Source organism: Bacillus sp. OK048, assembly GCF_900103525.1.
GTDB lineage: Bacteria > Bacillota > Bacilli > Bacillales > Cytobacillaceae > Neobacillus.
The window spans coordinates 1-57,671 of record NZ_FNHN01000009.1; the positions used below are offsets into that span (position 1 = coordinate 1).

Annotated in this window: 51 protein-coding genes, 2 rRNA genes, 1 pseudogene and 1 riboswitch; of the genes and pseudogenes, 49 read left to right on the forward strand and 5 right to left on the reverse strand. The window is 40.7% G+C overall.

All coding sequences use genetic code 11. From position 1 onward, the window contains the following. Window positions 1–96: ribosomal RNA gene (locus tag BLR86_RS16635) — 23S ribosomal RNA — on the forward strand; the annotation flags it as partial. A gap of 75 nt (window positions 97–171) precedes the next feature. Then, window positions 172–287 (forward strand): 5S ribosomal RNA (gene rrf, locus BLR86_RS16640). A 593-nt stretch (window positions 288–880) separates the two neighbouring features. Here rrf and BLR86_RS16645 read toward each other — a convergent pair. Next, window positions 881–2,140: a translocation protein TolB gene (locus BLR86_RS16645; RefSeq protein ID WP_139185634.1), complete on the reverse strand. Its 1,260-nt coding sequence runs from the start codon at window positions 2,138–2,140 to the stop codon at window positions 881–883. 193 nt (window positions 2,141–2,333) lie between these two features. Between BLR86_RS16645 and BLR86_RS16650 the strand changes: the two genes are divergently transcribed. The 15 genes from BLR86_RS16650 to BLR86_RS16720 all read left to right on the forward strand — a co-directional run bounded on the left by BLR86_RS16650 (window position 2,334) and on the right by BLR86_RS16720 (window position 16,874). After that, a complete protein-coding gene (locus tag BLR86_RS16650; protein WP_090763761.1) occupies window positions 2,334–2,876 on the forward strand; it encodes a DUF2179 domain-containing protein in 543 nt (180 codons plus the stop codon). Then, complete coding sequence (locus BLR86_RS16655; RefSeq protein ID WP_090763764.1) at window positions 2,873–3,070, forward strand: NETI motif-containing protein; 198 nt, start codon at window positions 2,873–2,875, stop codon at window positions 3,068–3,070. The genes BLR86_RS16650 and BLR86_RS16655 overlap by 4 nt, the downstream gene beginning before the upstream one ends. A gap of 85 nt (window positions 3,071–3,155) precedes the next feature. Next, window positions 3,156–3,257, forward strand: a riboswitch (purine riboswitch). A gap of 172 nt (window positions 3,258–3,429) precedes the next feature. Beyond that, a complete protein-coding gene (gene purE, locus BLR86_RS16660; RefSeq protein WP_090763767.1) occupies window positions 3,430–3,918 on the forward strand; it encodes a 5-(carboxyamino)imidazole ribonucleotide mutase in 489 nt (162 codons plus the stop codon). Continuing rightward, window positions 3,905–5,059 carry a 5-(carboxyamino)imidazole ribonucleotide synthase gene (purK, locus tag BLR86_RS16665; RefSeq protein ID WP_175492933.1) on the forward strand — a complete coding sequence of 385 codons (1,155 nt, stop codon included), beginning with the start codon at window positions 3,905–3,907 and terminating at the stop codon, window positions 5,057–5,059. Before purE ends, purK begins: the two co-directional genes overlap by 14 nt. Next, a complete protein-coding gene (purB, locus tag BLR86_RS16670; protein ID WP_090763773.1) occupies window positions 5,056–6,354 on the forward strand; it encodes an adenylosuccinate lyase in 1,299 nt (432 codons plus the stop codon). The genes purK and purB overlap by 4 nt, the downstream gene beginning before the upstream one ends. Window positions 6,355–6,877: 523 nt before the next feature. Then, window positions 6,878–7,591 carry a phosphoribosylaminoimidazolesuccinocarboxamide synthase gene (purC, locus tag BLR86_RS16675; protein ID WP_090763776.1) on the forward strand — a complete coding sequence of 238 codons (714 nt, stop codon included), beginning with the start codon at window positions 6,878–6,880 and terminating at the stop codon, window positions 7,589–7,591. Further along, a complete protein-coding gene (gene purS, locus BLR86_RS16680) occupies window positions 7,584–7,838 on the forward strand; it encodes a phosphoribosylformylglycinamidine synthase subunit PurS (RefSeq protein WP_090763779.1) in 255 nt (84 codons plus the stop codon). The genes purC and purS overlap by 8 nt, the downstream gene beginning before the upstream one ends. Then, entirely contained in the window at window positions 7,835–8,518 is a 684-nt protein-coding gene (gene purQ / locus BLR86_RS16685; protein WP_090763782.1) for a phosphoribosylformylglycinamidine synthase subunit PurQ, read from the forward strand. The genes purS and purQ overlap by 4 nt, the downstream gene beginning before the upstream one ends. Beyond that, window positions 8,502–10,727, forward strand: coding sequence for a phosphoribosylformylglycinamidine synthase subunit PurL (gene purL / locus BLR86_RS16690; RefSeq protein ID WP_090763785.1), 2,226 nt, complete (start codon window positions 8,502–8,504; stop codon window positions 10,725–10,727). The genes purQ and purL overlap by 17 nt, the downstream gene beginning before the upstream one ends. Next, window positions 10,703–12,109 carry an amidophosphoribosyltransferase gene (purF, locus tag BLR86_RS16695; RefSeq protein WP_090763788.1) on the forward strand — a complete coding sequence of 469 codons (1,407 nt, stop codon included), beginning with the start codon at window positions 10,703–10,705 and terminating at the stop codon, window positions 12,107–12,109. The genes purL and purF overlap by 25 nt, the downstream gene beginning before the upstream one ends. Before the next feature lie 12 nt (window positions 12,110–12,121). Beyond that, window positions 12,122–13,147 carry a phosphoribosylformylglycinamidine cyclo-ligase gene (gene purM / locus BLR86_RS16700; protein ID WP_090763791.1) on the forward strand — a complete coding sequence of 342 codons (1,026 nt, stop codon included), beginning with the start codon at window positions 12,122–12,124 and terminating at the stop codon, window positions 13,145–13,147. Then, the gene (gene purN / locus BLR86_RS16705) at window positions 13,144–13,728 is read left to right on the forward strand and encodes a phosphoribosylglycinamide formyltransferase (RefSeq protein WP_090763794.1); all 585 of its coding nucleotides are present in this window, start codon (window positions 13,144–13,146) and stop codon (window positions 13,726–13,728) included. Before purM ends, purN begins: the two co-directional genes overlap by 4 nt. Then, window positions 13,721–15,259, forward strand: a complete 1,539-nt coding sequence (purH, locus tag BLR86_RS16710; protein ID WP_090763797.1) for a bifunctional phosphoribosylaminoimidazolecarboxamide formyltransferase/IMP cyclohydrolase — start codon at window positions 13,721–13,723, stop codon at window positions 15,257–15,259. Before purN ends, purH begins: the two co-directional genes overlap by 8 nt. Before the next feature lie 15 nt (window positions 15,260–15,274). Then, window positions 15,275–16,546 carry a phosphoribosylamine--glycine ligase gene (purD, locus tag BLR86_RS16715; RefSeq protein ID WP_090763802.1) on the forward strand — a complete coding sequence of 424 codons (1,272 nt, stop codon included), beginning with the start codon at window positions 15,275–15,277 and terminating at the stop codon, window positions 16,544–16,546. 85 nt (window positions 16,547–16,631) lie between these two features. Further along, window positions 16,632–16,874 carry a hypothetical protein gene (locus BLR86_RS16720; protein ID WP_090763805.1) on the forward strand — a complete coding sequence of 81 codons (243 nt, stop codon included), beginning with the start codon at window positions 16,632–16,634 and terminating at the stop codon, window positions 16,872–16,874. Between the two features lie 268 nt (window positions 16,875–17,142). On the opposite strand, the gene BLR86_RS16725 is transcribed toward BLR86_RS16720, so the two are convergent. Beyond that, window positions 17,143–17,436, reverse strand: a complete 294-nt coding sequence (locus BLR86_RS16725; protein ID WP_090763808.1) for a YgaP family membrane protein — start codon at window positions 17,434–17,436, stop codon at window positions 17,143–17,145. A gap of 166 nt (window positions 17,437–17,602) precedes the next feature. On the opposite strand from BLR86_RS16725, the gene BLR86_RS16730 reads away from it, so the two are divergent. The 13 genes from BLR86_RS16730 (at window position 17,603) to BLR86_RS16790 (ending at window position 35,912) form a co-directional block, all read left to right on the forward strand. Beyond that, window positions 17,603–19,345: an adenine deaminase C-terminal domain-containing protein gene (locus tag BLR86_RS16730; RefSeq protein ID WP_090763811.1), complete on the forward strand. Its 1,743-nt coding sequence runs from the start codon at window positions 17,603–17,605 to the stop codon at window positions 19,343–19,345. A gap of 68 nt (window positions 19,346–19,413) precedes the next feature. Beyond that, on the forward strand, window positions 19,414–20,466 hold the full coding sequence (locus BLR86_RS16735; protein ID WP_090763814.1) for a DUF3048 domain-containing protein: 1,053 nt from the start codon (window positions 19,414–19,416) through the stop codon (window positions 20,464–20,466). 26 nt (window positions 20,467–20,492) lie between these two features. After that, the gene (locus BLR86_RS16740; protein WP_090763817.1) at window positions 20,493–20,801 is read left to right on the forward strand and encodes a YerC/YecD family TrpR-related protein; all 309 of its coding nucleotides are present in this window, start codon (window positions 20,493–20,495) and stop codon (window positions 20,799–20,801) included. A 135-nt stretch (window positions 20,802–20,936) separates the two neighbouring features. Further along, window positions 20,937–21,620 carry a heptaprenylglyceryl phosphate synthase gene (locus BLR86_RS16745; protein ID WP_090763820.1) on the forward strand — a complete coding sequence of 228 codons (684 nt, stop codon included), beginning with the start codon at window positions 20,937–20,939 and terminating at the stop codon, window positions 21,618–21,620. Between the two features lie 66 nt (window positions 21,621–21,686). Continuing rightward, window positions 21,687–23,957: a DNA helicase PcrA gene (gene pcrA / locus BLR86_RS16750; RefSeq protein ID WP_090763823.1), complete on the forward strand. Its 2,271-nt coding sequence runs from the start codon at window positions 21,687–21,689 to the stop codon at window positions 23,955–23,957. Window positions 23,958–24,020: 63 nt separating this feature from the next. Next, on the forward strand, window positions 24,021–26,027 hold the full coding sequence (ligA, locus tag BLR86_RS16755; RefSeq protein WP_090763827.1) for an NAD-dependent DNA ligase LigA: 2,007 nt from the start codon (window positions 24,021–24,023) through the stop codon (window positions 26,025–26,027). A 12-nt stretch (window positions 26,028–26,039) separates the two neighbouring features. Then, window positions 26,040–27,206: a CamS family sex pheromone protein gene (locus tag BLR86_RS16760; protein WP_090763830.1), complete on the forward strand. Its 1,167-nt coding sequence runs from the start codon at window positions 26,040–26,042 to the stop codon at window positions 27,204–27,206. Window positions 27,207–27,407: 201 nt separating this feature from the next. Next, a complete protein-coding gene (locus BLR86_RS16765) occupies window positions 27,408–28,976 on the forward strand; it encodes an IS200/IS605 family accessory protein TnpB-related protein (RefSeq protein WP_090763832.1) in 1,569 nt (522 codons plus the stop codon). A gap of 231 nt (window positions 28,977–29,207) precedes the next feature. Further along, window positions 29,208–30,755 (forward strand): L-glutamate gamma-semialdehyde dehydrogenase, encoded by a 1,548-nt coding sequence (pruA, locus tag BLR86_RS16770; protein WP_090763835.1) that lies wholly within the window; start codon window positions 29,208–29,210, stop codon window positions 30,753–30,755. Window positions 30,756–31,067: 312 nt separating this feature from the next. Further along, window positions 31,068–33,467 carry a nitrite reductase large subunit NirB gene (nirB, locus tag BLR86_RS16775; protein ID WP_090764376.1) on the forward strand — a complete coding sequence of 800 codons (2,400 nt, stop codon included), beginning with the start codon at window positions 31,068–31,070 and terminating at the stop codon, window positions 33,465–33,467. A gap of 6 nt (window positions 33,468–33,473) precedes the next feature. Beyond that, window positions 33,474–33,797, forward strand: a complete 324-nt coding sequence (nirD, locus tag BLR86_RS16780; RefSeq protein ID WP_090763838.1) for a nitrite reductase small subunit NirD — start codon at window positions 33,474–33,476, stop codon at window positions 33,795–33,797. Window positions 33,798–33,821: 24 nt separating this feature from the next. Further along, the gene (cobA, locus tag BLR86_RS16785) at window positions 33,822–35,273 is read left to right on the forward strand and encodes a uroporphyrinogen-III C-methyltransferase (RefSeq protein ID WP_090763840.1); all 1,452 of its coding nucleotides are present in this window, start codon (window positions 33,822–33,824) and stop codon (window positions 35,271–35,273) included. A gap of 9 nt (window positions 35,274–35,282) precedes the next feature. After that, complete coding sequence (locus BLR86_RS16790) at window positions 35,283–35,912, forward strand: NAD(P)-binding protein (protein WP_090763843.1); 630 nt, start codon at window positions 35,283–35,285, stop codon at window positions 35,910–35,912. A 27-nt stretch (window positions 35,913–35,939) separates the two neighbouring features. On the opposite strand, the gene BLR86_RS26170 is transcribed toward BLR86_RS16790, so the two are convergent. Next, window positions 35,940–36,116, reverse strand: a complete 177-nt coding sequence (locus tag BLR86_RS26170; protein WP_175492934.1) for a hypothetical protein — start codon at window positions 36,114–36,116, stop codon at window positions 35,940–35,942. 161 nt (window positions 36,117–36,277) lie between these two features. Between BLR86_RS26170 and BLR86_RS16795 the strand changes: the two genes are divergently transcribed. The 9 genes from BLR86_RS16795 to BLR86_RS16835 all read left to right on the forward strand — a co-directional run bounded on the left by BLR86_RS16795 (window position 36,278) and on the right by BLR86_RS16835 (window position 47,068). Next, complete coding sequence (locus BLR86_RS16795) at window positions 36,278–37,327, forward strand: glycoside hydrolase family 15 protein (protein WP_090763847.1); 1,050 nt, start codon at window positions 36,278–36,280, stop codon at window positions 37,325–37,327. Between the two features lie 227 nt (window positions 37,328–37,554). Beyond that, window positions 37,555–39,147, forward strand: a complete 1,593-nt coding sequence (gene aceB / locus BLR86_RS16800) for a malate synthase A (protein WP_090763853.1) — start codon at window positions 37,555–37,557, stop codon at window positions 39,145–39,147. Between the two features lie 27 nt (window positions 39,148–39,174). Continuing rightward, on the forward strand, window positions 39,175–40,452 hold the full coding sequence (gene aceA / locus BLR86_RS16805) for an isocitrate lyase (protein WP_090763855.1): 1,278 nt from the start codon (window positions 39,175–39,177) through the stop codon (window positions 40,450–40,452). 201 nt (window positions 40,453–40,653) lie between these two features. Next, window positions 40,654–41,091 carry a YueI family protein gene (locus tag BLR86_RS16810; RefSeq protein ID WP_090763857.1) on the forward strand — a complete coding sequence of 146 codons (438 nt, stop codon included), beginning with the start codon at window positions 40,654–40,656 and terminating at the stop codon, window positions 41,089–41,091. Window positions 41,092–41,286: 195 nt separating this feature from the next. Continuing rightward, on the forward strand, window positions 41,287–42,468 hold the full coding sequence (gene tnpB, locus BLR86_RS16815) for an IS200/IS605 family element RNA-guided endonuclease TnpB (protein WP_090763860.1): 1,182 nt from the start codon (window positions 41,287–41,289) through the stop codon (window positions 42,466–42,468). A gap of 250 nt (window positions 42,469–42,718) precedes the next feature. Next, the gene (gene gatC, locus BLR86_RS16820) at window positions 42,719–43,012 is read left to right on the forward strand and encodes an Asp-tRNA(Asn)/Glu-tRNA(Gln) amidotransferase subunit GatC (protein ID WP_090763863.1); all 294 of its coding nucleotides are present in this window, start codon (window positions 42,719–42,721) and stop codon (window positions 43,010–43,012) included. A 48-nt stretch (window positions 43,013–43,060) separates the two neighbouring features. After that, complete coding sequence (gatA, locus tag BLR86_RS16825) at window positions 43,061–44,518, forward strand: Asp-tRNA(Asn)/Glu-tRNA(Gln) amidotransferase subunit GatA (protein ID WP_090763867.1); 1,458 nt, start codon at window positions 43,061–43,063, stop codon at window positions 44,516–44,518. Window positions 44,519–44,530: 12 nt separating this feature from the next. Further along, entirely contained in the window at window positions 44,531–45,958 is a 1,428-nt protein-coding gene (gene gatB / locus BLR86_RS16830; RefSeq protein ID WP_090763870.1) for an Asp-tRNA(Asn)/Glu-tRNA(Gln) amidotransferase subunit GatB, read from the forward strand. 555 nt (window positions 45,959–46,513) lie between these two features. Then, window positions 46,514–47,068 carry a thioredoxin family protein gene (locus tag BLR86_RS16835; RefSeq protein WP_368086793.1) on the forward strand — a complete coding sequence of 185 codons (555 nt, stop codon included), beginning with the start codon at window positions 46,514–46,516 and terminating at the stop codon, window positions 47,066–47,068. 36 nt (window positions 47,069–47,104) lie between these two features. Here the strand turns inward: BLR86_RS16835 and plsY are convergent, their stop codons facing one another. Then, on the reverse strand, window positions 47,105–47,731 hold the full coding sequence (gene plsY / locus BLR86_RS16840) for a glycerol-3-phosphate 1-O-acyltransferase PlsY (RefSeq protein WP_090763873.1): 627 nt from the start codon (window positions 47,729–47,731) through the stop codon (window positions 47,105–47,107). 108 nt (window positions 47,732–47,839) lie between these two features. Between plsY and BLR86_RS16845 the strand changes: the two genes are divergently transcribed. The 9 genes and pseudogenes from BLR86_RS16845 to BLR86_RS16885 form a co-directional block, all read left to right on the forward strand. Continuing rightward, window positions 47,840–48,622 carry a class I SAM-dependent methyltransferase gene (locus BLR86_RS16845; protein WP_090763876.1) on the forward strand — a complete coding sequence of 261 codons (783 nt, stop codon included), beginning with the start codon at window positions 47,840–47,842 and terminating at the stop codon, window positions 48,620–48,622. Window positions 48,623–48,779: 157 nt separating this feature from the next. Continuing rightward, a complete protein-coding gene (locus BLR86_RS16850; protein WP_090763878.1) occupies window positions 48,780–49,325 on the forward strand; it encodes an RNA polymerase sigma factor in 546 nt (181 codons plus the stop codon). Continuing rightward, window positions 49,322–49,789 (forward strand): anti-sigma factor family protein, encoded by a 468-nt coding sequence (locus BLR86_RS16855; RefSeq protein WP_090763882.1) that lies wholly within the window; start codon window positions 49,322–49,324, stop codon window positions 49,787–49,789. The genes BLR86_RS16850 and BLR86_RS16855 overlap by 4 nt, the downstream gene beginning before the upstream one ends. Further along, window positions 49,786–50,862, forward strand: a complete 1,077-nt coding sequence (locus BLR86_RS16860) for a hypothetical protein (RefSeq protein WP_090763884.1) — start codon at window positions 49,786–49,788, stop codon at window positions 50,860–50,862. Before BLR86_RS16855 ends, BLR86_RS16860 begins: the two co-directional genes overlap by 4 nt. Before the next feature lie 85 nt (window positions 50,863–50,947). Then, window positions 50,948–51,862, forward strand: a complete 915-nt coding sequence (locus BLR86_RS16865) for a LiaI-LiaF-like domain-containing protein (RefSeq protein WP_090763887.1) — start codon at window positions 50,948–50,950, stop codon at window positions 51,860–51,862. A gap of 177 nt (window positions 51,863–52,039) precedes the next feature. Further along, complete coding sequence (locus tag BLR86_RS16870; RefSeq protein WP_090763890.1) at window positions 52,040–52,981, forward strand: diacylglycerol kinase; 942 nt, start codon at window positions 52,040–52,042, stop codon at window positions 52,979–52,981. Window positions 52,982–53,075: 94 nt separating this feature from the next. Further along, window positions 53,076–53,627 (forward strand): cysteine hydrolase family protein, encoded by a 552-nt coding sequence (locus tag BLR86_RS16875; protein ID WP_090763893.1) that lies wholly within the window; start codon window positions 53,076–53,078, stop codon window positions 53,625–53,627. Between the two features lie 58 nt (window positions 53,628–53,685). Continuing rightward, window positions 53,686–55,152 (forward strand): nicotinate phosphoribosyltransferase, encoded by a 1,467-nt coding sequence (locus BLR86_RS16880; protein WP_090763896.1) that lies wholly within the window; start codon window positions 53,686–53,688, stop codon window positions 55,150–55,152. Between the two features lie 156 nt (window positions 55,153–55,308). Further along, a pseudogene (locus BLR86_RS16885) lies at window positions 55,309–55,461 on the forward strand (MFS transporter); the annotation flags it as partial. 280 nt (window positions 55,462–55,741) lie between these two features. Here the strand turns inward: BLR86_RS16885 and BLR86_RS26455 are convergent. Continuing rightward, window positions 55,742–56,071, reverse strand: coding sequence for a hypothetical protein (locus BLR86_RS26455; RefSeq protein WP_139185636.1), 330 nt, complete (start codon window positions 56,069–56,071; stop codon window positions 55,742–55,744). A 154-nt stretch (window positions 56,072–56,225) separates the two neighbouring features. Between BLR86_RS26455 and rlmD the strand changes: the two genes are divergently transcribed. Further along, window positions 56,226–57,596 (forward strand): 23S rRNA (uracil(1939)-C(5))-methyltransferase RlmD, encoded by a 1,371-nt coding sequence (gene rlmD / locus BLR86_RS16890; RefSeq protein ID WP_090763901.1) that lies wholly within the window; start codon window positions 56,226–56,228, stop codon window positions 57,594–57,596. The last annotated feature ends 75 nt before the right edge of the window (window positions 57,597–57,671 follow it).

The window sequence follows — 57,671 nt, forward strand, 5'->3', positions numbered from 1 at the left end:
TAAGAACCCTGAAAGATGATCAGGTTGATAGGTCAGAGGTGGAAGCGCGGTAACGTGTGGAGCTGACTGATACTAATCGTTCGAGGACTTAACCAATTTTTAAAGCGAACTCTGTTTTACAACTTCTTCTGCATTATCTAGTTTTGAGGGAATGAACCTCAAACAAAATAGTCTGGTAATTATGGCAAGAAGGTCACACCCGTTCCCATACCGAACACGGAAGTTAAGCTTCTTTGCGCCGATGGTAGTTGGGACTTTGTCCCTGTGAGAGTAGGACGTTGCCAGGCAAAACAAAACACAACCTGATGAGGGTTGTGTTTTTTTAAATTTTTGGCTCTGTTATTATTCATTGTTGATTTTCATGTAGGTATGAGATTTCATAGGCGGAGAATTTCCGGCTAATGTATATAGTGGAGGCTTTAGAAGCAGCTATAAGCGGAGATATTCCGATTAACTGCTCTAAATAAGCCAAACCCCATCGATTTGGACAATATAGGCGGAAAAATGACCCTTATTTTAACGGAAATATGGATATTTCTCAATTTAAACGGAATTTTTCCGTTTATTTTTCAAACAGAGTGAGATCAACATTCAGCTATAACAGAGTCAAATTTTTAGAAAAAGGTAGTGAGGTACCGGATTGATTATTGAAGATTCGTGCCCGAGAGGCCACGCTTTTAAAGAAAACAGTAACGAATAGGTGCTATTCGTGCCCATGGGGCAGCATTTTTAAAGAAAACAGTAACGAATATTCATGTTTCAATACTATTAGTTAAATCTTCAAGTGATTCCCTTGCAGCCTCTTGCGATTTTTCCTCAATACGTCTGATATGATTTTTTAGATGAAATTACACCTAGCACTCTTCCTACAAACCATAAATTATCGCCCCGTGTATAAACTAAACACCTCATCCCAACTCCATTTTTCATAGTAGGAGCCGCCTGTGTTGATATTCTTAATCCAAATCTTTTCTTCCATTTGATAGGTTGGAGAAACTAGGACATGTGCGTTTTTCCGATCGTTTCTTATCCAGAATAGATTATTGTTAACAACTTGAGGTTTAAAGTCCCCAAAGTTTTTAAGTGGTGCAGTAACTTGAGTTTGCCTATTATCGGAAAGACTAATCTTATATAGGATTGGCAATGGTCTTTTATCTAAGCTACCTTCGCTACTTTCCTTTGATCGTGAAACGTAGAGGGTTTGATTGTTTTGCCACGTTAAATCACGATCCACAAAACCCGTGGGGGTATACATGCTATTTTCTAATGTCGTGGCATTTAAAGTCTTTAATTTCTTAGAAATAGTTGCTTCTCTTCCGGTACCACTAATATATCCTAATAAACTTTTAAATGGTGCCCATTGGAACCATGCCTCTTCATTTAGCATTTCATCAATTCTATGAAATGCTTTTCCATTTGCAGACAGGACAGATAAAGTATTTCCATCTGCAGATAAGGAAGCGGTGGGGACTAATAAAAAGCTAATCCACATCTTATCATTAGACCAATAAAATGGGCTTGTTGAGACAAGCATTTCATCTTTATTCACCTTAATTGTATAAAAACGGTTAATCTTAGGCTTTTCATTTTTTCTTAAGATAACTTTTGATAAAATAATATCTGAATTAAGCTTTGGGCTTTTCTTAGTTGAAATAAGCAAACCGTTCCCCGTTGGAAGCCAAGAAAAGTTTTCAATGTTTTTTGCAACTGGAATAAATTGACCCAGTTGCCCCATATGTAAAATAAATAAATTTTTAACCACTTGAAATCCTATTTTATTTTCATTAGGGGACCATTGAAAATTATCACTGACATTTTCTTGTACTTTATAGTGTTTATTGTTTTTTACATTGTATGTCCAAAGGTCAAAAGCATCCCCTTCTTTGGCTGACTTCAAATAGGCTATCCAACTGCCATCGAATGACCATTTTGGATATCTAATATAACCTGAGTCTGTAATTTTCATTTCTTTTTCCTTAATTTTTAGCCATAAATGATCATTCCTAACAAAAGCTGCTTTCAGATTATCATTTGGTGCAGCTGAGACAACACTGGGAATAAAGGTAAATGTCAAAAATATAATCAAAAGTATTTTTTTCACTAAAACACCACCTAAAATCTTTTTTATTATATTTCCCATTCAACTTGAGGAACATTTACATAAGATTGGTTTTGATACATATTTACGAAGTTTGAAAAAATCTTTGATATAAAAAAAGCTAGCTTGGTCTCCCAACTTAGCCTTTTTTCGGCTTGCATGGATGAAAAAGTTCCTAAAAAAGGTTACACTTACAAATACCCAGTGAAATGCGAAGGAAATAGGAGGAGAGTATGTGTTAGAGAACAGTTTTTTGATGGTAGCAATTATCTTGGTTATCAATATTGTCTATGTTTCTTTTTTCACAATAAGGATGATCTTAACATTAAAGGGACTGCGATATTTAGCGGCGTCTCTGAGTATGATAGAAGTAGTGATTTATGTGCTCGGGCTTGGCCTAGTATTGAATAATCTTAATGAAATTCAAAATCTGATTGCCTATGCGGTTGGCTATGGGATAGGTGTTATTGTCGGGATGAAAATTGAAGAAAAGCTTGCCTTGGGCTATATAGCGGTTAATGTAATCACAAAGGAATATGATAAGGACCTGCCTAAGGTTTTGAGAGAAAAGGGGTTTGGGGTTACAGATTGGGCGGCTCATGGGCTCGAGGGAGATCGAATGGCCTTGCAAATCCTGACACCAAGAAAATTTGAACTTAAATTATACGATGAGATAAAAGGGTTGGATCCTAAGGCATTTATTATCTCTTATGAACCAAAGGCTATCCATGGCGGATTTTTGGTCAAATCTGTGAAAAGAGGGAAATTGTTTTCATGAGCAAAAAGAAAATGCTATTTGAAGTACAAGAAAATGAAAGTATCGATGCTTGTTTAGAACGGATGAAAAAACAGGGGTATATACCGGTTCGCCGGACGGAAAAACCAATCTTCATGGAGGTAATTAATGGGAAGGAAACAACCTATGAACCGGTTGGAAAGCAGATTGTGTTTGAGGCAGTCAGTACTGAATAAATACGAACGATATATTTTTAAAAAATAAAATCGTTCGTTTTTATTGACCATTTTCCCCTTAAATTGTAATATAAAGGTGTCAAAAAAATATATAATTAAATACCCTCGTATATAATGGGAATATGGCCCATAAGTATCTACCCAATTTACCGTAAATAATTGGACTATGAGGGGAAGTGGAAATACCAGAAGCGGTAACTCGCTTCAGGTTATTTACTGTGCCGATATCAGCCCGGACAGACTGCTTTCTCTCATTTCATGAAATTGAGGAAGTATCTGTTTTGGGCTTTTTATATAGGTAAGGCTATTTTGCAACAAAGTTTAAGAAAAGAGCCATTGGTAAAGTTAGGGGAGAGAACATGAATCCGATTGTGGCGGTAATAATGGGAAGTAAATCAGATTGGGAAACGATGAAGCATACCTGTGAAATCCTTGACCGGTTAGAGGTTCCTTATGAAAAAAAGGTGGTTTCAGCCCACCGCACTCCTGATTTGATGTTTGAATTTGCAGAGAATGCTAGAGTAAGAGGAATTAAGGTGATTATTGCGGGAGCAGGCGGTGCTGCTCATTTGCCAGGAATGATGGCAGCCAAGACAACATTGCCAGTGATCGGTGTTCCTGTTCAATCGAAGGCATTGAATGGACTGGACTCACTTTTATCCATCGTGCAAATGCCTGCTGGAGTACCAGTAGCAACGGTGGCAATCGGCAAAGCAGGAGCAACGAATGCCGGGATACTCGCTGCTCAAATTGTAGCGGTTCATGACTTTAAACTGGCAGAAAGGCTTGAGAGCGTACGTCATGAAGCAAAAATAGCAGCAATAGAAAGTAGTGATGAGCTTGTCTAATAAAACTATTTTGCCAGGACAAACGATTGGCATTATTGGCGGTGGCCAGCTTGGAAGAATGATGGCTCTATCGGCGAAAGCAATGGGGTATCGAATTGCTGTATTAGATCCTGTAGAGGATTCTCCTTGCGGGCAGGTGGCAGATCATAAGGTAATTGGCGACTATGATAACCTAGAAGCAATCGGAAAACTATCTGAAGTAAGTGATGTCATTACCTACGAATTTGAAAATATTGATGCGGCAGCACTTGAATGGCTTTGCGATCAAGCATATGTGCCACAAGGCAAGAGTTTACTTGAGATTACCCAGGACCGGGTGAAAGAAAAAGAGGCAATTTCAAACGCTGGTGTCCAGGTGGCGCCTTATGCGGTCATTAATTCGCCGAAAGACCTTCATGAAAATTGTGAACGACTGGGCTTTCCCGTTGTACTAAAAACAGCACGAGGCGGCTATGACGGCAAAGGGCAAGTAGTTATTAAAACTAGTACGGATATTGAAAAGGCGCAAGTCCTTCTTGAAAACGGACAATGCATCTTGGAAAAATGGATTTCTTTTACGAAAGAAATTTCAGTCATTATCGTTAGAAATTCAAATGGTGAAACAGCAGTATTTCCGGTTGGAGAAAATATTCATCGCGATAATATTCTCCACGAAACGATTGCGCCTGCACGTATTAGTAAACAAGCGGAGGATAAGGCAATTCAATCAGCGATACAACTTGCTAATGCCTTTGAGTTAGTGGGGACGCTGGCGGTTGAAATGTTTTTAACAACGGGGGATATCATTTACATAAATGAACTCGCTCCTAGACCGCATAATTCAGGGCATTATACGATTGAAGCATGTGAAACGTCACAATTCGAACAGCATATCAGGGCCGTGTGTAACTTGCCCCTTGGTAAGACAGAGCTATTAAAGCCAGCGGTGATGGTTAATATATTAGGAGAGCATGTTCAAAACGTGTTAGAAAAATTTACAAACGTACCAGATTGGAAAGTTCATTTATATGGTAAAGAAGAGGCAAAATTAAAAAGAAAAATGGGGCATGTGACAATTCTATGTGATTCTGTTGATACTGCCCTTGAAGATGTGAGCAACAGTAACATTTGGGAAGAAAAAAGTTTGGAGGCCAAAAGATGATTGATCGTTATACAAGACCTGAAATGGGTGCGATTTGGACAGACGAAAACCGCTTTAATGCTTGGCTGGAGGTTGAAATCCTTGCCTGTGAGGCATGGGCAGAATTAGGTGAAATTCCAAAAGAGGACGTAAAGAAACTTCGTGAAAATGCCTCCTTTAATATTGATCGGATTAAAGAAATCGAAGAAGAAACTAGACATGATGTCGTTGCCTTTACGCGCGCGGTATCCGAGACGCTAGGGGAAGAGCGCAAGTGGGTGCATTACGGGTTAACTTCAACGGATGTAGTTGATACTGCACTTTCTTACTTATTGAAACAAGCCAATGTGATTATCCGGAGGGACCTTGAAAACTTTATTGAAATCCTAAAGAACAAAGCAATCGAACATAAATTTACCGTCATGATGGGGCGTACACACGGTGTACATGCTGAACCGACTACTTTTGGATTAAAGCTTGCTCTTTGGTATGAAGAAATGAAACGGAACCTGGAACGTTTTAATCAGGCGGCTACCGGTGTAGAGTTTGGGAAAATTTCTGGAGCGGTTGGAACGTACGCGAATATTAACCCGTTTGTTGAACAATATGTTTGTGAAAAACTGGGTACCCATCCTGCTCCAATCTCCACACAAACCTTGCAGCGTGACCGTCACGCACATTATATGTCCACTCTGGCTTTGATTGCTACTTCAATTGAGAAATTTGCCGTGGAAGTTCGCGGGCTGCAAAAAAGTGAAACGCGTGAAGTAGAAGAGTTTTTTGCAAAAGGACAAAAAGGTTCATCTGCTATGCCGCATAAACGTAATCCAATTGGTTCAGAAAATATGACTGGTTTGGCCCGTGTGATTCGCGGCTATATGATGACAGCATATGAAAATGTTCCCTTATGGCATGAGCGAGATATTTCCCACTCTTCTGCAGAGCGGATCATTTTACCAGATGGAACGATTGCCTTGAACTACATGTTAAATCGTTTTGGAAACATCATTAAAAACCTTACCGTCTATCCGGAAAACATGAAACGTAACATGGACCGGACGCTGGGATTGATTTATTCGCAGCGTGTCCTGCTCGCTTTGATTGATAAGGGATTATCGCGTGAAGAGGCTTATGATACCGTGCAGCCAAAAACAGCAGAATCATGGGAAAATCAAGTGCCATTCCGTGGTTTGATTGAAGAAGAGCCAAAAATTACAAGCCTGCTTTCAGCGGAAGAAATTGCTGACTGCTTCGATTATAACTACCACCTTCAGCATGTTGATACCATTTTTGATCGATTAGGGTTGAACGAATAAGAGCTATTAATGACCGAAATCGGTTTTTGAGAATCAAAAAGCGGTCACCAAAAGGGTCCCTTGGTGCCCGGAACGGTTGAAAAACCGGGAAAGCGGTAACCAACAAGGTCTCTTGGTGCCGGGAACGGTTGAAAAGCCGGGAAAGCGGTAACCAACAAGGTCCCTTGGTGCCCGGAACGGTTGAAAAACCTGGAAAGCGGTAACCAACAAGGGCTCTTGGTACCCGAAACGGTTGAAAAAATGAAAAAGTGGTAACCAACAAGGTCTCTTGGTGCCCGCAACGGTTGGAAAACCGGGAAAGTGGTAACCAACAAGGTCCCTTGGTGCCCGGAACGGTTGAAAAACCGGGAAAGCGGTAACCAACAAGGTCTCTTGGTGCCCGCAACGGTTGAAAAAATGAAAAAGTGGTAACCAAAGAAGCCCATTGGCGCCCGTAAACCATGAAAATTGAAAAATAGGTCACTAAAAAGGGCCCGTATTACCCAAAAAATTCCCAATATTGCGATTTTAGGAGGCGTTCTTTATGAGAGAGCTTTTATATGAAGGAAAAGCGAAGCGAATTTTTAAAACAGATGATGAACAGGTTGTTTTAATTGAATATAAGGATTCGGCTACAGCTTTCAACGGGCAAAAGAAGGCAGATATTACAGGTAAAGGGCGTTTAAACAACCAAATTACTAGTTTGCTATTTTTAAAGCTTAAAGACCAGGGAATCCCATCGCATTTTATAAAGCGTATATCCGAAACAGAACAGTTGGTTAAAAAGGTAACCATTATCCCGCTCGAGGTTGTCGTTCGTAATGTCGCTGCAGGGAGTCTCTCAAAAAGATTAGGAATCGAAGAAGGTAAAGAATTAACAAAGCCATTAGTTGAATTTTATTTGAAGAATGATGACCTTGGTGACCCAATACTAACCACTGACCATATCTACGAATTGAACATAGCAACAAAAGAGGAACTAAACATTTTAAAAGAAAAGGCACTCCAAATCAATACAGTTTTATCAAGCTTTTTTACAAAGCTGGGCATTAACTTGATCGACTTTAAACTAGAGTTTGGCAAGGATGCAGACGGCGAAATCTTGTTAGCAGATGAGATTTCACCTGACACCTGCAGATTATGGGACAAAAAGACAAATGAAAAGCTCGATAAGGATGTATTCCGTCGTGACCTAGGTAGTTTAACAGAAGCTTATGAAAACATTTTAGCGAGATTAGGGGGACGTCAGCATGTATAAGGTAAAGGTTTATGTCACGTTAAGAGAAAGTGTATTAGATCCGCAAGGTAAGGCTGTTACTCATTCACTACAATCATTAAATTATCCGGAAGTCACCGATGTTCGAATCGGTAAATATATGGAACTTACCGTTCAAAAATCAGACCGTGACCTTGATGAAGTGATTAAAGAGATTTGTAGCAAGCTCCTCGCCAATCCAGTCATTGAAGATTACCGTTATGAAGTAGAGGAGGTTGTTCCACAGTGAAGTTTGCAGTCATCGTCTTTCCGGGATCAAACTGTGACATCGATATGTACCATGCCATTAAAGATGAATTAGGTGAGCAGGTTGAATATGTTTGGCATGATACAGAAAGCTTAGAGGGATTTGACGGGATTTTACTTCCTGGCGGTTTTTCATACGGTGATTATTTACGTACAGGAGCCATTGCTCGTTTTAGTAAGGTCATGCAAGCAGTTGTTAAAGCTGCCGAAGCAGGTAAACCGATTCTTGGTGTCTGTAACGGATTTCAGATTTTATTGGAAGCTGGTTTACTGCCTGGGGCCATGAGACGAAATGAAAGTCTATCGTTTATCTGTAAACCGGTTGAATTAAAGGTAGAGAACAACCAAACGATGTTTTCGTCCGTATACTCTCAAGGAGAAACCATTACCATCCCTGTCGCTCATGGTGAAGGAAACTACTATTGTGATGAAGAGACGCTGACAAAGCTAAAAGCGAACAACCAAATCGTTTTTACCTACCAAGATAATCCGAACGGAAGCTTAGAGGATATTGCTGGAATCATCAATGAAAGAGGAAATGTTCTTGGGATGATGCCACACCCAGAAAGAGCTGTTGATGCATTATTAGGCGGAGCAGATGGCTTGAAAATATTTCAATCGATTGTAAGAAGCTGGAGGGAAGCAAATGTTGTTAAAGCATGAACCAAGACCAGATCAAGTAAAGACAGAAAAACTTTATCAGCAAATGGGCTTATCCGATGAAGAATTTGCGCTCGTAGAAAACATTCTTGGCCGGACACCGAACTACTCCGAAACCGGCCTTTTCTCCGTCATGTGGTCAGAGCATTGCAGTTATAAAAATTCAAAGCCAGTCCTCAAAAAATTCCCGATTACAGGTGAAAAAGTTCTTCAAGGACCGGGGGAAGGTGCTGGGATCGTCGATATTGGCGACCAGCAGGCGGTTGTTTTTAAAATTGAAAGTCATAACCATCCATCTGCCATCGAACCATACCAAGGTGCAGCAACAGGTGTCGGCGGAATTATCCGAGATATTTTTTCAATGGGAGCTCGTCCGATTGCGTTATTAAACTCCCTTCGCTTCGGCGAACTAGATTCAGCAAGAGTTCGTTACTTATTTAAGGAAGTGGTAGCAGGAATTGCAGGCTACGGGAACTGTATCGGAATCCCGACTGTCGGTGGTGAAATTCAATTCGACTCAAGTTATGATGGCAATCCGTTAGTTAATGCGATGTGTGTTGGGTTAATTGACCATAAAGATATCAAAAAAGGTCTTGCGCAGGGTGTTGGCAATACTGTTATGTACGTCGGTGCAAAAACAGGACGTGATGGAATTCATGGCGCAACCTTTGCTTCAGAGGAATTGACGGAGCAATCGGATGAAAATCGTCCAGCTGTTCAGGTCGGTGACCCGTTCATGGAGAAGCTTTTACTAGAAGCCTGTCTTGAGCTTATCCATTCTGATGCCCTTGTTGGGATTCAAGATATGGGTGCAGCGGGATTAACGAGTTCATCAGCTGAGATGGCAAGTAAAGCGGGAATGGGAATTGAGATGAACTTAGATCTAGTTCCACAAAGGGAAACGGGAATGACTGCTTATGAGATGATGCTTTCTGAATCCCAGGAGCGGATGTTAATTGTCATCAAAAAAGGCAGAGAGCAAGAAATTAACGAGCTTTTTTCTAAATATGATTTAGAGGCTGTAGCAATTGGTACAGTAACAGACGATAAAAAGCTTAGATTAATCCATAATGGAGAAATGGTTGCGGACGTACCAGTAGACGCTTTAGCTGAAGATGCTCCAGTTTATCATAAGCCATCAAAGGTTCCTGCTTATTTTGAGGAGTTTCAGGCCATGGAACAGGAAGTCCCACAGGTTTCCGACCTAAAGGAAACACTCGTAAAGCTATTAAGTCAGCCGACAATCGCGAGCAAGGAATGGGTTTATCAGCAGTATGACTATATGGTGCGCACCAATACAGTTGTCTCTCCAGGTTCGGATGCAGCAGTAGTGCGGATTCGTGGAACTCGTAAGGCATTAGCGATGACAACAGACTGTAACTCACGTTATGTGTTTTTAGACCCTGAAGTTGGCGGGAAAATTGCTGTGGCGGAAGCAGCTCGTAATATTGTCTGCTCTGGTGCAGAACCATTAGCGATTACTGATAACCTTAACTTTGGTAATCCAGAAAAGCCAGAAGTGTTCTGGCAAATTGAAAAAGCGGCAGACGGTATCAGTGAAGCCTGTCGTGTTCTTGGAACACCTGTCATCGGCGGAAATGTATCCTTATATAACGAAACAAGCGGTACGGCTATTTATCCAACACCGGTTATTGGCATGGTTGGTTTAGTAACCGATATCGACCATATTACTACACAGTCATTTAAAAATAGCGGCGACCTCATTTATTTAGTTGGGGAAACGAAGGATGAATTCGGCGGAAGCGAACTTCAAAAACTGATTCATGGAAAGGTTTTTGGTAAAGCTCCGGAATTAAATATTGATATTGAAAAAGCAAATCAGGACCAAGTGTTAGCAGCCATTCGTGCGGGAGTGGTTCAATCTGCGCATGACTTATCAGAAGGCGGGTTAGCAGTGGCCGTTGCCGAATGTCTTTTCAATAGCGACATCCTTGGAGCAGAAGTGAACGTTACAGGAAATCTTGTTTCTTCTTTATTCAGTGAATCTCAATCACGTTTTCTATTATCGGTGAAAAAAGAACATCAAATAGAGTTTGAAAGATTAGTAGCCGCTAAACGGATTGGTGAAGTAAATGATACGGCAACATTAAAAATCAATGCTGAAAGTAATACCGTTTTAGAAGCTTCTGTAAACCAATTGAAGGATTCCTGGAAAGGAGCTATTCCATGCTTGCTGAAATCAAGGGATTAAATGAAGAGTGCGGGGTCTTTGGTGTCTGGGGACATCCAGATTCTGCACAGCTTACCTATTATGGACTTCATAGTCTGCAGCATCGTGGTCAGGAGGGTACGGGTATTGTTGTATCCAACGGGGAAAAGCTTAGAGTTGTTAAGGGTGAGGGACTAGTTTCAGAGATTTTCACAGCGAACGTGATGGAAGAATTAAAGGGTACATCCGCGATTGGGCATGTACGATATGCAACAGCAGGAGGCGGCGGCTATGAGAACGTCCAGCCCTTGCTGTTCCATTCCCAAACTGGAAGTCTTGCTCTTGCTCATAATGGTAATCTAGTAAATGCAAATTCCCTAAAACATCAGCTCGAAACACAGGGAAGTATTTTTCAAACAAGCTCTGACACGGAAGTTTTAGCTCATTTAATCAGACGAAGCGGATTTTCACAGTTAAAAGATCAGGTGAAAAATGCACTTTCGATGTTAAAAGGAGCGTATGCTTATTTAATTTTAACAGAGAAGGAATTAATGGTTGCTCTCGATCCGCATGGATTACGGCCGCTTTCGCTCGGCTGTCTCGGGGATGCTTATGTCGTCGCTTCGGAAACCTGTGCTTTTGATGTTGTCGGAGCGGAATACATCCGCGACATCAGACCAGGAGAATTATTAATTATTAATGAAGAAGGAATAACTTCAGAACAATTTGCGTTTAATTCGACAAAGTCCATTTGTGCAATGGAATATGTTTATTTTTCAAGACCAGATAGTAACATCCAAGGGATCAATGTTCATACAGCCCGAAAGAATATGGGAAAAAAATTGGCGATTGAAGCGCCAATTGAGGCCGATGTCGTAACGGGAGTTCCAGATTCGAGTATTTCGGCAGCAATTGGTTATGCAGAAACAACTGGTATTCCCTATGAGATGGGATTAATTAAAAACAAATATGTAGGTAGAACCTTTATTCAGCCAACCCAATCGTTACGGGAGCAGGGTGTAAAGATGAAACTGTCCGCGGTTCGTGGTGTCGTTGAAGGGAAACGTGTCGTAATGGTTGATGACTCGATTGTACGAGGGACGACGAGTAAACGAATTGTAAAACTGCTTAAAGAGGCAGGAGCAACAGAGGTGCATGTGGTGATTAGCTCGCCACCGATTAAAAACCCTTGTTTTTATGGGATTGATACATCATCTAAGGAAGAATTAATCGCTTCCGATAAATCCGTGGAGGAAATTCGGGAGCTCATTGGTGCTGATTCCCTAACATTCCTAAGTACAGAGGGGATGGTAGGAGCCATTGTCAAAACGGAAGGGACAGAAGGCTTTTGCCTTGGCTGCTTTACAGGTAAATATCCAACAGAGATTTATCCAGATACACTCCAATATTATTACCAAAAATAAGGGGGGATCATCATGGCGAATGCGTATACACAAGCAGGGGTAAACATCGAAGCAGGTTACGAGGCTGTTGAAAGAATGAAAAAGCATGTGCAAAAGACAGCCCGAGCTGGTGTGTTAGGGGGGTTAGGCGGATTCGGCGGTATGTTTGACCTATCAGCGCTTAACCTAAAAGAGCCTGTTCTTGTTTCAGGAACAGATGGAGTTGGCACGAAGCTGATGATTGCTTTTTGGATGGATCAGCACGATACGATTGGCATCGATGCAGTGGCGATGTGTGTTAACGATATTGTGGTTCAAGGGGCAGAGCCTTTGTTCTTTTTAGATTACATTGCATGCGGAAAAGCAGTTCCAGAAAAGATCGAGGCTATTGTCAAGGGGATTAGTGATGGATGTGAGCAGGCAGGCTGTGCGCTAATTGGCGGAGAAACAGCGGAAATGCCTGGTTTATATAGTGAAAATGACTATGATCTTGCTGGCTTCACCGTTGGAGCTGCTGAGAAGTCCCACTTGATCACAGGAGAAACCATCAAGTCTGGAGACGTGTTGATAGGATTAGCTTCAAGTGGAATTCATAGCAATGGCTATTCACTCGTAAGAAAGGTTTTCAATAATTGGGCGTTAACGGAATATGTGGACGAACTCGGTTGCAGTTTGGGCGAAGAGTTATTGAAGCCAACGAAAATCTATGTAAAACCAATTTTATCAGCCTTGAAAAAATTCCAAATAAAAGGGATGGCTCATATTACCGGCGGCGGTTTTATTGAAAATATCCCACGGATGCTCCCTAATGGGCTAGGTGCCAAAGTATACGAGAAGAGCTGGGATATCCCGCCAATCTTTAATCTGCTATCTACTGTTGGACAAATAGACCAGCAGGAGATGTATAATATTTTTAACATGGGTATCGGTATGGTCATTGCCATTGAAAAGGAAAGTGCGGCAGACCTGATGGCTCATTTAAGACAATGCGGGGAAAATCCCTTTGAAATCGGTGTAGTAACAGAAGAAGAAGGAATCATCATAGGTGGTCGTCGATGAAAAAAATGGCTGTTTTTGCTTCAGGAAATGGCAGCAATTTTCAAGCGATCATCGATGTAGTGAAGGCTGGTGACCTTGATGCAGACATAGCACTGCTTGTTTGTGACAAGCCAGGAGCTTTTGCTATCGAGCGTGCAAATACCGCCCATATTCCAACTTTTACTTTTAACCCGAAGGATTATAGCTCCAAGGAAGCATTTGAAAAAGTCATTACAGAGAAATTATTGAGTTATGGTGTGGAATTTATCGCACTTGCTGGTTACATGAGGCTGCTTGGCCCAACCTTGCTTGGCAAGTTTTCTGGACGAATTGTAAATATCCATCCTTCGCTTCTTCCTGCCTTTCCAGGTAAGGACGCGATTGGTCAGGCATTGGCTGCAAAAGCGAAATGGACCGGCGTAACCATCCATTATGTAGATGAAGGAATGGACACTGGTCCGATTATTGTCCAGGAACGTGTCCGAATTGAAACTAAGGAAACAAGAGAAAGCCTTCAACAGAAGATACAAAAAATCGAACATAAGCTTTATCCATCCATCCTGCACATGCTGTTAACGAGAGGGGAAGTTATCAATGACTAAAAAGCGCGCACTAATTAGTGTTTCTGATAAAAATGGTATTTCTAATTTTGCTAAAGAGTTAGTCAGCTTAGGGTTTGAAATTATTTCAACCGGCGGAACGAAAAAGGCACTTCAAGAACAAGGAATTCCCGTTCTTGGTGTGAGTGATGTTACCGGTTTTCCAGAAATATTAGAAGGACGTGTGAAAACGTTAAACCCTTTTATACATGGCGGATTACTTGCTAAACATGATGATGAGCACCATCAAAAACAACTTGAAGAACATGGAATTAATCCGATTCAAATCGTTTGTGTGAACCTTTATCCTTTTCAACAAACCATTGAAAAACCAGATGTAACTACAGAGGACGCAATTGAAAATATCGATATTGGCGGTCCAGCGATGTTACGTGCGTCAGCTAAAAATCACCAATATGTAACGGTAGTCGTTGATCCCGTTGACTACACGAATGTAATTGAGGAATTAAAGGCAGATGGTCAAACAAAGCTGGAAACACGCAGGAAGCTAGCGGCAAAAGTTTTCCGTCATACAGCTGCCTATGATGCATTAATTGCTGATTATATGACCGAACTTGCTCAGGAAGAAACACCTGAAAAATTGACGGTTACATATGAATTAAAGCAATCGCTTCGTTATGGTGAAAATCCACATCAAAAAGCTGCTTTTTATAAAAAACCACTTGGTTCTACGTTCTCGACTGCTTATGCAGAACAGCTTCATGGAAAAGAGCTTTCTTATAATAATATTAATGATGCCGATGCAGCCTTACAGATCGTGAAAGAATTTACTGAACCTGCAGCAGTTGCTGTAAAGCATATGAATCCATGCGGAATCGGAACGGGAAAAACTAGTTTCGATGCTTTTGAAAAGGCTTTTGCTGCCGACCCTATTTCGATTTTTGGCGGAATTATTGCCTTTAATAGAGAAGTGGATGCACAAACAGCAAGCAAACTTCATGAAATTTTCTTAGAAATCGTCATTGCACCATCCTTCTCAGAGGATGCATTCTCGATTTTAACAGCAAAAAAGAATCTTCGATTATTAACAATTCCATTTTCAGGAGCGAAAAAGCCAGAGATGAAGCTAACTACGATTGAGGGCGGCTTACTTGCACAAGAACAGGACCGTTTCACATTAGAAAATGCTGAAATTACTGTTCCAACAAAAAGACAGCCAACAGAGCAAGAGTGGTCAGCATTAAAATTAGGCTGGAAGGTCGTTAAACATGTTAAATCGAATGCAATTGTTGTAATAAAAGAGGATATGACAATTGGAATTGGTGCGGGACAAATGAATAGGGTAGGTGCCGCCGAAATTGCCTTAAAACAAGCAGGCGAAGAAGCAGCCGGTGCAGCGCTCGCCTCAGACGCCTTTTTCCCAATGGATGATACCGTGGAAGCAGCAGCAAAAGCGGGAATTACCGCAATCATTCAACCAGGCGGCTCGATTCGCGACGAAGATTCGATCAAAAAGGCGGATGAATATGGGATTGCGATGGTGTTTACCGGAGTTAGACATTTTAAACACTAAAACGGGGTGAGATAGGTGAAGGTACTAATTATTGGACGTGGCGGCAGAGAACATGCACTGTGCAAAAAGGTTAGTGAAAGCTCCCTTGTTGAAAAAGTATTTGCTGCTCCAGGTAATGCCGGAATGGAAGATGTTGCAGAACGCGTTTCGATTGAAGAAGGTAATCATGAACAACTTATTCAATTCGCGAAGGAACAGGGCATTGGTCTAACGATTATCGGCCCGGAAGTACCTTTGCTTGAAGGGTTAGCAGATAAATTTGAAGCTGCAGGTTTAGTAGTGTTTGGACCAAGCGGATTAGCTGCTGAAATTGAAGGAAGCAAGTCGTTTGCAAAGGAAATCATGCGGAAGTATGACATTCCTACTGCTGATTATGGTGTTTTCACCAACTTTGAGGATGCTAAGCAGTATATTGAGGAAAAAGGCGCACCTATCGTCATTAAAGCCGATGGACTAGCTGCTGGAAAAGGCGTTACAGTTGCTTTAACGAAGGAAGAAGCATTACAGAGTGCAGAAGAGATGCTCGTTGGTCAAAAATTTGGTGAAGCTTCAGCACGAGTGGTCATTGAAGAGTTTTTAGCGGGTGAGGAATTTTCCCTGATGGCATTTGTGAATGGGGATATCGTGATCCCGCTGGAAATCGCCCAAGATCATAAACGTGCCTTTGATGGTGATAACGGTCCAAATACAGGAGGAATGGGTGCATACTCTCCTGTGCCTCATATTGGTAATGAGGTTGTTGATGATGCAATAGAAACCATCCTTAAGCCTGCTGCAGTAGCAATGGTTCAAGAAGGAAGAAGTTTTTGTGGAATTCTATATGCGGGTTTGATTGCAACGGAAAAGGGTCCAAGGGTAATTGAGTTTAATGCCCGTTTTGGCGACCCGGAAACACAAGTGATTTTACCAAGGTTGAAATCTGATTTGGTGGAGACGATTTTGGATCTGTTAGACGGTGGCACTCCGGAGCTAGTTTGGGATACGCATTCGATGGTCGGGGTAGTTGTGGCAGCCAAAGGGTATCCAGAAACTTATGAAAAAGGTGCGGTTCTTGAAGGCTTAGGGGACTTTTCACAGGAAGTCTATACCTTCCACGCAGGAACAAAGAAAAATCAGCTCGGTGAATTTGTTACGGCTGGGGGCAGGGTTCTCCTAGTTGGCGCAAAAGCTGAAAGTTTAAAGGAAGCGCAAGATACTGTATACTGCGAGCTAGAAAAATTATCATGTGACGGAGTTTTTTATCGGAAAGATATCGGCTCGAAGGCAATCGGGCACGTCTTCAGTTAGTGTGAGAAGGGCTGACCATTGATGGTCAGCCCGTTTTTTGTGTTGAAGCTCGATTCTGCAGTTTTTGGCGGAGAAATGATTATCATTGGGTTGGGGTGATGATGACCGATTTCAAGTTATTTTAGTAAGTTTTGGTCATAATCGTGGTGATGATGACCGATTTCAAGTTATTTTAGTAAGTTTCGGTCATCATCGTGGTGATGATGACCGTTTTCGAGTTATTTTAGTAAGTTTTAGTCATCATCGTGGTGATGATGACCGTTTTCAAGTTATTTTAGTAAGTTTTGGTCATCATCGTGGTGATGATGACCGTTTTCGAGTTATTTAAGCAAGTTTTGGTCATCATCGTGGTGATGACCGTTTTCAAGTTATTTTAGCAAGTTTTGGTCATCATCGTGGTGATGATGACCGTTTTCGAGTTATTTTAGCAAGTTTTGGTCATCATCGTGGTGATGATGACCGTTTTCGAGTTATTTTAGCAAGTTTTGGTCATCATCGTGGTGATGATGCCCGTTTTCAAGTTATTTTTGCAAATTTCGGTCATCATCGGGCTGCTTGATGAAGGCCATTCCTAATTAAAGAATGCTCTTCAATAACTATGACGGATTATACGGCAATACCTGGCCGATATCCGTATTCATTTCTCCATCGCTAAAATCTGGAGCTGCTTGCTCCTGCTCCATCTCCTGGTACCTTTCAAACAGGGCAGTAGCCGGACAAAAACGAACAATTCCCTCTGCAACCTTCATCGCACCACAAATGGCTATAAACAGATACGAGTCTCTCCACGGAAATTTCACCATTTTAGCTGTACTCCAAGAAAGAATCGTAAGCCCAATGGTAATCCTGATTAATGCATTTAAAATTCCAATATTTTTAGTAACGTTCATATTGTTCACTCCTTCACAATATTTTTACAGTTTTTATCCATTCTTTAATGCTTTAAACAGTGAAATATGATAGTATAAGGTAAAACTAATTTTTGTAAGGGCTTTCTTTATTGATAAATCAATATTTATACTAGATAGATAGCTTCTAAGAAAGGAAGGGTATCGTATGCTGGAGCAACGTTATCGATGGAAAAATAAACATTTACGCATGCATGTATCGGTTTTAGATGGAAAAACTTCACCAACCATTTTATTAAAAAATGCCTTGTATTTAAATCAAACATTTCGCCAGTGGATGCGCGCGAATATTTGGATATATGAAGATCGGATTGTTTATGTTGGCGACAATTTACCGCCGCGATTGGAAAATTGTGAAATTATCGACTGTACTAATGAAATACTTGTTCCAGGTTATATCGAACCACATGCCCATCCGTATCATTTATATAATCCCCATACACTGGCAGCCTATGCATCCCAGTTTGGAACAACAACTTTAATCAATGACAACATGTCATTGATGATGAATTTGAAGAAAAAGGAAGCGTTTTCTTTACTAAAGGACTTACGTTCCATTCCAACCACGATGTTTTGGTGGTGCCGGTTTGATGCACAAACGGAAATTCTGAATGAAGTAGATGTTTTTTCACATAGCAACATCAAATCGTGGCTAGAGCATGACGCTGTCCTGCAAGGCGGAGAACTGACTGGTTGGCCAAAATTGTTAGACGGTGATGATATGATGCTGCACTGGATTCAAGAGGCAAAACGGATGCGTAAACCGATTGAAGGCCATTTTCCTGGTGCATCGGAGAAAACGTTAGCTAAAATGATGCTGTTAGGTGCAGATAGTGACCATGAGGCAATGACAGGTGAAGAAGTGTATAACCGCTTAATGCAGGGATATATGGTTTCATTGCGGTATTCCTCCATTCGTCCTGACTTGCCAGACCTGCTCGATGATATGCAACGCTTGGGAATTCAAGCCTATGATCGTCTCATGTTTAACACAGATGGCTCAACATCTACATTTTATGAGCAAGGTATGAATGATCAAATGATTCGAATCGCCATTGAAAAAGGTGTACCTGCAATTGATGCCTATAATATGGCAACTGTAAATATTGCCCGCTATTACAATATTGATCATCAGCATGGAAATATTGCCACTGGCCGTGTTGCAAATATAAACTTTTTATCAAGTATTGAAAACCCGACACCTCATTCCGTTCTTGCAAAAGGAAAATGGGTAAAACGCGAAGGACAAATGATCGATGCTTACGATTCGATTCATTGGGATGAGTATGGCCTTAAGCCGATGGAGCTTGATTGGAATCTAAGCATTGACGATTTACAATTTTCTATGCCATTTGGAATTAAAATGGAGAATTCGGTTATTACCAAACCATATTCCATAGCCATTGATGCTTCAGGGGATGAATTGTCAACCGACCATGATGAATGTTTCTTCACACTTCTAGATCGGAACGGGAAGTGGAGGATCAATACCTTGTTAAAAGGATTTGCCACCAATCTTTCTGCACTGGCAAGCTCATTTTCAAATACGGGTGATATTATTTTAATTGGGAAAAATAAGCGTGATATGCTGGCAGCTTTCAATAGAATGAAGGCGTTAGGCGGCGGAATTGTCATGGTTGAAGGCGAACAAGTGGTGTGTGAGATTCCGTTAAGGCTTAATGGCATTATGTCAAATCTTCCTATTAAGGAATTAATAAGCGAAGAAAAGAAACTGCTTGTAGAATTGAGGGAACGTGGATATTCCTTTTCAGACCCTGTTTACAGTTTGTTGTTTTTTTCAGCCACTCATTTGCCCTATATTCGAATTACCCAACAGGGAATGTATGATGTCATGAACAAAACTGTACTCTTTCCTTCGATAATGCGATAAAATATAAAAGTAATTAATTGGATGAAGGCGATAAATTTCTTAGATAAGGGTTAGGAGTGTTTAAAAAGATGAAGAAATGGGCTGTTGCAGCAACAGCAGCTCTTTTACTGCTCTCTGGTTGCAGTGATAAAAATAAGGCAAATGGACCAGGACCCAAAGAGCCGGTAAAAGAAGTTGAAAAAGTGGATCAAGAAGAAGTAACCAAGGAACTTCCCTACCATTACCCATTAACGGGTGTGGGTTCAGAAACTAAAACAGATGGCAGAGCAGTGGCAGTTATGGTTAATAATCATCCAAAAGCAAGACCACAATCTGGTTTAAACAAAGCCGATATTGTTTATGAGTTACTAGCAGAAGGGGATGTAACTCGGTTTCTAGCTGTTTTTCAAAGTGAAAAACCAGAAAATATTGGGCCTGTCCGAAGTGCAAGGGATTATTACATTGAACTGGCTAAGGGGCTAGATGCTCTTTTTATAGCGCATGGTTATAGTGAAGAAGCGAAAAAAATGCTTGAAGCAGGTTATCTAGATAACCTAAATGGAATGGTTTACGACGGTACGTTGTTTAAAAGGTCAAGCGACCGTCAAGCACCGCATAATTCCTATATTACGTATGAAAATGTTCTTAAAGGCGCAACTGAAAAGAAATACTCAATGGAACAGTCTCCGCCAGAATTTAAATTTTTGTCAGAGGATGAAAGTAAATCGGTGACAGGGGATGATGCTAAATCCGTCATGGTTTCTTATTCAACAGGCTCGACGTTTGATTCCATTTATGAGTTTGATGACTCAATTGGTAAATATAAGCGCTACGCTGATGGTGTTGAAACCATTGATCTTGTGACAAAAGAACCGATTCTACTCGATAATCTATTTATTATTGAGACAACACATGAAGTCATAAATAATGTAGGTCATAAGAAAATTGATTTGAAATCTGGAGGATCTGGTTACTTACTGCAAATGGGTAAAGTAATCGAAGTCGAATGGAAAAATGATAATGGTCTAATCGTTCCTGTGAGAAATGGCGAAGTGGTTCCATTTGTGCAAGGAAAGACTTGGGTCAATGTCATACCAACAAACCCTGGTCTTCAATCAAGTGTTTCGTTTAATGTAAACTAATCTGTGATAGGTAAAGGGGAAAAATAATGCAAATTAATAAGTTACGTGGAAAAGAGCTTGATCAATTATTTCAAGCCGTTCTTTCATTGAATGATCTAGAAGAATGCTATCGCTTTTTTGATGATTTATGTACCATTAATGAAATTCAATCATTGGCACAGCGTCTTGATGTAGCGAGAATGCTCCGTGAAGGAAATACCTACCATAAAATTGAGACAGAAACAGGTGCAAGTACGGCAACGATTTCACGCGTGAAACGCTGCTTGAATTTTGGAAATGACACCTATGAAATGGTATTAGGGCGGATTAAAACCGAAGAACCAACTGAAGAATAATAATCAAAGCCGAAGAGATGTTCTTCGGTTTTTTATATGGTTACAATTTCTATTAATAGAATTAGTGTTTTCTTTTTTTATCGAATCGGCTAATGCTATAATGGTGTAATGTGAGATGAATGGGAGGATCTTGGGATGTATGATTTTCGCGAGTGGCGCCATGTGTTTAAACTCGATCCAAATAAAGAGATAGCGGATGACAAATTAGAGAAAATATGTGAATCCGGGACGGATGCAATTATGGTTGGAGGAACGGATGGGGTAACACTAGAAAAGGTTCTAGATTTGATGGCTAGAATACGCCGTTATACCGTACCTTGCGTCCTTGAAGTTTCAAGTATTGAAACGGTTACCCCTGGTTTTGACCTTTATTTTATACCGACGATTTTAAATAGTAATGATACCAAGTGGATAACCGGACTTCACCATCAAGCAGTAAAAGAATTTGGTGAAATTATCGATTGGGAAGAGATTGTTATGGAAGGTTACTGCATATTGAATGATGAATGTAAAGCGGCTAAACTTACTTCTGCCAATACAGTTGCTACCATTGAAGATGTAAAGGCTTATGCGATGATGGCAGAGAAAATGTTCCATTTGCCAATCTTTTATCTTGAATATAGCGGCAAATATGGGGATGTACACGTAATAAGAGAAGTAAAGAAGGTGCTGGAAAAAACAGTCCTTTTTTATGGCGGTGGAATTTCAACAATTGAACAAGGTACTGAAATGGCCGAGCATGCTGATGTCATAGTGGTGGGAAACGCCATCTATGATGATTTTGACCAAGCCTTAGCAACAGTAAAAGCTGTACGCTAAAGATTGCTTAATTGGATATAAAGAGTTAAAATTAGAACAAATGTTCGTTATGGTGGTGAAGGAAAGTTGCAATATTTAACAGATAAGCTTTTAAATGGTTTAAACCCAGAACAGCAAAGTGCTGTAAAAGCAACAGACGGTCCGCTTTTACTGATGGCTGGTGCCGGGAGTGGAAAAACGAGAGTATTAACGCATCGCATCGCCTATCTTATCGTTGAAAAACGGGTAAATCCTTATAATATTTTAGCGATAACCTTTACGAATAAAGCTGCTCGTGAAATGAGAGAACGAATTCGGAAAATGATGGGCGGGGCAGCCGAGGAAATCTGGATCTCCACATTTCACTCGATGTGTGTAAGGATCTTGCGCAGGGACATCGACAGGATGGGCTTTAATCGCAACTTTACGATTTTGGATACAGGTGATCAGCAATCGGTGATTAAAGGAATCCTAAAGGATAAAAACCTTGATCCCAAAAAGTACGACCCGCGGGCACTTTTAGGGGCGATAAGTTCAGCAAAAAATGAATTAATTGATCCAGAAGAGTATGAAAAAACGGCTGGCGGTTATTTTGAAAAAACGGTTAGTGAAGTTTATACAGAATATCAGAAACGGTTACGGAAAAATCAAGCGCTCGATTTTGATGACTTGATTATGAAGACGATTCAATTGTTTCAACGCGTACCGGAAGTACTTGAATATTATCAGCGGAAATTCCATTACATTCATGTTGATGAGTATCAGGATACAAACAGAGCACAGTACATGCTTGTCAAATTTCTCGCGAACCGGTTTAAGAACTTATGCGTTGTCGGGGATTCCGATCAGTCAATCTATCGCTGGCGCGGAGCAGATATTGCCAATATTCTTTCGTTTGAAAAGGATTATCCGGATGCAAAGGTTATTTTGTTAGAGCAAAACTATCGCTCCACAAAACGAATCTTGCTGGCAGCAAATAAAGTGATTGAAAATAATGTAACCCGTAAAGCAAAGAATCTTTGGACGGAAAATCCAGAAGGAAACAAACTCGTTTATTTTCGTGCTGATAGTGAACAGGGAGAAGGACAATTTGTTGCGGGTAAAATTAAAGAATTAACGCGCGATGATAAATACAAGCTTTCCGACATCGCGATTCTTTACCGGACTAACGCTCAGTCCCGTGTCATGGAGGAAGTGCTATTAAAATCTAATATTGACTATAGCATCGTTGGCGGAACAAAGTTCTATGATAGAAAAGAAATCAAGGACATGCTTGCTTATTTGAGACTCATTTCTAATCCTGATGATGACATCAGCTTACAACGTATTATTAACGTGCCAAAACGCGGAATTGGTGCAAGCTCAGTCGATAAAATGGCAAACTTTGCTGCCATGCATGATATTTCTATTTTTCAGGCGCTAGACTCTGTTGAGTTGTTGGGCTTAAGTCCAAAAATCACGAAGGGTGCTAGAGAATTTAGAGATTTAATTAAAAATTATACGAACATGCAAGAATTTCTTTCCGTAACGGAACTAGTGGAGGATATTTTAGATAAGTCAGGCTACCGCGAAATGCTAAAGGCCGAGAAATCAATCGAAGCTCAAAGCAGACTTGAGAACCTAGATGAATTATTATCTGTAACAAAGAACTTTGAGGAAGTGAGTGAAGATAAAAGCCTAGTTGCTTTCTTAACTGATTTAGCCCTTGTTGCAGATATTGATTCATTAGATGATGAAGGTGAAAAAACGGATACGATTACGCTTATGACATTGCACTCTGCAAAAGGGTTGGAATTTCCTGTAGTTTTTTTAATAGGCTTGGAAGAAGGGGTTTTCCCTCATAGCCGTTCTTTAATGGAAGAAGCAGAAATGGAAGAAGAGCGCCGGTTGGCATACGTAGGAATTACTCGGGCCGAGCAAACGCTTTTCATTACAAATGCCCAGATGAGAACCTTGTATGGACGTACAAGTATGAATCCAGCTTCCCGTTTCATCAGTGAGATTCCGGAAGATCTTTTAGAAGGCGTGGAGCCAGAGAAACGAATGAATACATCGTTTGGGTCAAGAGGTACTGCATTTGGCAGAAGCACCTCTAGGTCAACAGCGGGGACTTCTTTTGGAACTTCTACCGGTACTCCTGTAACTAGAAAACCGGTCATGAGACCAATAGCAGCTACTACAGGTGGCGATACATTCGGCTGGCGTGTCGGCGATAAAGCCGAACATGGTAAATGGGGTATTGGAACCGTGGTAAGTGTCAAAGGAGAAGGCGAAGGAACAGAGCTTGATATAGCTTTCCCAAGCCCAACCGGCATCAAGCGCCTACTTGCCAAATTTGCTCCTATTAAAAAGGTATAAAAAAGAATGCCCCTAACATGGGGCTATTCTCGTTAAACTATTCAAAATGAAAGGGCTGGATGTATGGACCTTCAAATTGCGGAACAGAAAGTCAATGAACTAAGAAACTTATTAAATCAGTATGGCTATGAATATTACGTGCTCGATAAACCTACAATACCCGATGCAGAATATGACCGCTTAATGCAAGAACTACTAGAGATAGAAGCCAAATTCCCAGAATTAAAAACACCAGATTCTCCATCGATTCGTGTTGGAGGTGAGGTACTTGATCTATTTGAAAAGGTAGAACACCGAACCCCAATGCTAAGTTTAGGAAATGCTTTTAATGAGCAGGACTTAAAAGACTTTGACCGCCGGATTCGTCAGGCTGTCGGTGATGATTTTTCCTATGTTTGTGAATTGAAAATTGATGGTCTAGCTGTTTCTTTACGCTATGAAGATGGTTTGTTTTTCCAAGGTGCAACAAGGGGAGACGGTACCATTGGTGAGGATATTACGGCAAACTTAAAAACAATCAAATCGATTCCGCTTCGTTTACGAGAAAATGTTACCTTAGAGGTTCGCGGTGAAGCCTATATGCCGAAACGCTCCTTTGAAGCCTTGAATAAAGCGAAGGAAGAGCGTGGAGAAGAGCTTGCAGCAAACCCAAGAAATGCCGCTGCGGGTTCGTTAAGACAGCTTGATCCAAAAATTGCTGCAACGCGAAATCTCGATGTATTTTTATACGCAATCGGTGGTAGCGGAGAAAACTATGCCGCCTCCCATAGCGAAGGTCTCAATTATTTAGATCATCTTGGCTTTAAAACAAATAAAGAGCGTCGAAAGTGCACTACCATCAACGAGGTAATCGAGTATGTAACTAGCTGGATTGATAAGCGCCCGCATTTACCATATGAAATAGATGGGATTGTTATAAAGGTAGATTCCTATGAGCAGCAAAGCAAACTGGGAACAACAGCAAAAAGCCCGCGCTGGGCGATTGCTTATAAATTTCCGGCTGAAGAAGTGGTCACTACAATTTTGGATATTGAATTAAGTGTGGGCAGGACAGGGGTTGTCACACCAACCGCGATATTAAAGCCAGTGAAGGTAGCTGGTACAACTGTCGGGCGAGCTTCCTTGCATAATGAAGACTTAATTCGAGAAAAAGATATAAAGCTAGGCGACCAAGTTGTAGTTAAAAAAGCTGGCGACATCATTCCAGAAGTGGTAAATGTGCTGGCAGATCTTCGTACGGGTGAAGAACGTGACTTCCAAATGCCTACGTATTGTCCGGAATGTGAAAGTGAACTAGTCCGGTTAGAAGGAGAAGTAGCTTTACGCTGCATTAATCCGAAATGTCCTGCCCAAATTCGCGAAGGATTGATTCACTTCGTCTCACGTGATGCAATGAATATAGATGGTCTTGGTGAAAAAGTAATCAGCCAGCTCTTTGCTGAAAAATTAATCGCGGATGTTGCTGATATCTATAAACTCACTCGTGAACAGCTGCTAGCTCTTGAAAGAATGGGGGAAAAATCAGCAGGAAACCTTTTAAAAGCAATTGAAGCCTCTAAATCTAATTCACTTGAGAAGTTGTTATTTGGTCTTGGGATTCGTCATGTGGGTGCAAAAGCAGCAAAGACACTTGCACAAAGCTTTGAAACGATGGAAAACTTGTCAGTTGCGAAAAATGATGATTTAATAGCAATCAATGAAATTGGTGCTAAAATGGCGGATTCTATTGTTGCCTTTTTTGAACAGGAAGAAGCAGGAGAACTGTTGAAGGAACTTGAAGCTGTGGGAGTGAATATGGCATATAAAGGTGCTAAGCCTGTTTCTGCCCAAGAGTCGGATAGCATTTTTGCAGGTAAAACGGTTGTATTGACAGGTAAGCTAGAGCAGCTTTCGAGAAATGAAGTCAAGGAAAAGATTGAAGCCCTTGGTGGGAATGTGTCAGGTAGTGTCAGCAAAAAAACACACTTGGTTATTGCTGGTGAGGATGCGGGTTCAAAGCTTACAAAGGCCGAGCAGCTGGGAATTGAAGTATGGGACGAGGAGAAGCTCTTGGCAGAATTAAATAAATAGAGGTGTATCAACATGAGAAAAATCTCATTGCTCGCTCTTGCCCTTGTCATCCTTCTTAGTGGGTGCGCACCAAACTTTCAAAAGCAGGAGAATGTTGTGCAAACAAAGGAAAAGACGAAAGAGAAAGCGATTATTCCGAAATATAATATATCAGACAATTACTATCGAACGATTTTACCGTTCGAGCCAGGGGAAGCGCGTGGATTAATTGTTGGAAATATCAATACTAGATATGACATAAATGAATTTGAAACAGGTTTGATGAGAATTGCCCAACATCAATTTGACCCCAAAACCTATTTGTTCCGTGAAGGACAGGAACTAAAGCGGAATACCGTCAGATTATGGTTGAATCGTAAATTCACAGCTGCACAATTAACGGAAGAGGGTTTAAAGGAAGAGAACAATATCGGCTTAAACCCGTTAATGGAAGAAGGGGTAGATTTTAAGGAAGGGAATAGTAATAGTCCAATCTATTTAGCTCATATTTTAGAGCATGATTACCTGATTAAAGGGGAAAATGATACCGTCAAATTGGGCGGTGTTGTGATTGGACTTGCACTAAATACTGTCCATTATTATCGTACAGCTGTCGGTGAACCGTATTTTGAGAGGAAAATTGAATTTGCGGAAATGGAACGTGAAGGGAAAAAAATTGCAGCAGAAGTTCTTAATCGTCTAAGAGCAATGAAAAATTTAAAGGATGTGCCGATCACAATCGCTTTGTTTGAACAGCAAAGCCGATCATCCGTTGTACCTGGAACCTTTTTCACCTATACCAACGTTGAAAAAGGAAGCTCAACCATAAATAATTGGGAGCCAGTTGCTGAAAAGTATTTCCTTTTTCCTTCCACTAAGGCACAAGAGGCACACCGTGATGATGTAACTTCTTTCTTAAACTTTAAGCAGGATGTGGAGGAATATTTTCCAAACTTTAATGGCGTCATAGGCCGGGCCTTCTATATTGGGGAGCAATATACTGATTTGGATATTACGATTCCCATCCAGTTCTATGGGAGATCAGAGGCGATTGGATTTACCCAATATGTAACAGGTCTTGTACTCGAGCATTTTCCAACTTACATCTCGGTTTCGGTAAGTGTTACTTCAGTTGACGGACCAGAAGCACTCATTGTTCGTAAAGCAAATGAAGCAGAACCGTTTGTCCATATTTATTAACCTGGCGTAAAAGTCAGGTTCTTTTTTTGCCTAAATGGACTTTAAGCGCTTTCAATTGATAGTTGTGAGAGAAAAGTGTTAAAATATACAAGGAAGTATAAGCTACAAAATATTATAAAAGTCTTTTTAAAGAGGTTGCCTTTATTCCAATAAAACCCTATAATTAATACAGAACACTTGTTCTTGCGGGAGGTGGATGGAATGAAGGTTACAAAAATCTGCTTAATAAGTGATAAGAATGCAGTAGAACTCGAAAAACTAAATCGATTAATGGCTGTTTTTTGTGCTGCATTGCGGTATTCTTTTAATCGCTTGATAGAGGGGGAACAGTCAGGCAAATTAATTAAAAAGGTAAATGTTCTCTTTCGTATGAATAAGAGATACGCAGAAGATGCTGTTATGCAAGCACAAGCCATTATTTCAAGTCAAAAAGAACTCCTACCATTAAGAATCGAAGAAGTCCAAGGGAAAATAAAAAAGACATCCGTGAAAATGGAAGATTATCAGACAGGTAAGAAAAGCCCGAAAAAGGTTTCACTTGAAGTATGTTTAAAAGGTTTGAGTTCCCGCTTAGAAAAACTCCAATTGAAGGAATCTATTTTAATAAAACATCAAGAAGATCAAACCATTCCCACTGTCATCTTTGGTGGAAAAAGGAATTTCAATGATCGTTTGAAGGGTACTCTTTCGAAAGGGGAATGGAAGGATTTACGTTCTAATACCCTTTATTCTCGCGGCGACAAGTCCAAAAAGGGGAATTTAAATACCCGAATCGTGTTTGATGATAATAAGCAACAGTTTTATTTAGAAGTGGCGAATCCACTTCTCATTGAGGGAAGGGGAAAAAGTCCAAGATTACGATTCAAACTTCAAATTCCAGACAACTATTTCAATGAAATGGTTGAGGTAGTATTACCCAATAAAGTTGGCGTTATTAGAAAGAATAAACCTCACGAAGAATATAAGCCTTATTCCATTGAGTTAAAACGCAAAAATGGGAGGGTTTATGTCCACATCACCTATGATGAGGATGTCCATGGTTCTGTACTGAATTGGAATGAAAAGATTCAGTCCGATGTTGTGGCGGGGATTGATGTCAATGTTGATCGAGTATCGGTTTCTATTTTAACAAAGCAAGGAAACCTATTGGAGTCTAAAACCTTTTATTGTCATGAAATGGAATATGTAAAAAGCAATCGCAGATCCAATATTTCAGGAGAACTAGCAAAAAACATCGTTCAGTATCTTTTGTCCTGGAACGTCGGGGAAATGGCCTTAGAAGATATCAAATTAAAACAAGACCATGACACGAATAAACTATTTAATCGCCGTGTCCATTCGTTTGCTAAAACAAAAATACAAAAGGCTCTTATCTCAAGAGGCTTAAGATATGGATTTAAGATAAAAAAGGTAAACCCCGCTTATACTTCTGTTATCGGACGATTTAAATATAGTGAAAAATATGGCCTATCCGTTCATGAAGCAGCATCATTTGTCATTGGGAGAAGAGGTCTTGGTTTGGATGAAAAAATAACGCAAGAACTCTTAAATCATTTACGTACGATGGTAAAACCTAAATTGATTTCCATTCTTGGGTCAATGGAAGAATCCGAGAAGAGGTCAAAAAAAGGGATACAAAGAAGAAGGTATATTGGGATGTTGTTAAAAAATATTGAAACATTCAAAGAAAACCATCGTTGGAAATTATGGAATGTGATTCATAAAACATTCATGATGAAGAACCAGAAATTACAATTCAAGGAGGTGTAAATCTGGTACTAAAATCCATTCTTTGCGGCAGGCTGACCAATGGAAGGAATGGTCTGTTGCAAATCGCCGGCTCTAACAGAGCACCGCGGGGTGTCTTGAACAGCAGGTTCAAGACAAGGGTTAAAATCCCTTCCTGATGGAATGACGTGAGAATCGTCACGGTATGTCTCTTTTCTTGGTTCGGAGGCGAAATGTAGATTTTTATAGATTTTAGTAACCAGGTTTTAAGATATGGTACAACCTTATAAGCATGAACCATTCACCGATTTTACGAATGAAGAAAACCGCCAGGCCTATCTAAATGGATTGAAAACGGTTGAAAGTTATTTAGGAAAAGAGTATCCACTGGTTATCGGTGGCGAAAAAATTACAACAGAAGATAAAATAGTTTCATATAATCCAGCTAATAAAGAAGAAGTAATTGGTTCTGTGTCAAAAGCAAGCCGAGACCTTGCTGAACAAGCCATGCAGGCAGCAGTTGAAGCATTCCAAACTTGGAAAAAGGTAAAGCCTGAAGTGCGGGCGGATGTATTATTCAAAGCAGCAGCCATTATCCGCCGTCGTAAACATGAGTTTTCTGCTCTTATGACAAAGGAAGCAGGTAAGCCATGGAATGAGGCCGATGCAGACACAGCAGAGGGAATTGACTTCCTAGAATATTATGGCCGTCAAATGTTAGCGCTTAAAGATGGTGTACCAGTAAATAGTCGTCCAAACGAATACAATCGCTATGACTATATTCCTTTAGGAGTAGGTATCATTATTTCTCCTTGGAATTTCCCTTTTGCCATTATGGCAGGAACCACAGTTGCCGCGATTGTAACGGGCAATACCGTACTGTTAAAACCAGCTTCCACTACACCTGTGGTTGCGGCAAAATTCGTTGAAGTTATGGAAGAAGCAGGTCTACCTAAAGGCGTATTAAACTTTGTACCTGGCAGCGGTTCCGAGGTTGGCGATTACTTAGTTGACCATAAAGATACTCGTTTCATCAGCTTTACAGGTTCACGAGATGTGGGACTTCGTATCTTTGAACGATCTTCAAAAGTGAACCAAGGTCAAGTTTGGATGAAGCGTTTGATCGCTGAGATGGGCGGTAAAGATACGATCGTGGTTGACTCTGAAGCAGACCTTGAGCTTGCAGCTCAATCGATCGTAGCAGGTGCATTTGGCTTCTCTGGCCAAAAATGTTCAGCATGTTCTCGGGCGGTAATCGTTGAGGATGTTTATGATACCGTATTAAACCGTGTAGTTGAATTAACGAACCAATTAACAGTAGGTGACCCAACTGAGCAAGCAACATTCATGGGCCCTGTTAACGATCATAACGCGTTTAAGAAAATCATGGAATATGTGGAAATCGGCAAGCAGGAAGGCAAGTTAATGGCTGGCGGAGAAGGAGACAATTCAAAAGGCTACTTCATTCAACCAACTGTTATTGCAGACCTTGCCCCTAAATCACGTATTATGCAGGAAGAAATCTTTGGTCCAGTCGTTGGTTTCACCAAAGCCAAGGATTTCACAGAAGCCATTGAAATTGCTAACAACACTGAGTATGGTTTAACGGGTGCCGTTATCACGAAAAATCGCGCTCACCAAGAGCAAGCGCGTGAAGACTTCCATGTAGGTAACCTCTACTTTAACCGCTCATGTACAGGTGCGATTGTTGGTTACCAGCCATTCGGCGGCTTCAACATGTCTGGAACGGACTCCAAAGCGGGCGGTCCTGACTACTTACTTCTTCACATGCAAGCTAAAACAACATCTGAAATGTATTAATCTCGTATTTTTTACCCCTTCTCGGTTGAGGAGGGGTTTTGTTTTTGGGGGATAATGGTTAAAAGTCCAAAACTCTTTAAAAATAGTCCATAACCCTCTGAAAAAAGTCCAAAACCCACCCGAAATAGTCCATATCCAAAACCCCCCTCCTTGATATTTGACAATAATGTGAAATGGTTCACAAACAAACAATGAGATGTGAAGTACGTCACAATCAAACCCACAATGAAAGTTTTACAATGTGTCTATAGAGATAAACGTAATTAACATAAATTTATATATAAGGAGCGATCCAAGTTGAAAAAACTAGTGATGATCGGGAACGGAATGGCGGGAGTTAGAACAATTGAAGAAATTCTAAAAATCTCTCCAGAACAATTCGAAATTACCATTTTTGGACAAGAGCCATACCCAAACTACAACCGTATTAAACTATCAAATATCCTCCAAGGAGATACAAACTTCGAAGAAATTATTATCAACCCATTAGATTGGTATAAAGAAAATAACATTCAATTATTTACTGGTGAACGTGTAACTAAGATAGATGTGGAAGCAAAGCGCGTGATTTCTGATCATGGCCGTGAAGTAGAGTATGATGAACTGATCATCGCAACAGGTTCGAACTCGTTTATGCTGCCAATTCCAGGTGCAGACAAATTGGGCGTAACCGGATTTCGTGATATAAAAGATTGTGAAATGATGATCAAATCGGCTAAAGAGTATAAAAAGGCTGTGGTAATCGGTGGTGGTCTCCTAGGACTTGAAGCAGCAAGAGGGTTACTAAATCTAGGAATGAAGGTAGATGTTGTCCATCTAATGCCGAGTCTAATGGAGCGTCAGCTAGATCCAATCGCTTCATCATTGCTAAAGGCAGAACTCGAAGCACAGGGCATGCACTTTTTAATGGAAAAAGAAACCGTTGAAATTATTGGGGATGAGCGCGTCGCTGGTCTTCGTTTTAAAGATGGGACATTCGTCCAGGCAGATCTTGTTGTAATGGCAATCGGGATTAAGTCTAACACGATGGTTGCGAAAGATAGTGGCATCTATGTTAACCGCGGAATTGTTGTGAATGACTACATGGAAACAAGTGCGCCGAATGTTTATGCGGTTGGTGAATGTGCCGAGCATAGAGAAATTGTTTACGGCTTGGTCGCGCCATTATATGAGCAGGGAAAAATGCTTGCTGAAAGAATTTGTGGCAAAGAACCTGCACCTTATGAAGGATCGGTTACCGGTACTCAGCTAAAAGTTGCTGGAGTCGACCTTTACTCTGCTGGTGAGATTTTTGAAGATGGTACAACAAAATCGATCATGGTCTACAACGAATATGAAGGTATCTACAAAAGGGTGTTAATCCGCAATAACAGAATTGTTGGAATTGTGCTCTATGGTGACACGAAAGATAGTACAAGGCTGTTCAAGATGCTGACGAAAAAAGAAGATATCACTGGAGTATCCATTTTTGAGTCACAATGTTCAGCGGAAGGCGGAAGTGGTGATGTTGCTTCGATGCCGAATGATGAACTAGTATGCGGCTGTAACGGTGTTACCAAAGGTACAATTGTTGAGGCGATAAAAACCCAAGGGTTAACCACGCTTGATCAAGTAAGCCATTGTACAAATGCAGGTCGATCTTGTGGTCGCTGTAAACCAATGGTCAACGATATTCTTGCCTACACGCTTGGCGACCAATTTGACGCAGCGGCAGCACAAAAAACAAGTATTTGTGGCTGCACGACCATCAGCCGAGAAGAATTGATTGCTGAAATCAAAGAAAAAGGCTTATCTAGTGTAAAAGAAGTCATGAATGTTCTAGAGTGGAAGAATGAAGAAGGATGTACAAAATGTCGTCCAGCTATTAACTATTACCTTGGAATGATTCACATGGATGAATACAAAGATGATCGTGACTCCCGTCTTGTAAACGAGAAAATGCATGCCAATATCCAGAATGATGGAACATACTCGGTTGTGCCAAGAATGTATGGCGGTGTGACAACAGCCGCGGATTTGAAAAAAATCGCAGAGGTCGCTGAAAAATATGAGGTACCGCTTGTAAAATTAACCGGAGGTCAGCGGATTGGTTTATTTGGAGTCAAAAAGGAAGACTTACCAAGTATGTGGGAAGAGCTAGATATGCCATCTGGCTATGCTTACGGGAAAACACTTCGTACCGTAAAAACGTGTGTGGGTGCTCAGTTCTGCCGCTATGGTACGCAGGATTCAATGGCACTAGGAATTGAGTTGGAGAAGAAATTTGAACGTCTTGATACACCACACAAAGTAAAAATGGGTGTGTCAGCCTGCCCAAGAAACTGTTCAGAAGCAGGGATCAAGGATATCGGTTTTGTGGGAATTGATGGCGGCTGGGAAATCTATGTTGCGGGTAACGGTGGTGTCGATCTTCGCGCTGGTGACCTATTAGCTACGGTAAAAACAGACGCTGAGGTAATGGAAATGACCAGTGCCTACCTGCAATACTATCGTGAAACTGCAAATTACCTAGAGCGTACATCTAAATGGGTAGAGCGTGTGGGCTTAGATCATGTGAAAGAAGTCTTAGCAAGTGAAGAAACAAGAAAAGCATTAAATGGGCGAATGGATCAATCGTTAAAGAAATACATTGAACCTTGGAATGAAGCGATTCAAAGTGAAAACATTAAAGATAAATACTACGCAGTTCACACTATCAAGGCAGGGGAGTGATTAAACATGATCGTAACAAAAACTCGTACTCTAGTTGCTAACTATTCTAACCTCCCAGTAAGGGCTGGCTATGCTGTTAGTGTCGATGGGATGGAAATTGCACTTTTTAAAGTAACAAATGGGACAGTATTTGGTATTGAAAACCGCAGTCCGCACCCAAAAGGCGGTGTGTTAACGGAAGGTCTCGTCAGTGGCGAATATGTTTTTTGCCCAGTCTATGATTGGAAAATCTCCTTAGCAGATGGAAAAGTTCAGGCACCAGATGAAGGGCAAGTAAAAACCTATCAGGTGGAAGTAGAGGACAATAACGTTTATATTATTATTATATAAAGAGTTTGAAAGGATGGCTGCAGGATGACAACGGGAAGAGTATCTTTAGTAGGAGCAGGGCCAGGGGACGTTCGTTTAATCACAGTAAAAGGATTAGAAGCAATCAAGCAGGCCGAGGTCATTTTATATGACCGGCTTGCGAATCCAAAACTATTGGAGTTTGCTCCCGATAATTGCGAATTGATTTATTGCGGCAAATTACCAGACCGCCATATTCTCCGTCAAGAAAATATCAATGACCTCTTGGTAGAGAAGGCGCTGAAAGGTAAAAGAGTCGTCCGCTTAAAAGGCGGCGACCCTGGTGTGTTTGGCCGTGTTGGCGAAGAAGCAGCCGCCCTTGCTTCCTATCAAATTTCTTTTGAAATCGTGCCTGGTATTACATCGGGGATTGCAGCCCCCCTATATGCTGGAATTCCTGTTACCCATCGAGAACATGCGGAATCATTTGCAGTTGTCACCGCGCATGATAAATCAAACGATGGCAAGCCAATGCTTGATTGGGAAGGCCTTGTCCGTGGAGTGGATACAATTGCCTTTTACATGGGTGTCGGTAATCTCCCGTTTATCTGTGAAAATCTGATTGCGCATGGAAGACCTGCGGCCACTCCAATTATTTTGATTCAGTGGGGAACATTTGGCCGTCAGAGAACCCTTCAAGGAACCTTAAGTGATATCTCTGAAAAAGTCCAAGAGGCTAAGTTTCGCAACCCGGCGATTATCCTTGTTGGTGATGTTATTTCTCTCCGTGAAAAAATCAGCTGGTTTGAGAAGATGCCCTTGTATGGCCGTCAAATTTTACTCGCACGTACAAGTGAAAGTGTTAGCGGCCTGGCAAAGGAATTAATGGAAAAGGGTGCAGATGTCATTGAATTTCCAAAATGGAAAAAGACCCTTTTGCCTGTTGATTTGGGTAAAATAACAAACTACGATAAAATTTTGTTCTCATCGCCTGAGGGCGTCGGCGAATTTTTTAATGCAGTTATTGAAAAGGGAATCGATATTCGAAAAATAAAAGCCGATTTCTATGGGGGTTCTAGTAAATCTATTAAAGCCTTAAAAGAGCGTGGATTTATTGCTAGTTTAGCTACCAACATGCCAAAGCCAGGAAGTCTGCTGATTGTAGGTGACGAACGCAGATTGCATAGCGAGGTTGAAAGTGCTGACTACATGGTTACAAGTAAAAAAGAATTGGACCAGCAGTTCCTGCCAATTTTTCAACGGATGGTAGAAGAGGCAGACGTGAATACGATGGTATTCCCAAGCGCAGCTGCAGTTGGCTTATTTATCGAAAGCTTGAAGAAATGCAGTATTAACGTCTTTGACCTTTTAAAAGAAGTGCAAGTGGTTTGCATGGGGCAGCAGTCAAAGGATGCAGTAGAATGTGCTAGACTTGTGGCAGATGGAATGCTAGAAACCGCAACGAGAGATGCATTGGTAGAATACTTAGTACAGAATCCGCTGGCTGTGGAAAGGTAGGGTGCGTACTTGAATTATCCAATTACGTTAAGACTTGCAGGTAAAAAAGTCGTGGTAGCAGGCGGTGGTAAAGTTGCCGAACGGAAAGTATCCGGATTACTTGGGACAAATGCACGGATTGTCGTGATTAGCCCTGATATTACCGATGAACTTAACAGGCTTGCTAGTAATGGCATGATCGAGTGGCAAAAAAAATCCTTTTCTACAGAAGATATTAATGGTGCGTTGTTAATTTTTGCAGCAACGAACGACCATCAGTTGAATCAATATATAAAAACAACAACAAGTGATCAACAGCTTGTAACCATTGCCGATGACCCGGCAGGATCGGACTTTCATGTACCCTCTCACATTCAGCGCGGACGATTGAGTATTGCGGTCTCAACAGGTGGAGCCAGTCCAACACTTGCAAAGAAAATACGAGAACAGCTAGAACTGCAATTTGATGACCGGTTTGAAGATTATCTAGAGTTCCTTTATTCAGCTAGGCAGCGAATTTTGCAAGAAGTGAAAGATCCCTCTAGAAAAGGAAGATTAGTAACAGCCATCGTAAGTGAGCAGTTCCTAAACAGTCAAAATCGCGAAGCTGACTTTTCACTGCTAATGCAAGAAATAAATGACACAAAAAATGACGTGTGAATCTGATCCCACACGTCATTTTGCTTTTTACCGGTTCTGCAATGCCTTGGTATCCGTTTCTAATTGTTTTTGCAAATTTCCTATGTAATTCATCATGGCTATTCGTACAACTGAAGGGTAGTAACGGTTGTTCAGTTCCTGTTCACATTCCTCTAAATCCATCTGTTTCACAGCAATTATTTTCGTTAATTCTTCCGTGCTCATCGAGATTTCCCCCCTAGTATGTATCAATTTTCCCACTCTCCTAATCTATGTTTATAGTTTTAGCATGGACAACATTCTCTTAATTTATACGTAATGATCATGGTATAAAAAGGCCATGAACGGGCTAGAAAGAAAGGTAAAAAGTAAATGAGGTTGAAAAGATGAACGAAAGAGTTTTGCATAGCTATCATATCCTTGATCAATTACGTTTGCCGCATGGTTTGTATTTAGCATCTTCGTCAAAGGATTATCATTATGTATGGTTGCGAGATTCCTTTTATATGTCCCTGCCTTATTTGGAGCAACATAATCAAATTTATGAAATGACTTATCACCGGATACTGGACTTATTTAGAGAATACGAGTGGAAGTTGGATATCCATACTGTTCAAAAGCCAAGAGAGCAATGGGAATACATTCATTCTAGATATTCAGCAATGGATGTAAGGGAAATAGATACACCGTGGGGGCATGCACAGCATGATGCGATTGGTGCGATTCTTTGGGGGATTGGCCTCGGTTATCAAAGAGGAAAGAATATCATTCGGGATGAAAAGGATCACGAGATTGTTCAGAAACTGGTTGGCTATTTAGGGTGTGTTCAGTACTGGGAAGATGCTGATAATGGGATGTGGGAGGAATGGAGAGAGCTTCATTCGAGTTCTGTCGGGGCATGTGTGGCTGGGCTGCAAGCGGTTAGAGATATTGTTTTTGTGCCTGGCGAATGGATTACGAAAGGCTATCAAGCTCTTAGTAACCTTTTTCCACGAGAAAGCAGCGATCGTCCCTTTGATTTAGCTCAATTAAGTTTAATTTTTCCGTATCGGGTGTTGATTGGGAACGAAGCAAAGATGGTCGTTGACCAAGTGGAAACGCATCTTTTACGTGAACGCGGGGTCATTCGCTACAAAGGAGATTCCTATTATTCCACGGTGGAACAGGAAGGAAGACATCACGATTTCCCGTTTTATTATGGTACGGAGGCCGAGTGGACATTTGGGCTTCCTTGGCTGGCGCTATGCCATTTAGAGTTAGGGAATATTGAAAAAGCAAATCATTACATCAAACAAACAGAAAAAGTGATGCTCGCAGATGGCAGTTTACCGGAACTTTATTTTGCTAAATCTGCGGAATATAATCCCAATACCCCTTTAGGATGGGGAAGTGCCATGTATATCATGGCGAAAGAGCGATATAAACAAATCGTATAAGCTAAAAGGGCTGTCGGAGAAATTTCCAACAGCCCTTTTAGCCTTATGGTTATATGGAAAAAATTAACTGTCCCGAAGCTTGTTCACAACCACTAAAAAACTTCAACAGGGAAATTGTACCTATTTTTAAAAATTTTCGGAAAAATAGTTCCCTTTTTATAAAGTGTGTTATATAATACAAAACATAACAACTGTTACTGTATTATAACAAAGAGGTGATCAAGTTCATGTCGACGCAAACGACAGGTATTGAAGTAGTTGGGACGATAAAAGCCCAGTTTGATGAAATTCTTACACCAGAGGCATTGAATTTCATTGAAAAACTAGAGCGGAATTTTGGAGCAAGAAGGATTGAATTGTTACAGTTCCGGAAAAAACGCCAAGAGGAAATCAATAGCGGAAAGCTTCCAAATTTCCTCCCTGAAACAAAGCATATTCGTAATGGGGACTGGACAATTGCTCCATTGCCGAAGGACCTTCAGGATCGTCGTGTAGAGATTACTGGACCGACAGACAGAAAAATGGTCATTAATGCTCTAAATTCCGGTGCAAAGGTTTTTATGGCAGATTTTGAAGATGCTACTTCACCAACCTGGGAGAATATCGTCGAAGGACAAATCAACTTAAGAGACGCAGTAAATCGGACAATTTCCTATGAAAATCCGAATGGTAAAAAGTATGTGCTGAATGAGGAAACTGCTGTCCTGTTGGTAAGGCCGCGCGGACTTCATTTAGAGGAGAAACATGTGCTGTTTAATGGCAAGCCCATTTCTGGAAGCTTTTTTGATTTTGGAATGTACTTTTTCCATAATGTAAAAAATCTGTTGGCACAGCGAACGGGTCCATATTTCTATCTTCCAAAGCTTGAAAGTCATTTAGAAGCACGTCTCTGGAATGATGTTTTTATTTTTACACAAAATGAGCTTGAAATTGCTCAAGGAACGATAAAAGCTACTGTTTTACTTGAAACGTTCATGGCTGCATTTGAAATGAATGAAATTCTTTTTGAATTAAAGGAACACTCAGCAGGTCTGAATTGTGGAAGATGGGATTATATTTTCAGCTATTTGAAAAAACTTCGTAACCAAAAAGATATCATTTTACCGGACCGCTCGCAGGTAACGATGACGGCACCATTTATGCGTTCTTATTCCTTACTGACCATTCAAACGTGTCACCTTAGGAAAGCCCCTGCGATTGGGGGAATGGCAGCACAAATACCAATCCGCAACAATCCAAAAGCAAACGAGGAAGCATTTGCGAAGGTTCGTGCTGACAAAGAGCGTGAAGTATACGATGGCCATGATGGTACCTGGGTAGCACACCCTGATCTTGTACCGATTGCGTTAGAAGTATTTAACCGAGAAATGCCTGTAGCAAACCAGATTCATACAACGAAACAACAAAAGATTACGATTACTGCCAGCGATTTGCTCGAAGCACCGGGCGGTAAGATTACCGAAGAAGGTGTTCGCGTTAATATCAATGTTGGGATTCAATACATTGCTTCCTGGTTATCTGGTAGAGGAGCAGCCCCAATCCATCATTTGATGGAGGACGCGGCAACAGCGGAAATTTCACGGGCGCAGTTATGGCAATGGATCCGCCACCCGAAAGGTGTGCTCGCCGATGGCAGGAAGGTAAACATCGAGATGTATGAGCAATTCAAGCTTGAGGAATTAGAAAAAATTAAGAGTGAAATTGGCTTGTCAGCCTATGAAAATGGGCGTTTCGCTGAAGCAGTTACGCTATTTGACAATTTGATTTTAAATAGTGAATTTGTAGAGTTTTTAACATTACCGGGATATGAGATTTTATAAATAATAGATTAATAGGAGGAATATAAAATGACAAATTCAAGAGCGATGGAATTACAAGAAAGCTGGGAGCTAGATAATCGTTGGAATGGAGTTACTAGACCATACACAGCCGAGGATGTTATCAAGCTTCGCGGTTCGTTAGATATCGAGCATACATTGGCTAGACGTGGGGCAGAAAAGCTGTGGAAGCAAATGCAAGAAGAGGACTATATTAATGCATTAGGTGCGCTAACTGGGAATCAAGCAGTTCAGCAGGTAAAAGCCGGATTAAAGGCAATTTATCTTAGTGGATGGCAGGTTGCAGCGGACGCCAACCTTTCTGGTCATATGTATCCGGACCAAAGCTTATATCCAGCAAACAGTGTACCGAGTGTTGTGAAGCGAATTAACCAAGCACTTCAGCGTGCAGATCAAATCACCCATTCAGAAGGTGACAACTTCATTGACTGGTTTGTTCCCATCGTAGCGGATGCAGAAGCAGGCTTTGGCGGGCAGTTAAATTGCTTTGAACTGATGAAAGGTATGATTGAAGCGGGAGCGGCAGGAGTACACTTTGAGGATCAGCTTTCTTCAGAGAAAAAATGTGGTCACTTGGGTGGTAAAGTATTATTGCCAACACAAACAGCAGTACGCAATTTAATCGCTGCTCGTTTGGCTGCGGATGTTATGGGTACACCAACCGTATTAGTTGCGCGCACGGATGCAAATGCTGCCGATTTGATTACGAGTGATATTGACATGAACGATGCTCCGTTTATCACAGGGGAGCGGACTACGGAAGGATTCTTCCGGGTAAGAGCGGGCCTTGATCAAGCAATTGCCCGTGGTCTAGCGTATGCGCCATATGCAGATCTTATTTGGTGTGAAACATCAGAGCCAAGCATTGAGGAAGCAAGACGTTTTGCAGAAGCGATCCATGAGAAGTTCCCCGGAAAAATGCTGGCTTACAATTGCTCACCATCTTTCAATTGGAAAAAGAAACTCGATCAAGAATCCATTGCAAGCTTCCAGCAAGAGCTTGGTAAAATGGGCTACAAGTTCCAATTCGTAACACTTGCCGGTTTCCATGCCCTGAACCACAGCATGTTTGAGCTAGCCCGCGGCTATAATGAACGCGGCATGGCAGCATACTCCGAACTGCAGCAAGCTGAGTTCGACAGCGAGCAATATGGCTACACAGCAACAAGACACCAACGTGAAGTTGGTACAGGATACTTTGACCAAGTATCCATGGTCATCAGCGGCGGGACTTCCTCAACAACAGCGTTGAAAGGTTCTACTGAAGAAGAGCAATTTACAAAATAAAAGTTTTAGCTATGGACCCCTCTCTCTCAATGGAGAGAGGGTTTTTTATTGGATGTGAATGACGGGGAATAGTTGCGTATGGCGAGAAATAGTGGCGGATGAACAACAAACTCGCTCGGATAACCCTGTTCTTTTGGAAATGAACATTTTTTAGGGTATTATCATAGATAATAATAGCCCTTTTAATGGAGTTGATCTGATTTGAAAAAGCCGAGTGTGGAGGAAGTCCTTCTACAGGGAATTCATGGCCCGTTAGAAACGAAGCCAGATGAAAGGCGGAAATTTTTAGGAACGTTACGTGAGCGTATCATTATTGCCCTTAAGAAAAGCCAAGTGGCAGAAGCAGACATATACCCGCAGGTGGAGCAGGAAATGAAAAATAACCCACAGGCTAATTTGTTTTTAAATGGTAATATGAACTATTCCAACTTATCAAAATATGTAAAATTAGCGTCAAAGTATAATCTTGAGCATACGATCGTAACCAATAAGGAGCACGATACAGAATTGGGTTTATTGCTTGCGATGGACCATGCAATTGACAAGGCAGAAATTTATATTACAAAAAAAGCAATCAATTTACCAGAACCAAAACCCCCTAAGAGTAAGGGTCTTCTCTCAAAACTATTTAAACGTTAAAAGCGTAGAAACAGCAGTCTAAACATATTTAGATTGCTTTTTTATCGTTCCCAGACAGAAGACTCCTACCTCAAGGAATGTGAAGGGCGAAGCCCAATGAGTAGGTGGGGGATGAATGTCGTTGGCGTTAGCCAAAACGGTCCTCACTATGGTATAATAGGAACAAATGTTCCTGTTTGGTGAGGTGAGAAATTCATGCTGATCAACAAAGCCTATAAATTTCGTATCTATCCAAATAAAAAACAGATTGTATTAATTAATAAAACCATCGGATGTTCAAGATTTGTATTCAATTTTTTTCTAGGCAAACAACAAGAAAAAGATGCTTATTGGTATATAGTCGAAGAAATGGTTCAAAACGGTCAACTTCCGGTAAATAATTGGAAGGGCCATTTCCTTAACAAATACGAAACTGTAAAATCACTGCCTGAACTCAAGAAACATTATTCCTTTTTAAAAGAAGTTGACAGTATCGCATTGCAAAAATCAGTTGAGAACTTAGCCGATTCCTATCATCGTTATTACAAAAAGCAGAATAAAAAACCGCGTTTTAAATCAAAAAGGAATAAAGTCCAATCTTACACCACTAAACAGACAAATGGGAATATAACGGTCATGAACAACCATGTAAAATTACCAAAGCTAGGACTTGTCCGTTTTGCGAAAAGTCGTGAAGTAGAAGGGCGGATTTTGAATGTAACCATAAGACGTAATCCTTCTGGTAAATACTTTGTTTCACTAGGAACAGAAATTGAAGTAGAAGAATTACCTAAAACAAACGCTGTTGTTGGAATAGATGTTGGCATTAAAGACCTTGCCATTCTTTCAGATGGAACGATCTATTCCAATCCAAAGTTTTTCCGTACACTAGAAGAAAAATTAGCCAAAGCACAACAAGTGATGAGCAGAAGAACGCCGGGCGGTGCGAACTGGTACAAGGCCAAAAGAAAAGTCGCTTGTATTCATGAAAGAATAACGAACGCAAGAAAAGACTATTTAGACAAGATCTCCACCCATATTGTCAAAAACCACGACATTATAGGGATGGAAGATTTGTCCGTATCAAACATGTTGAAAAATCATCATCTTGCCAAAGCGATTAGTGACGTATCTTGGTCCCAATTTAAAAGTATGATTGAATACAAGGCGAAATGGTACGGTAGACATGTCATAACTGTAGCGAAGAACTTCGCCAGCAGTCAGCTTTGTTCTTGTTGTGGCTACCAAAACAAAGACGTTAAAAATCTTGCAATACGTGAATGGGAATGTCCCCAATGCCTTTCCTATCATGAAAACAGAGATATTAACGCAAGTATCAATCTTAAAAATGAAGCAATAAGACTTCTAACCGCAGGAACTGCGGGGCTAGCCTATTAAGAAAACTGAAGGATACTTTGGTGTTCATAGGAATCCCCTTCTTCAATCAGACCGGAAGGTTCGATAAGGAGGGGAAGTTCAAGGCTAGCAATCTAAAAACCATTCATTTTGCCCATACTGATGAGGGAATCATTGCGGTAAAGCGGAAAAGTTTGGTATCATCAATAATTAACTAGGCTCTTTTCTTAACCTTTGTTGCTTCACAGAAAACAGCCACTAACAATGACAAAAAGGGACGGGGGAATGAAAAATGACACGAATTTCAAATGATCAAGTTAAGCATGTAGCGAACTTGGCTAGATTAGCGATAACGGAAGACGAGGCGGAAAAGTTCACGAAGCAGCTTGACGCGATCATTACATTTGCTGAACAGCTAAATGAATTAGATACGTCAAATGTTGAACCAACCTACCATGTGCTGAAAATGAATAATGTCTTCCGTGAGGACATGAAGCAAAAGGGATTGCCACGTGAGGAAGTATTAAAAAATGCACCTGTTCATCAAGAGGGTCAGATTAAAGTTCCAGCAATAATGGGGGAGTAAGGCAAGTAGGAACCCCTGGCGAAGGGGCTAGACAAGGGAGGAAAGATAGTGAGTTTATTTGATTATAAAGTGTCAGATCTCCATGAGCTTTTACATAAAAAAGAAATAAAAGTTACTGATCTTGTGGATGAGTCGTATAAACGGATTGCTCTAGTAGAGGATAAGGTTCAGGCATTTTTAACATTAGATGAAGAGAGAGCTCGGCAAACAGCAAAATCCCTTGATGACAAGCTTAGTTCGGACGCTAATAAAGGCTTGTTGTTTGGGATGCCAATCGGGCTCAAAGACAATCTGGTGACGAAAGGCCTTCGGACAACCTGTGCCAGTAAAATCCTTGAAAACTTCAATCCGATTTATGACGCAACCGTAGTGCAGAAGCTGCAGCAACAAGAAACAATTACAATCGGAAAATTAAACATGGACGAGTTTGCGATGGGCTCTTCAAACGAAAATTCCCATTATCAAATAACGAGGAATCCATGGGATCTAGAGAGAGTACCAGGAGGGTCTTCAGGCGGGTCGGCTGCTGCGGTTGCAGCTGGAGAAGTCCTGTTTTCTTTGGGTTCAGATACAGGGGGATCCATCCGTCAACCGGCAGCTTTTTGCGGTGTAGTAGGACTAAAACCGACATACGGACGTATATCTCGTTTTGGACTAGTTGCCTTTGCGTCATCGCTTGACCAAATTGGACCGATTACGAGAACAGTAGAAGACAATGCCTATCTCCTGCAAGCAATATCCGGTTTAGATCCGATGGACTCCACATCAGCTAATGTCGATATACCAAACTTCGCACAAGCGTTAACAGGCGATGTAAAAGGATTAAAAATCGCCGTACCTAAAGAGTATCTTGGTGAAGGCGTGACTGAAACTGTCCGTCAATCGGTGCTGGATGCTTTAAAAGTGCTTGAAAAACAAGGGGCTGTTTGGGAAGAGGTTAGTTTGCCTCATTCAAAATATGCATTAGCAGCTTACTATTTACTTTCATCTTCCGAAGCGTCTGCTAATCTAGCCCGCTTTGATGGCGTTCGCTATGGCTATCGGACTCCGAATGCTGATAATTTACTTGATTTATATAAGAAGTCACGGGCTGAAGGCTTTGGTGACGAGGTCAAACGACGAATCATGCTCGGTACCTTTGCGCTAAGCTCTGGTTATTACGATGCTTATTACAAGAAAGCACAGCAGGTCCGTACGTTAATTAAGAAGGACTTTGAAGATGTATTTGAAAAATACGATTGTTTAATTGGACCAACGACTCCAACTCCAGCGTTTAAAATTGGTGAAAATATTGATGATCCGTTAACGATGTATGTGAATGATATTTTGACGATTCCAGTAAACCTAGCAGGCGTACCAGGAATCTCAATTCCATGCGGATTTGATAATGGTCTGCCTCTTGGTCTGCAAATTATCGGCAAGCATTTTGATGAAGCAACAGTTTATCGAGTAGCGCATGCGTTTGAACAAGCAACAGATTTTCATAAACAAAAGCCAGGAATATAGGGGGTGAAGACGATGGAATTTGAAACAGTGATTGGTCTAGAAGTTCATGTTGAATTAAAAACGGATTCAAAAATCTTTTCGGCTAGTCCTAACCATTTTGGTGCCGAGCCAAATTCGAATACAAGTGTAATCGACCTTGGCTATCCAGGAGTGCTGCCAGTCCTTAATAAAAAAGCAGTAGAATACGGAATGAAAGCGGCAATGGCCTTAAACTGTCAGGTAGCCAGTCATACGAAATTTGACCGAAAGAACTATTTTTATCCAGATAATCCGAAGGCCTATCAGATTTCGCAATTTGATAAACCGATTGGGGAGAATGGCTGGATTGAAATTGAGGTAAATGGCTACACAAAACGGATTGGTATCACGAGAATTCATTTAGAAGAGGACGCAGGGAAACTAACCCATGCGAACGGATATTCATTAGTAGATTATAATCGCCAGGGCACTCCTTTAGTAGAAATCGTTTCTGAACCAGATATCCGTACACCTGACGAAGCTTATGCCTATCTTGAAAAATTAAAATCGATTATCCAGTTTACAGGAGTATCCGATTGTAAGATGGAAGAAGGTTCACTTCGCTGTGATGCCAATATTTCAATTCGCCCAGTTGGACAAGAAGAGTTCGGCACAAAGACAGAATTAAAGAACTTAAACTCTTTCAATTTTGTTCGGAAAGGCTTGGAATTTGAAGAGAAACGGCAGCGTGAGGTTGTCTCTAGCGGTGGGGAAATTGATCAGGAGACACGTCGATTTGATGAAGCTACAGGTGCTACCTTACTCATGCGTGTAAAAGAAGGATCCGATGACTATCGTTACTTCCCGGAGCCAGACCTACTCGATATCTTTATTGACGATGAATGGAAAGCGCGGATTGCAGCCGAAATTCCAGAGCTGCCGGATCAGCGCCAAAAGCGTTATACTGAAGAACTAGGGTTACCTGTATATGACGCCAAAGTACTAACAGCAACGAAGGAAATGGCTGATTTCTTTGAAGGTACTGTAGCTGCTGGGGCAGAGGCGAAATTGGCTTCGAACTGGATCATGGGAGATGTTTCTGCTTACCTGAATTCGGAAGGGAAAGAACTTCATCAAATTGCCCTAACCCCTGAAGGTTTAGCAAGTTTAATTAAGCTTATCAAAGACGGAACCATTTCTATAAAGATTGCTAAAACCGTTTTTAATGAGTTAATTGAAAACGGTGGCGATGCCGAAAAAATAGTAAAAGAAAAGGGTCTTGTTCAAATTTCCGATGAAGGTACACTACTGAAAATCATTTCAGATGTCCTCGATGCAAATCCGCAATCGGTTGAAGACTTTAAGAATGGTAAAAATAAAGCAGTGGGCTTCCTTGTTGGCCAGCTAATGAAGGCAACAAAGGGGCAGGCGAATCCACAAATGGTGAATCAATTATTGCAGCAGGAACTTAGTAAACGATAAACAACTAACAGGCAGGTCTTTCTCTGTCTGTTTTTTTGTCGAAGGAATTGTCGACATCTTTTTTGAAATTTCCCGGGAAAAATGCTTATAGATTGAGGTATAACACTAAACTAATCAAACGTTTGATTAGTCGACATAATTCTACCCTTTTCTAGGGATAGAATCTTTTAAAAATAAGGTTTAGTGGCAATCTAATTAAACGTTTAATTAGTATATTCAGAGGGGTTATTTGTCGAATAAAGAAGTAGATTCTAAAGTGGTTTAAAATGAGTGAAAATCAAACAGTATATCGACATTATTTTTTTGGAAAAATGCCAATAAACCCTTTGTTAACAAGGATTTTTTTAAAACTAATCAAACGATTGATTGAGAGACAATATTCTACCCAATTTCAATGAGGTATCCTTTTTGTACAAGGGCTGGACATCCCACTAATCAAACGATTGATTAGTGGGATTTGTCGAAGAGTGTAGCTATTCTATTTTGGCGAAAATCCTACAATTTGTAAGTGAGAATTGATTTGATTATGATAATAGTAAGATGAAGGGAGTGTTTATGTTGGAATTGAATTCTTGGTTTCAAAAAGGGTTAACAAAAGATGAATATATCGGCCAAATGACACGAAATAAAGAAGGAATGGTTTCCATTTATGACCGCTTTGAGTTAGACAGTGTGGATAAAAAGAAACTTGAAGCACTCCAGTCAAAGAACCTGAAAGCGATTGTATTAACAGAGGATTGGTGTGGGGACGCCATGCTTAACAACCCAGTGTTACTAAGAATAGCCGAAGCTGCAAACATGGAAGTTCGGTTTGTACTTAGGGACCAGAATCTAGAGTTAATGGATCAGTATTTAACAAACGGTACGTCTAGAGCGATTCCCATCTTTATTTTTATCGACCAAGAAGGAAATGAAGTTGGGGTATGGGGACCTCGTGCACCGGAAATGCAGGCACTTGTAGAAAAAGGCCGTGCAGAATTGCCGGATAAGGATGCTCCAGATTTTCAAGAGAAGCAGTTAGCTTTTTATAAGAGCTTGGGCACTACTTATCAAACAGATCCATCAACATGGCAAACCGTTGCAAACAGTATTATTTCAGTTCTACTATAATGAAAAAAAGAATCCCTGGATGATCACAGGGATTCTTTACATTTTGAGGCTATTATTTTTGGGTGGAAGTCGATCATTTACAAGGTTTTTATCATTGATTTTTGGCTCAATTCCTAGAATGAAGTTCCGAAAATTCGAGCGATGGAGATACAATAAAAATAAAGTAAAAGATAAAAATATGAGTTCAAAATCAAGTTCCTGCGAAATGAAAGAGTAAACCAACATGCTAAGCCCAACGGAAATGGATCCCAAAAACACGTACTTGGATAAAAAAATCACCAAAAAGAACGTTCCAAAAGCAAGTAAGCCCAATGGTAAATTCGCTACTGCCAGGGTTCCGGCAGTGGTAGCAATGGCCTTACCTCCACGGAAACCTGCGAAAATTGGAAAGCAATGGCCTATAACTGCCACGAGTCCAAAGTAAAGTGGTTCAACGTCGATGTTGAAGTATAAAGGCAGAGAGGCAGCGAGTGCACCTTTACCAATATCAACGAGTACGACAATGATGGCGGATCCTTTGCCAAGAACTCTTAATGTGTTGGTAGCTCCAGGATTTTTACTTCCATGATCACGAATATCAACCCCAAAAACAAGCTTGCCCACAATCAGCGCAGTAGGAATACTGCCAATCAGGTAGGAGGAAAGGATTAGCAACCAGACCATATCATCATTCCTTTGTGAGAGTATCTACATTAACAATAGCATTTTACCATACTTCAATGGTATCATTTTAGTAATTTCTGATATTGTTATTTTAAAGGGGCGACCGACATGGAACAGATTGATTTTGGTCAAGTTGCTAAAAGTTATGCAAGGGCAAGAGAAGATATTCCTGCAAGTTTAATGGATAGTTTGTTTATTCGTGGTATTTCTTTTGACGGGAAAAAAGTAGCAGATATTGGATGTGGAACAGGTGCATTAACAAGGAAAATGTCAATGAGGAAGGCAGACGTTATGGGCGTGGATTCATCTAATGAATTACTACAACAGGCATTGGCGTTAAATGTGTCAAAAAATTATCATATACCTTATGTACAAGGTACTGCTGAAGAAACAGGTTTACAAGATTCACAGTTTGATATGGTAACGGTCATGCGCGCCTGGCACTGGTTTGATCGGGAACAGGCAATTCGTGAAATAAAAAGAATACTTAAGGCAAAAGGGTTATTACTTGTTATTGATTCTGGTTTCCTTGCAGGTCCACTAGTGGTTGATCAGACATTCGATGTAATCTCAAAATATGTACCCGGTGGATTAAAACCAGCGGGAACAAAAGCGGAATCTAAGCACAGGATTAACGGCTTTCCATCTGAGTGGTTTGGTGAATGGCAAAAGGAAGGCTTTGAGCTGAGGGATTTCTATAAACTTAACTATTCGGTTACCTATACGAAGGAGTCCTGGGTAGAAAAGGTTGAATCGATTTCCTGGCTTGCGGGATTAGAAGAGAAAGCTAGAGCGACTGCTCTATTGGAATTAACCAATTCATTGCCGGACACTGGGCCATTTGTCATTCCACATGATTGTAATGTATGTATACTAAGAATGCTAGATTAAGACTTAAATAGAAAAGTATCTAAGACGTGCGGCTTTATCGCACGTCTTTTTATGCTACTATTTTATGTATGAAAAATATTTTTGATAAAAGTGTAGGGGTTATTTCGAATGATCTCGTCTATTAAGGTGTAGGTCAGATAGAGAGGGGGAGAGAGCGATTAGTGATTCGGCTTTAATACAAAAAGTAATCGACGGCAGTGATCATGCCTTTCGCCTTTTGGTTGAGAAGTACCGTAATGATGTGTTCCGGACCGTCTTTGCTGTACTTCGTGATCAAAAGGAAGCAGAAGATGCTGCGCAAGAAGTCTTTATGAAAATCTATACCGCTCTCCCCCAATATGAGAATCAAGGTTTTAAGACTTGGATGACCCGGATAGCAGTTAATCATGCAATCGATGTTAAGAGAAAGCTTGCTAGACGTAAAGAAGAAGTGGCTGAAGCCATTGAACAGCATGCGCTGGGGACACCTAAAGATGGTGTTGAGAAAGAACTAATCGTTAACGATAGTCAAAGGCTGGTAAGAAAGAGACTTGAGGAGCTCCCAGATAATTATCGCGATGTTATTTACGGTTTTTATATAGCTGAAAAAAGTTATCAGCAAATGGCTGAGGAACAAAATGTACAAGTGAAAACAATTGAAACAAAGCTTTACCGCGCGCGAGTCTGGATGAAAAAGAATTGGAAGGAGGACGATTTTTCATGAAACATTTTAGTTATGATGAATGGCTGAATTACGTCAAAGATGAAGTCAATGATAAGGCCCGTGAGGAACTTGAAAGTCATTTATATGTATGCGACCAATGTCTCGAGCATTATTTACAAGCACTATCGGTACATGAATCATCACTTCCACTCCTTTCAAATGACTCCAGCTTTACCGATCTAGTGATGGCTGAAGTTTCGAAACAAAAAGAAGTTGTTAAAAAACCATCAATAAAGTCGAAAAAGCCATTCTATCAACAGGTTGCTTTCCACTATTTGATTGCAGCAGCTGCAACGCTGTTACTAACTTTTTCGGGAGTGTTTCAATCACTTGCTACCTATGCAAGTGCTGTCGAGGCACCGCAGCATAGTAAGGAAAAAAGGGCTTCGGTAACAGAAGAGGTTATTGATAAAACATTTGCATGGATGGATTCTTTGGAGAAAAAGGAGGCAAATAAAAAATGAAAAGCTCAACAAAGGCGTTAACTCTATCACTCTTTCCGGGCCTCGGTCATATATATTTCGGCAATATGTTTAGGGGGGTGCTGTATTTACTATCTGTGGTAGGTTTAGCATTCTTTACAGTTATTGCAGTATCTACTCATGATGGAGAAATTGCGGTTATATTGTTTATGTTGGGAATCTTCATCTACTTAGTCAGTTTTATTGACATGGGTGTGCAAATTTCCAAACAGAAAAAGGTACTTAAAGCAGCGAATCCGGATGCACCACCTTTGCAAGTAACCCAGGAGTCAGAACGGTTTCATACGATTGTGTTGTCGTTTGTTCCAGGTTTAGGTCATTTCCAGCTTGGACTAATGAATCGCGGTTTGACATTGTTAGCATCTTTCTTAGGACTCGCGGTAATGGTGATCTTTGTAACGGCACTTAGTGGCCGTGGTGAGTTTATGGTGTTTATGCTAGGATTGCCAATCATTTGGGTGTATGGATTTTTTGACGCTGTCCAACAGGTAAATAAAAAGCAGCGCGGTGAAGAGTTAATCGATAGAACGATCTTTGAAGACTTTGAAACACGCAGGGAAGACGGGAAGAAAAGTAAAGCAATTGCCAACTTCCTCTCTATTTTTCCAGGTGCAGGACATTTATATCTAGGCTTACAAAGACGCGGTATTCAGTTGATGGCAGCGTTTCTGTTTTCAATCTATATTCTAGACATTTTACGATTGGGAATCTTCTTGTTCTTAGTACCGATTATCTGGTTCTATAGTTTTTTTGACGCCATGCAAAAGGTTTCAAAATACGGTGAGGAAGAAATAGAGGATGTTCCCATCATTTCTTACTTAGTTAATCATCAAAAATGGGTTGGAATTGGTTTAGTTGTCATGGGGCTATATTACCTACTAATTAATGTGTTAATTCCCGTGTTCTCCCCGATGATCTCAAATATCATTCAGATAGATTTAATGTATTGGGTACAAAGATATTTTCAGACGGGACTTGTTTGTGTGTTGTTAATTGGCGGCGGTATTAAGTTATTAGCAGGCAGCAAGCAGAAGAGGGAGGCAGAAAAATCATGAAAAGGTGGAAAAACACACTAACAGGATTTCTCTTAATCGGAGCTGGAATCGGGTTCCTTTTTAGAAAAGGAAAGGGGGAGCAAGAATGAGAACTTGGCGTGTTGGTACGTTTTCGATGGGGGCATCGCTTGTTTTTCTTGGTCTTTTCCTTTTTCTCTCCCGTTTTATGGGATTTGATTTAGTCCATGTGATGACGGCATGGTGGCCGGTATTGTTGATTGTCCTGGGAATTGAGATTCTCTTCTATTTATTTTTCTCACGTCGGCAGGAGAAACCAATATTAAAATATGATTTTGTTAGTATCTTGTTTGTTGGTTTGCTTGGAATGGTTGGGATCTTGTTCGCAACGCTGAGTGCTACAGGAATTATGGGGAAGGTAGAGGAGGTGGTCGCAAGGGAAGAGCGGTCGTTTGAGCTTCCTGACTTCTCCTATCAAATGGATGATAGTATTAAACGGGTAGTGTTACGAACAACAGGCTACCAAACAACGATTGAAGCGACAGATGATAAGGAAGTGTCGATGTTTGGTACATACCGGACACAGACCGCGAACGAGGAAAAGCTCATTAAGAGTGCGGACGATTATGTGTATGCCAATAAAAAGGGAGATACTCTTTATGTAAATGTAAAGACCCTGCCGAACGAGTTGGGACCTTTTTATAGTCATCAAGAAGTTGCCGCTACTATTCTTATTCCTAATGGTGTACAACTAGAGGTGATTGGAAATGGTAATGACATTACCTTAAATCCAAGGTCTCTTGAAAATGATTGGAGTATAAATGGTGCGTCATCCATAGATATTAAGGTTGCTGAGGACAGCGATTTAACTATTGGAGCGGATGGTGTTGGCCAAGTGAATGGCAAGGATGGAGCATGGCAGGTAACTGAAACAAGTGACCCGAATAAAGGAATAGAAAGAAACGCAGTTTACCAGTCTGGGGAAGGGAATTATCATATTTCTATTACGAATACCCATTATGTCAGCTTAAATGTAAAGTGATTTTCCATCTTACTTTTTGCAAAAAATAAAAAAAGTGTATGATAATAGACGGCATTATATGGATGAAAAATATTGTTGCTGGGGTTAAACATTGTATGCCAAGGTGTAAATTGGTAGAATATAGAAGAGACCCATCATATGCCATTTATTGATTTCAAAAAATTAGGATGATGTATAATGAAACGAGCACGATTAATATATAACCCTACATCAGGGCGGGAAATTCTTAAGCGCCATCTCGCGGAAATTCTGGAGAAGCTTGAAATGGCCGGGTACGAGGCCTCTTGCCATGCCACTACGGGTGCCGGTGATGCAACGGCCGCTGCTAGAATTGCGGTTGAAAGACAGTATGATGTTGTGATTGCTGCAGGCGGGGATGGTACCATAAATGAAGTGGTAAATGGACTTGCCGAACAAGAATTCCGTCCTAAACTGGGAATCATCCCAGCCGGTACCACAAATGATTTTGCCCGAGCTCTTCATATACCAAGGGACATTGGGGCAGCTGTGGATATTATCACAAAAGGCGAACTCATTCCTGTGGATATTGGCCGAATCAATGATCGATATTTTATTAATATTGCCGGCGGTGGCAGAATTACGGAACTTACCTATGAAGTTCCCAGTAAATTAAAAACGATGCTTGGGCAGCTAGCCTATTATTTAAAAGGGATGGAAATGCTCCCTTCGATTAAAGCAACGGACCTTACTATTGAATATGATGGTAAGCTGTTTGAAGGGGAAGCAATGTTATTCCTAGTGGGACTGACAAATTCAATTGGCGGCTTCGAAAAGATTGCACCGGATTCATCGATTAACGATGGTTTATTTTCATTGCTCATTTTGAAAAAGATTAATTTAGCGGAGTTTGTCCGAGTGGCAACGTTAGCTATCCGCGGCGAGCATGTGAATGATCCGAATGTGATTTATGCGAAGGCTAGCCGGATTAAAGTATATTCTACAGACAAGGTACAAGTAAATCTTGATGGTGAATTTGGCGGATTGCTGCCCGCTGAATTTGCAAACCTGTACCGGCATTTAGAGGTGTTTGTACCACTCGATGATATTCGCCCGCTTGATAAACCAACTGATTGGGTGCCGGGAACAAGATATAGCTGAAAAAAGGCGCGTTCCATTTGGAGCGGGCTTTTTGAGTTTAAAGGAATAAATGGCTCATGTGCAGAAATAGTAATGATGAAGGGAAGGGATTGTCATGGTTAAAAAGGCATTAATAAATATTGATTATACGGTGGACTTTGTAGCAGATACCGGGGCATTAACCTGCGGTGTGCCAGGGCAAGAAATTGAGGGTAAAATTGTTCAATTAACACGTGAATTTATTGAGGCTGGCGATTATGTAGTGTTTGCGATTGATGTTCATGATAAAGGGGATGAACATCATCCTGAAACGAAATTGTTCCCGCCGCATAATATTCGCGGGACTTCAGGCAGAGATTTGTTTGGCGGGCTGCAAACTGTCTATGATGACAATAAGGAACGTGATAATGTATATTACATAGATAAAACAAGGTACTCTGCTTTCGCTGGAACAGACCTTGAAATTAAGCTAAGAGAGCGGGGAATCACAGAGGTGCATCTCGTAGGTGTTTGCACCGATATTTGTGTACTTCATACAGCTGTAGATGCTTATAATAAGGGTTTTAAAATCGTTGTTTATAAGGATGGTGTTGCCTCTTTTAATCAAAAGGGTCATGAATGGGCATTGGGCCATTTTGAAGCATCGCTTGGTGCTATGGTTAAATAGTTTTTATAATGGTAAAATTGTTTAAAATGTTGAAAAAGTAGTGGTTCGGAGGATTATGATGAAAAACATTTATCAGGATGATAGCTTAACTCTGCATACTGATCTTTACCAGGTCAATATGATAGAAACGTATTGGAGAGACGGTATACATAATAAACGCGCTGTGTTCGAATTGTTTTTTCGTAAGCTCCCATTTGGGAATGGGTATGCTGTATTTGCTGGCTTGGAAAAGGTCATTCAATATATTCAGGGCTTCCGTTTTTCTGAAGATGATTTGGAATATTTGAAAAACGAAGTTGGCTATAAAGATGACTTTTTAGCGTATCTAAAAGGCTTACGCTTTACTGGAACAATCCGCTGTATGAAAGAAGGCGAGTTGGTTTTTGGAAATGAGCCCATCTTAAGCGTGGATGCACCGCTAGCTGAAGCACAGTTGGTTGAAACAGCCTTATTAAACATTGTTAATTATCAAACATTGATTGCTACAAAGGCTTCGAGAATTAAGCAGGTTCTTGGTAATGAAATTGCGATGGAATTCGGGACACGCCGGGCGCAGGAAATGGATGCGTCCATTTGGGGAGCGAGAGCCTCTTACCTTGCTGGTTTTGAAGGTACAAGTAATGTGAGAGCGGGTAAATTGTTTCAAATTCCTGTTTCCGGTACACATGCCCATTCGATGGTACAGGCTTATAAGGATGAATATATGGCATTTCGTAAATATGGAGAAACCCATAAGGATTGTGTCTTTTTGGTTGATACGTATGATACGCTAAAGCTAGGTGTTCCAAATGCCATTAAAGTAGCGAAGGAGATGGGGGATTCTATCAATTTTATTGGAATCCGCCTTGACAGCGGTGACCTTGCCTATCTTTCGAAGGAAGCACGTAAATTGCTCGATGAAGCAGGATTTAAGGATGCGAAAATTGTTGCTTCTAGTGATTTGGATGAGTATACGATTCTCAACTTGAAAGCACAGGGTGCAAAAATAGATAGCTGGGGAATTGGCACTAAGCTGATTACTGCTTACGACCAGGCGGCTCTTGGGGCAGTTTATAAAATTGTTTCGATTGAAGGCGAGAACGGAAAAATGGAGGATACGATCAAAATCTCTTCCAATCCGGTAAAAGTCACAACACCAGGGATTAAGAAAATTTATCGAATCATCAATAATAAGAACAATCATGCGGAAGGGGACTACATTTCGCTTGCCGATGAAAAACTGCCAGAGAAGAAGCTGAGAATGTTCCACCCAACACATACGTATATGAATAAGGTCGTGACAAACTTTACAGCAAAAGAGCTTCATGAAGTGATCTTTTCTAAAGGTGAACTTGTTTATGAAACTCCGTGCCTAGAGGAGTCACGTGATTATTTAAAGCAAAACCTTGACGCTCTCTGGGATGAGTATAAGCGGACCATGAACCCGGAGGAATATCCTGTTGACCTTAGCCAAAAATGCTGGGATAACAAAATGAGAAATATTGAAGAAGTGAAAGAGAAAGTTGCGGAAATGAAGGCAGAATAGATAAGTGGAAGGCACCCAGTGATGGGTGTCTTTTTTTGTTCCTCCCTTTTATTGTCCCCTATACAAACCATAAAAAATTTACTTTTTAAAACTGTATTTCTACCTTAACCAGAAACCCATATATATAAGAATAAAAGCAAACAGGAGTAGATATCATTGGACAAACAAAATAGCAGATTTAGATGGGTTGTATTTGCTTCTGTATTGGTGACATATTTATTAATGGCGAGCCAACGAACGGCCCCTGGACTGATTACTGACCAAGTGATGAGGGAGTTTCATGTAACAGCATCCACGATTGGCTTGCTTGGAGTAATCTTTATAAAGGAAAAGTCTCGGGGAGCAGAAAAAAGTCGATAAAAATACCGACTTTACACATAGTAGTATACTTCATAAAACAGGAATCCCGCAGGTTTATATCGAATATCCGCGGGATTCCTGTTTTATTTATTCTTAAAGAAGTCTATAAAAGCATGGTAAATTTCGATTCCTTGATAGGTTAGCATACCAACAGCGCTTAATGAAAAAGCACCAATGATAACATAGCGGATCCACATTGTTTTTCCTCCCTTATTGTAAGTTTTTTAACTTAACAATTTAGGGAGGGGATTACATAGTTCGATTGATGGAATACGGGGAGAAGGAAAGTGAATATCTTGTTATGCATTCCAGAAAAGATTTTACGAAGGATGACTACGATTAATGAAATTAATACAAGTATCCCGGTAACGTTCAGGTTTAAAAGATGTTTATCTTCATCGTCGCTTTGGGATTTCATATTCCAATCATCCATCATCAGGACGGCTTTATTGGCATGATGTGTATGAGTTAATACATTGGAATGATGAAGTACGGAAAAGGAAATGAAGGTAAGGAGCAATGCGATGGGAAGAATGTTTAACTTCTTGATCGTAACCACCTCCTTTTAACGGGGTTGTATTAATCATAAACACTTTTGTTATATTGTTAAATAAAAACAATCCGACAATTAATGCGTTTAATGGCTGATTTCGCAATCTGGCTGGCTTTGTGTTACAATTTTGCTAGTCAAAACGGAGTAAAGGAAGTAAACAATGACCAAAACAATTCCAGTAAGTAAAAATGATTATATAGAAGTAGTTTTTGAGGATTTAACACATGATGGCGCTGGAGTAGCAAAAGTAGATGGCTATCCCTTGTTCGTTCCAAATGGTCTCCCTGGAGAAAAAGCCCAGATCAAGGTCATTAAAGTAAATAAAGGCTACGGATTTGGAAGAGTAATTGAACTTTATAAAAAAAGTCCGTATCGAATGGAAATCGAAAGTAGTGAAGTGCATAAATACGGCGGCTGCCAGCTTGAGCATATTAGCTATGAAGGCCAGTTGATATATAAAGAGAACCAAGTGCGTCAGGTGCTGACGAGGATCGGAAAACTAGAGAATGTGATCGTCCACCCGATTTTAGGGATGGACAACCCATGGCATTACCGAAATAAAGCGCAGGTACCTGTAGGTGAAAAAGGTGGGAAGCTGATTGCTGGATTTTTTAAACCTAGAAGTCATGAAATCGTTGATACAAACGAAAGCCTTATCCAACTGCCGGATATTAATGAGGCTGTCCAGGCTGTAAAGGAAATTTGCAGCGAGTTAGGGATATCAGCTTACCAAGAAGAGTCACATAAAGGTGTTCTTCGCCACATTATGGCGAGGTACGGCCAGCAAACAGGCGAACTAATGGTGGTGCTGATTACGAGAACGGTGGATATTCCGAATAAAACTAAATTAGTTGAAGAAATTGTTGCTCGTCTCCCGAAGGTAAAATCGATTATCCATAACGTGAATTCCAAACGCACAAATGTCATTCTCGGTGAAAAAACAAACGTTCTTTGGGGAAATGAAGTAATCTATGACTACATTGGCGATGTAAAATTTGCTATTTCTGCACTTTCGTTTTATCAAGTAAACCCAGTTCAGACAAAGGTCTTATATGATAAGGCGTTGGAATATGCGGGGCTCAAAGGAGACGAATCTGTCATCGATGCTTATTGTGGGATCGGAACAATTTCGCTTTTTCTTGCCCAAAAGGCTAAAAAGGTTTTCGGTGTGGAGGTCGTTCCAGAAGCGATTGAAGATGCAAAACGGAATGCAGAGCTTAATGAATTCACAAATGTAGAGTTTGCTGCCGGAGAAGCAGAGGTTGTAATTCCAAAGTGGTATAAAGAAGGAAATTCTGCTGATGTACTGGTCGTGGATCCACCGCGAAAAGGCTGTGACGAAAGCCTTTTGCAAACGATCATTGAAATGAAACCCAAAAAGGTCGTCTATGTCTCCTGTAATCCAGCCACACTTGCTCGTGATTTACGAATCCTAGAAGATGGTGGGTATAAAACTGTGGAAGTGCAGCCAGTTGATATGTTTCCGCAGACGACACACGTTGAGTGCGTGTCGCAGTTAGTGTTGAAATAGTCTGCAATCACTACTCAAGCCATGTGTAGTGCTGTGTGTTGATAAATTTAATTGAATAGATAGGAGCAGTTACTT

What these genes read in the sequence shown, in the direction of transcription:
- BLR86_RS16795 (WP_090763847.1), top strand. Translation starts at nt 36,278, where the DNA reads ATGAACGAAAGAGTTTTGCATAGCTATCATATCCTTGATCAATTACGT.
- ligA (WP_090763827.1), top strand. Translation starts at nt 24,021, where the DNA reads ATGGACCTTCAAATTGCGGAACAGAAAGTCAATGAACTAAGAAACTTA.
- BLR86_RS16725 (WP_090763808.1), bottom strand. Translation starts at nt 17,436, where the DNA reads ATGAACGTTACTAAAAATATTGGAATTTTAAATGCATTAATCAGGATT.
- cobA (WP_090763840.1), top strand. Translation starts at nt 33,822, where the DNA reads ATGACAACGGGAAGAGTATCTTTAGTAGGAGCAGGGCCAGGGGACGTT.
- purB (WP_090763773.1), top strand. Translation starts at nt 5,056, where the DNA reads ATGATTGATCGTTATACAAGACCTGAAATGGGTGCGATTTGGACAGAC.
- gatB (WP_090763870.1), top strand. Translation starts at nt 44,531, where the DNA reads ATGGAATTTGAAACAGTGATTGGTCTAGAAGTTCATGTTGAATTAAAA.
- BLR86_RS16765 (WP_090763832.1), top strand. Translation starts at nt 27,408, where the DNA reads ATGAAGGTTACAAAAATCTGCTTAATAAGTGATAAGAATGCAGTAGAA.
- BLR86_RS16655 (WP_090763764.1), top strand. Translation starts at nt 2,873, where the DNA reads ATGAGCAAAAAGAAAATGCTATTTGAAGTACAAGAAAATGAAAGTATC.
- BLR86_RS16860 (WP_090763884.1), top strand. Translation starts at nt 49,786, where the DNA reads ATGAAAAGCTCAACAAAGGCGTTAACTCTATCACTCTTTCCGGGCCTC.
- BLR86_RS16855 (WP_090763882.1), top strand. Translation starts at nt 49,322, where the DNA reads ATGAAACATTTTAGTTATGATGAATGGCTGAATTACGTCAAAGATGAA.
- purK (WP_175492933.1), top strand. Translation starts at nt 3,905, where the DNA reads ATGAGCTTGTCTAATAAAACTATTTTGCCAGGACAAACGATTGGCATT.
- BLR86_RS16740 (WP_090763817.1), top strand. Translation starts at nt 20,493, where the DNA reads ATGCAAATTAATAAGTTACGTGGAAAAGAGCTTGATCAATTATTTCAA.
- aceB (WP_090763853.1), top strand. Translation starts at nt 37,555, where the DNA reads ATGTCGACGCAAACGACAGGTATTGAAGTAGTTGGGACGATAAAAGCC.
- nirB (WP_090764376.1), top strand. Translation starts at nt 31,068, where the DNA reads ATGATCGGGAACGGAATGGCGGGAGTTAGAACAATTGAAGAAATTCTA.
- nirD (WP_090763838.1), top strand. Translation starts at nt 33,474, where the DNA reads ATGATCGTAACAAAAACTCGTACTCTAGTTGCTAACTATTCTAACCTC.
- purH (WP_090763797.1), top strand. Translation starts at nt 13,721, where the DNA reads ATGACTAAAAAGCGCGCACTAATTAGTGTTTCTGATAAAAATGGTATT.
- BLR86_RS16760 (WP_090763830.1), top strand. Translation starts at nt 26,040, where the DNA reads ATGAGAAAAATCTCATTGCTCGCTCTTGCCCTTGTCATCCTTCTTAGT.
- BLR86_RS16835 (WP_368086793.1), top strand. Translation starts at nt 46,514, where the DNA reads ATGTTGGAATTGAATTCTTGGTTTCAAAAAGGGTTAACAAAAGATGAA.
- purF (WP_090763788.1), top strand. Translation starts at nt 10,703, where the DNA reads ATGCTTGCTGAAATCAAGGGATTAAATGAAGAGTGCGGGGTCTTTGGT.
- purL (WP_090763785.1), top strand. Translation starts at nt 8,502, where the DNA reads ATGTTGTTAAAGCATGAACCAAGACCAGATCAAGTAAAGACAGAAAAA.
- purC (WP_090763776.1), top strand. Translation starts at nt 6,878, where the DNA reads ATGAGAGAGCTTTTATATGAAGGAAAAGCGAAGCGAATTTTTAAAACA.
- gatC (WP_090763863.1), top strand. Translation starts at nt 42,719, where the DNA reads ATGACACGAATTTCAAATGATCAAGTTAAGCATGTAGCGAACTTGGCT.
- tnpB (WP_090763860.1), top strand. Translation starts at nt 41,287, where the DNA reads ATGCTGATCAACAAAGCCTATAAATTTCGTATCTATCCAAATAAAAAA.
- plsY (WP_090763873.1), bottom strand. Translation starts at nt 47,731, where the DNA reads ATGGTCTGGTTGCTAATCCTTTCCTCCTACCTGATTGGCAGTATTCCT.
- BLR86_RS16645 (WP_139185634.1), bottom strand. Translation starts at nt 2,140, where the DNA reads ATGGGAAATATAATAAAAAAGATTTTAGGTGGTGTTTTAGTGAAAAAA.
- aceA (WP_090763855.1), top strand. Translation starts at nt 39,175, where the DNA reads ATGACAAATTCAAGAGCGATGGAATTACAAGAAAGCTGGGAGCTAGAT.
- BLR86_RS16745 (WP_090763820.1), top strand. Translation starts at nt 20,937, where the DNA reads ATGTATGATTTTCGCGAGTGGCGCCATGTGTTTAAACTCGATCCAAAT.
- BLR86_RS16875 (WP_090763893.1), top strand. Translation starts at nt 53,076, where the DNA reads ATGGTTAAAAAGGCATTAATAAATATTGATTATACGGTGGACTTTGTA.
- BLR86_RS16870 (WP_090763890.1), top strand. Translation starts at nt 52,040, where the DNA reads ATGAAACGAGCACGATTAATATATAACCCTACATCAGGGCGGGAAATT.
- BLR86_RS16730 (WP_090763811.1), top strand. Translation starts at nt 17,603, where the DNA reads ATGCTGGAGCAACGTTATCGATGGAAAAATAAACATTTACGCATGCAT.
- BLR86_RS26170 (WP_175492934.1), bottom strand. Translation starts at nt 36,116, where the DNA reads ATGAGCACGGAAGAATTAACGAAAATAATTGCTGTGAAACAGATGGAT.
- rlmD (WP_090763901.1), top strand. Translation starts at nt 56,226, where the DNA reads ATGACCAAAACAATTCCAGTAAGTAAAAATGATTATATAGAAGTAGTT.
- purS (WP_090763779.1), top strand. Translation starts at nt 7,584, where the DNA reads ATGTATAAGGTAAAGGTTTATGTCACGTTAAGAGAAAGTGTATTAGAT.
- BLR86_RS16865 (WP_090763887.1), top strand. Translation starts at nt 50,948, where the DNA reads ATGAGAACTTGGCGTGTTGGTACGTTTTCGATGGGGGCATCGCTTGTT.
- BLR86_RS16845 (WP_090763876.1), top strand. Translation starts at nt 47,840, where the DNA reads ATGGAACAGATTGATTTTGGTCAAGTTGCTAAAAGTTATGCAAGGGCA.
- pruA (WP_090763835.1), top strand. Translation starts at nt 29,208, where the DNA reads ATGGTACAACCTTATAAGCATGAACCATTCACCGATTTTACGAATGAA.
- purE (WP_090763767.1), top strand. Translation starts at nt 3,430, where the DNA reads ATGAATCCGATTGTGGCGGTAATAATGGGAAGTAAATCAGATTGGGAA.
- purM (WP_090763791.1), top strand. Translation starts at nt 12,122, where the DNA reads ATGGCGAATGCGTATACACAAGCAGGGGTAAACATCGAAGCAGGTTAC.
- BLR86_RS16735 (WP_090763814.1), top strand. Translation starts at nt 19,414, where the DNA reads ATGAAGAAATGGGCTGTTGCAGCAACAGCAGCTCTTTTACTGCTCTCT.
- BLR86_RS16880 (WP_090763896.1), top strand. Translation starts at nt 53,686, where the DNA reads ATGAAAAACATTTATCAGGATGATAGCTTAACTCTGCATACTGATCTT.
- purN (WP_090763794.1), top strand. Translation starts at nt 13,144, where the DNA reads ATGAAAAAAATGGCTGTTTTTGCTTCAGGAAATGGCAGCAATTTTCAA.